This window comes from Peribacillus sp. RS7 (assembly GCF_041956845.1).
GTDB lineage: Bacteria > Bacillota > Bacilli > Bacillales > DSM-1321 > Peribacillus.
The window spans coordinates 5,304,450-5,362,120 of sequence record NZ_CP168135.1; the positions used below are offsets into that span (position 1 = coordinate 5,304,450).

Sequence of the window (57,671 nt, forward strand, 5' to 3'; positions counted from 1 at the left end):
TTATGCTAATGAAATATACGAACGCTTCCTGGATAATATAGAACGCGGGAAGACTGTTTCAGGCCTGCCATCTAAGCTTCATGACCATTCAGAATTTGAATTATCCGAGATTGAACACTATGAAAAAATGAAAGGTTTCCGTCCAAGGGGCGGCTATTTCACTAGTAGTGTAAAGGGCAGTGTGATTGAATATAACTTCAAAGGAACTATGCTTGGTGTGAGACTGCTTAGGAGTCCCGATGGCGGGGAAGTAGATGTATGGATCGATGGAAATGAAATCACCACTTTGAATACGTGGTGGCCCTTTGCCCGTGAAAGGTATTTATTTATCACTAATGGGCTTCCTCCAGGTTCACATACGGTCCGTTTTGAGGTGACTGGCAGAAGTAAAGCAATGGAGCTTACCACCATCCCATATGTCCGGATAGCATCGATCATTACCGATTGAATCTTACCCGATATTAAATAACCCCCTATCATTATCTGATAGGGGGTTTTCCATTCAATCAAAAAGCTTTTTGTATTCTCCATATCCTTCTTTTTCAAGATCTTGGAGCGGGATGAACCTCAATGAGGCAGAATTGATGCAATACCGCAAGCCTGATGGTCCAGGCCCATCATTAAAGACATGGCCCAGATGAGAATCGGCAGTTTTTGAGCGAACCTCGATTCTTCTCATACCGTAACTCGTATCGAGGTTTTCCACCACTTCCTCTTCTTTTAGCGGTTTAGTGAAGCTTGGCCAACCACAGCCTGAATCGAACTTTTCCTTTGAAGTGAAAAGAGGATTACCTGAAACGATGTCCACATATAACCCTTCCTCCTTCAAGTTCCAATATTCATTGTTAAAAGCTGGTTCCGTTCCATTATTTTGGGTGACTTCATATTGAATCGCTGAAAGTTTCTGTTTTAATTCTTCTTTACTTTTCATCTTTTTCCCCCCAGTGATGTTGTATAAATGCTTTTCGGCCTGAGCCAATGGAATATCTTTCATAATGCTCAGGTTGCTTTTTATAATAATGCTGGTGATATGTCTCAGCTGGATAAAAAGTTTTGGCTGGTCTAACCGGCGTTACGATCGGTTTGGAAAATTTTCCGCTCGCCTGCAACTTAGCTTTGGATGCTTCAGCAATTTCACGTTGTTTTTCGTCATGATAAAAAATGGCCGTTTGATAAGAACTTCCCCGGTCATGAAATTGTCCGCCAACATCTGTGGGGTCAATTTGCTGCCAAAACAACTCGATTATTTTTTCATATGGATATACGCTTGGATCAAAGGTGATCTGCACAGCCTCATAATGTCCCGTGGTTTCAGAACAAACTTCTTTGTACGTGGGATATTCCGTAGTCCCGCCCGTATAGCCCGAGATAACGGATTCGATACCAGGCTGTTCATCGAACGGTTTCACCATGCACCAAAAACATCCACCTGCGAATGTTGCTTTCTCTAATTGCTTTGTCAAATGAAAATCCTCCTTTTTTACAAACAATCCATTGAATGCATTTTAACGCTTTTATTTTGCTCTGTAAAATAATATGCCGATCGTCCCTTTTAACATAAATTGCCCCTTCCCTTATAAGGGAAGGAAACACACGCCCAAGCATAACTACATATGATGAGTCCATAATGGAAAATGTGAGGTGTTGGAAATGAGCGATAAACAATCATATTTACAAAAAGCGGGTACTTATGATTTACTATCGTCTTATTATAAATACAGTAATCCGCATCTGCATGATTATTATTACCATAAGCATTTGAAAGTCTCAATAAAGCAACACAACAATCGAGATATGAGCATATGAAAGTCATATTGCCATCACAAGTTCGCATTTTACACGCTGCCCCAACAGCTCCCTCATTTGATGTTTATGTAAATGAAAAGTGCATTCTCAACAATCTTTCATATAAAGAAAGCAATGGTTATTCACAGCTTTCTCCTGGCATATACCAATTGGAGATATACCGCAGCGGGCAAAGGCTTTTAGGCTGTAAAGTGGCGCTAGAAAGCGGGAGGTCCTATACCATAGCAGCTTCCTTGGCTAATGAGTCGTTGAAAATGTCACCTTTCGAAGATAATCCATTGGTGCCTCAAAATGAAGCCAAGGTCCGATTCATCCATCTTTCCCATGGTTTACCTTCGGTGGATATTGCCGTCAAAGACGGAGATGTCGTTTTTGAAAATCTCGATTTCAGGGAAGCATGCGATTATCTTAATATACATCCCATGATAGTCGACTTCGAAGTCAGGAAAGCTGGGACAAAAGAGATCATACTCTCTTTGCCAAACTATGTTTTCCAAGAAAATACGTCCTCAACCATTTTTATAATCGGATTGAATCGAAAATCATCCACTCCAGAAACCTTAACGCTCTCCCCATAAATGATAAAAAACCAGGATTCATTGATCCTGGTTTTTTATCAATTCACTATTACTGTAATGATGATGGGATGGTCAATAAAAATGAAATGTCATCATTCTCAAGATCGAAGTCTTTCGCCTTCACCCTAATGTCGCTTTTCAATTCCATATCCTGCAATGACACATAAATACTTTCGTCATTGGGGCTGATGCTAACCCAATCCGGCATGTTATAACGCTCATTTATTAGGTTCATTACATATGAAACAGGAAGATTCATTTGTCCAACAGCAATTGATTTTTGTTTTAAGACCAAATCCCCATTCTTTTGGGCAATTGGCTCAAAAGTCAATTTCATTTCAACTTCACGATTGAAAAATGGCATTGTTCCATATAACTCTACCTCATCCGTTAAATACACTTCGTAGTGAATCGATCCCGTCAATCCTTCTTTATCAAGATATTGGTTGATTAATCTCGTCAGGTCTTCCCGATTCGTGTGAACTTGAAATTGGATATCTTCTTCGTGGCTTACTTGTGGAATCAGCTCTTTATCTTTAGCCGGCAGATTTACTAAAATCACAACAAACAGGATGACCAGGATGTTTAGGGCTAATAGGGAAATAAACAAAGTCTTCCATTTGACATTTGTCATTCTTGGTCATCATCTCCTTTGGCACTCGCTTCCAACGTGTCCTTTCCAATTGTGGTTATATCCATATCATTATAGATTCTTGTCGCGATTAATTCATATCCGCGGTCATTTGGATGAAAATAATCCTCAGCATAAAGCAAATCCTCTTCGGAATCCTTGAAAATGTCTGCTATTTCAATAAAATAGGCTGAATCATATTCTTCAATAATCTCTTTTCCGCTTTCATTCCAATCATTCATGATCATATCAAGTTCATAAAAATCAGCGAACCATTTGGAGAATGGATTATAAACGCCAACAAGGTAAATTTGCGCATGATCATTTTCGGAACGAACCTTATCAAGTATCTGCCTTAATCTTTTTTCATACCCTATTTTTGCCGAATCAAACTGATTCAGTTCCAAGTTGGAGAAATTCTGTTTAAAGACCTTCATGATATCATTTCCACCGATTGTGACAACAATCGAGTCAGCTTGCTTAATGTCTTCTTTAATCCTAGCCTTATCCAGTCTTTTCAATAGTTGGTCGGTCCTATTTCCACGTATGCCATGATTAATCATCTCAACGGAAGTAATCGATGGTTCTTTTTCCAGCTTATTTTGTAAATAAGGCAGATACCCGCCGTTATCTTTACTATCACCGACACCTTGAGTCAAGGAATCGCCAATTGAAACGATTTGCACAGGGTCTGGAAAAAAGCTGGCAGGAATGGTTTCCTTTTCACTCAGCTCAACTATGCTTTTCTGCTGAACAGATGGCTGCTTTGAGGCCGGTTCACTTTGACCGCAGCCTGAAATCCAAACTAGGCATATGAAAAGACAGGTGATTCTGTACCTCATGTCCCTCACCTTCCTACCCATATATTATATCATGCAGAAAACGAAAAATTGCAAACAATATACCTTCATCATACTTTTATCTTGAGCATTCCTTACTATACAATATGAAAAATGAAGTGAATAAAAGCTAGTCCTATAAAATTTAGCATGTACTGAGGATGTAAAATCATTCTTCGCCACTGCTGTTTCTTCAAAAACTAATTTTCACTTTTTCACCTTTCAAAATGCTAAAGAAATCCGAATGAAAAATGGATGAAAACAGAAAGAACAGGTCATTTAACCTGTTCAATAATTCTGTAAAATTTTTATATGCTTAATAATTTCTTCAAAGGGAATATCCTGCAGACCTGTATAATCCATAATGATCTTTCCTTCTTGATCAATTAGAAAAAAGCTGGTCCCATGAATCACTTGATCTTCTCTTTCTGGTTTTTTGACGATTGTTTTAAAGTTATCCAATGCAAACTGCTCGATTTCTTCCTGACCATAACCGGTCAGAAAATGCCAATTTCCGTAATCCACATTAAATTGGTCACCAAACTTTTTTAAAACATCAGGTTTGTCAATTTCCGGGTCCACAGAAAAGGAAACGAACTCTACATCCGATATACCCTCAGCCTTCAGTTGCTGCTGCAGTTTCGTCATATTGGAAGTCATGGGCAGACAGACCGTCTCGCAGCTTGTGAAAATAAAATCCGCTACCCAAACCTTACCTTTAAGATCGCTTTTTGAGAAAGGCTTTCCCTCCTGATCAATGTAACTAAAATCTTCAAGGTCCCAATTCTTGGCATCAGGTACACCATTGGAACCGCATGCTGTCAACAGCAATAAAATTGATGCCCCCATAGCTGCCATAAGCAAATGCAGCTTTCTCATCCCTACCCCGTCCTTTATGTATAAAATATTCTGTTACTTCATTTATTCTAACAGACCAATTGGTATGAGAACAGCAACACTTTCTACGAATTAAAGACAATTGTAAAAATGACAGACCTCTGCGGCTGCAATTTCATACACCTTATACATATCAATCCCAATAATACATGATCGCCATGGCGCCTTCGCCTGTATGGGTACTGACAACGGCAGTGGTTGCATCTATCTTTATATCTTGATACCCTGTTAATTCTGCAATGGCCTGGCGGACTTTATCCGCAATTTCAAGTCCATTTGCATGTACAAAACCAATGCCTCTAATTTTTTTGCCTTGTGTATCTTCTTTGAATTTCTTGATGATGAACTTCACGACCTGTGACTGGCTCCTAGCTTTGGATACAGGATTCAGTACACCATCGTCCAAAAGTGCAATCGGCTTTATGTGCAGCAGTGAACCGATAAATGCAGAAACTTTCCCAATCCTTCCACCTTTAACGAGGTTATCAAGTGTTTCAATGACAATGATTAAACTTGACTGCTTTTTAATATGTTCCAGTCGTTCGATTATCTCTGATACGGATTTCCCTTCCTTTGCCATCTTCGCTGCCTCGATCACCTGAAATGACATCGCTTTCGAAATGAATTTCGAGTCAAGAACGGTTACTTTCGCTTCAGACATACTGGCTGCGCTTTCCGCTGAGCGTACAGTACCGCTCATGCCACCTGTCATATGAATCGAAATAATCTCACTGCCGTCTTTTCCGAGTTCATTATATACCTCAACAAAGGTACCTGCGGCTGGTTGTGAGCTTTTTGGAAGTTCTTTTGACTGGTTCATCCTTTTCAAGAATTCTTCTTGTTCGATTTCAACCTTATCCAAAAAAGTCTCTCCATCTATAAAGATAGATAAAGGAACCATTGTAATGTCATAATATTCCAGTTCTTCCGGTGTCATATCTACTGTAGAATCTGTTACTATCTTTACTTTTTTCATCATTACACATCCCTAAATTAACATATCTATTGTATTATACCTATTCAAGGTACGCATTCAAACCAAAGGTATCTTTTTTCAAGTGAAAGGATACTCATCTTTCGAAATGATTGCACAAAAAAAGACCGTCCCATGAGCTAACCTGAACACATGCCGTTTTATTTCGGAATCGCACGGCATTCGTGGCATCTCTTTTATCGGAGATGTTAGCTATGGAACAGTCCGCATTAAGCATTATTGAGTAAGCTTCCAAAAAAAATCTTGTTATAAACGGGCCATTTGAGTACGGATGCTAAATAATGCTTAAATGAGTAATTTTCTTTATGATCTTTATTAGCAAAAACTTTCTTTACAAATATTTCCAAACGCGCGGTCAACATAAAAAAATTCGGATCACTAGGCAATAAGACAGGTATTTCTGAAATTGTGACCTTATGTCCAAAACAATCTTTGAATTCCAAGCATTTGAACATCAAAATATCAATCCTCATTTTTAACCGATTGCTTACATTATACACAATAAATCAAAAAGTATAAATATTCAAATGTATAAAAAAATGGACAAATCACGCTCGACTTACATTACAAAAAACCCATAATGGCAAAATGCCATCATGGGTCCCCTGTTATAAACCTTCCTCGTAGCTGCCTTCCCGCAAACTTTCACGCTTCACCCTTCGTTTATAGACGACTTTAGATAATGAAATGCTGATTTCGTATAATAACAGCAGTGGAACCATTACCATAAAGTCGGACATAAAGTCAGGCGGCGTAATCGATATCGCAATGACAACCAGTACAAAGTATGCATACTTCCTTAACTTTTGAAGCACATAAGGATTAATTATACCAATGGAGGTCAAAAACATGGTAACGACCGGAAGCTCGAATAAAACGGCAAAAGGTATCGTCATATTAAATAGGAATGAAAAGTACTTATCCGCTGTAAAACTGGTTATGAACATCCCATCGCCCAATTCAATCAAAAATTGAAGAATGGTCGGGAAGATGACAAAATAACCAAAAGCAAGCCCTCCGATAAAAAGCAAGAAAAGTGCTGGAATATAGGCAAGGGTCGCTCTTACTTCATTTGGCATCAAGGCGGGTTTAACGAATAACCATATTTGCAGAGCAATTATCGGTATCGTTGCCGCAATGGCTACGACGCCTGAAAGCATAAAGTAAATCCAGATAATATCACTTGGTCCCAATACCATCAGGTCAAAATCGAGATCCTTCACGAACCAATTATAAATCTCTTCAACATAAATAAAACTGGCGATAAAAAAGATGAAAAAAGCAACAGCAGTAATGATGAGCCGTTTTCTCAATTCATCGAGATGATCGATGATATTTAATTCTTTATCTTCCAAAGTTGATCACGCCTTCATCTGAAAATCCGTATCTTTGTTCCAGCATAAAGGCGCAAGACGATTACATCTTACGCCCAGCATTTCAATCATTCATGATTTTTTTGTTGTAACTTCTTATCTTCTTCATAATCACCTTTTGTTAAGTCACTCGTGGACTTTTTAAATTCACGAAGTGTCTGTCCAAAAGCACGGCCAATTTCTGGAAGTTTCTTCGGACCAAAGATAATTAATGCCAATATTAAGATGAGAATCAGACCAGGTACTCCAATGTTCGACATGGATACATCCCCTTTGGTGTTGTAATTAGACCTACTACGATTATAATACCATTTCCAACCAATTGAAAGGGAACTGGCAATTCGTCATAGAATGGTAACAATTTTCGACAGTATGGCCGTAACGACTGTGCCGGCAGAATAAAATGTAAAAACATAGGTATTATTCTATCCTAATTTAACATTTTGTCCATGATTAAATCAATAAATGAAATAAATTACTGTCTTTATTGACCTCAACGAAAGAGAATCCTTTTTTGTTCATCCTTTGAATGAGCCCTTGAAAATCATTTTTATCCTTTAGCTCTACACCAACCAGGGCCGGCCCGCTTTCTTTATTGTTTTTCTTCGTATATTCAAATCGGCTTATATCGTCATTCGGTCCTAACACCTCATCAAGGAATTCCCTTAAAGCCCCAGCGCGTTGCGGGAAATTCACGATAAAATAATAAAGCAGTCCTTCATATAATAAGGATTTCTCCTTAATTTCCTGCATACGACCAATGTCGTTATTCCCTCCACTGACCATGCAAACAACCGTTTTGCCTTTGATTTGCTCTTTGTACAAATCCAAAGCGGCTACAGAAATGGCCCCTGCCGGCTCAGCGACAATTGCATGCTGATTATATAAATCGAGAATCGTCGTGCAGATCTGCCCTGAAGGAACGACAACGATATCTTCCAGGTTTTCCTTACAGAGCTGATATGTCATCTGTCCTACACACTTGACAGCTGCTCCGTCAACAAATGTATCTATGCTTTCAAGTTCAGAAACTTTTCCTTCCTTGAAGGAGTATTCCATCGATGCAGCCCCAAGCGGCTCCACGCCAATGCATTTCGTTTTTGGTGAAACCGATTTGAAATAACTTGATACTCCGGCCATTAAACCGCCACCGCCGATAGCGGCAAATACATAATCAATTCCATCTTCACAATCATTCAGGATTTCTACAGCCGTTGTTCCTTGCCCGGCGATTACCTTTTCATCGTCAAATGGATGGATAAAGGAACGCTCTTCTTTTTCACAGCATTCCATCGCCATGGCAAATGCATCATCGAATGTATCTCCGATTAGGATGATTTCCACATTATCCCGACCAAATAACTGAACTTGATCGACTTTTTGCCTTGGTGTTGTAGCAGGCATATAAATTTTCCCGTGGATACCTAATTGACTGCAAGAAAAAGCAACTCCCTGTGCATGGTTACCTGCACTGGCACAAACGACTCCATTCTTCGTCTCTTCCTCGGTCAAGCTTTTCATTTTATAGTAAGCTCCTCTTAATTTAAAGGAACGTACATGTTGAAGGTCCTCGCGTTTTAAATATACATTACATTCATATTTTTCAGAGAGCCTCTGATTTTTTTGTAAAGGAGTATGTAAAACGATTTCTTTCAGTTCTCTGTAGGCAATTAGAATATCTTCCAATTGAATCCCCCTATTCATGGATGCTGTCTGGTTCATATCAATCCCTCATTTCCTTCCTAATCAATTCAATCATTATAGCACTTTACTGTTATTAATGTAATTGATTTTTCTAAAAATTCTATCTTTTGTTCATTCCATACCAAAAAAAATCCGATTATGGTTATTTCCCCATAATCGGATTAGTCATTTATTTTTTTTGTAGAATAATAAAATCATGTGCATATCGATTTTTTTCATCGATGCTGCCTGGGTTTGAGGAAATTTTATCCCATTCATTTTCATCAATCACGGGAAAGAAAGTATCACCTTCAAAGGTTTCATGAATTTCCGTTATATACAGGCGGTCGGTAACAGGAAGGATTTCCTTGAAGATTTCGGCTCCGCCAATCACGAAGACTTCCTCATCACTATTATCTGCAAACGTTTTGATTTGTGTAATATCATGTAATACTACGCAACCTTCCGCTTTAAAATCCTGATTGCGGGTAACGATGACATTTTCACGGCCAGGCAGTACCCTACCGATTGATTCAAATGTTTTTCTGCCCATGACGATTGGATGCCCCATCGTCACCTTTTTAAAATACTGCAAATCGGCCGGTAGATGCCATGGCAGTTTATTGTCTTTCCCGATCACACGATTTTGATCCATGGCCACTATCAACGATATCATATGCTAACCTCTCCTTTTATATGGGGATGGGCTTCGTAATTTTCCAAAACGAAATCCTCGAAACTAAAATCAAAGATATTTTTCACTTCCGGATTTATTTTCATGATTGGCAATGGTTTCGGATCACGAGTCAACTGCAGTTCCACTTGTTCAAGGTGGTTAGAGTAGATGTGGACATCCCCAAAAGTATGTACAAATTCGCCAACTTCCAAATCACACACCTGCGCGATCATCATCGTTAGGAGCGCATACGAAGCAATATTAAAAGGAACACCTAAAAAGACGTCCGCTGAACGTTGATATAGCTGGCACGAAAGCTTGCCATCAGCCACATAGAATTGAAAAAAAGCATGGCAAGGCGGCAATGCCATTTCGTCCAGTTCCCCAACATTCCAAGCACTCACTATCAACCTTCTTGAATTGGGATTCGTTTTGATTTGTTCGATCAATTCACTGATCTGGTCGATTTGCCGTCCATCAGCCGCTCCCCAAGAACGCCATTGATGACCATAAACCGGACCTAATTCTCCCTTCTCATCAGCCCATTCATTCCATATGCGTACGGAATTTTCCTGAAGGTAGCCAACATTTGTATCACCCTTCAAAAACCATAATAGTTCATGGATAATCGCTTTTAAACTAATCTTTTTCGTTGTAAGGACAGGGAACCCATCTTTTAAATTAAATCTCATTTGATATCCGAAGGTACTGATCGTCCCTGTTCCCGTACGGTCACCTTTTTGAGTGCCATTCTCGAGTACATGCTTACATAAATCTAAATATTGCTTCATGATAAACCACCTTTTCTACTTTCATTCTCCTTATTTTAACGTATTATAGCCCAATGTTTAATCTAATTGTTTAATAAAATTATAAGTCTCGGGTGCTTTTTTTCTAAGTAATTGATTTTGTTCGAAGTTTACATAAAACATCGCAAACGTTTCTGCAAAGTATTCTTCAGGATAATTGGAAAAATACGACTGTCCAGGAAACAGTCCTCCCACTTCCTTGCCCCAAATCTTCAAATAATCCATGTCTTCACGGATACCATCATAAACTATATTATCAATGGAATGCCCTAGCTCATGCAGTTCCAAATTAATGGAGCCATGCCCGTTACCCTTGTCACTTGCTCCGATTTTAACCAATACGGTATGAGACCCCCCCATCCCAGGTACATCATCCCAAGTTGTTTCTTTATTCAAATAACCACGGGGGGATTTTCCCTTTAATTTAGCCGCAGATTGATTTTCTGTTAAATTACCATTAAATAGTTTGACCCTCACACCTCTGTCAGCAGTCTTCACTAAAAGGGAATGCGGCAGTTTGTCAATGGTTCCAACAATTTTCAGTGCTTCCTTTTCATTGTATTCCCCTTCTGGAAATAAAAATATTCTTTGTAATTCTTTATTATCATTAAAAATATCTGCTTGACTTAAAAGGTTATCTTTGGGCAAATTCCGCCATTTTACCCCTTCATCCTTTGCTAGGGAATAGGAGAGCATCGAGAGGAAAAAGGCAAATAATGCAAGAACGGTTAACCATTTTTTACTTTTCACAATCTTCTCTCCTTTCAATCATTTCTCATTATCGTCAAGAAATATATGTATTTTTAAATCTATAAATCTTCAACACTATTATATTAGTATAACATATTGATTTAATGTAAAAACTCTATGTTTTTTTGGTAATTTTGGTTCCAGCCCTTCCTTAAAAGAACCATTGTTCCGCTCTTTTCATATATCAACAGTATATAATCGTAAAAGGTTTAAGGTGATTGCATGGAAACCAATAATAAAAACGCCAGCTTGAATGAGCACCGTGAACTTGCTGAAGAAGTCCTTGATATTTACAGTTTAAAAGTGTTCATCATTCTCGACCTTTTTTTGTTCTCCATTTTCTTTGGCATATTGCTGCATCCGTTACTCCCTTCTCTCTGGCTTAACATTTTATTGCCTTTGATTTTCTTCACTACATTTACCGCCCTTCTTCAATTACTTGATATTCTCCAAAAAAAAAGCTGACATCATATTTGATGTCAGCACAGACTGTATGCATCTCGATGAAAATCGAGTTTGCCTACAGTTTTTTTTATGGGTGTACAATTTAGACGTTGAATTCCGCTCAAGGCACTCGCTTTCCGCGGGCGGTCCGGGAGCCTCCTCGGCGCCTTTGCGCCTGCGGGGTCTCCCCTGGACGCGCTTTTCCCGCAGGAGTCTCGCACCTTCCGCTCCAATCAACTTTGTTTTAACTTTTAGATAGAACTCTTTTGTCTACTAACTGAAGCACCGTTCTTCAAACTGTGCTCTTCCTCATATTTATCTTTATTAACTAATTGTACTAAAGCTCACCGTTAGTTATATAAACATCCATTAATTTTTCGAACGATTTTCAGTAAAAAGTGTAATTGAAAAGGTAAAAATCTTTCCCTACTAAAAAAGGGAAAGATGATGAAAATTATTTTTTTATATAATGAAGCATAGCAAGTTGACCTAATTTTTCCACTTTGGTTAATGTGTATTTTAGGGTAATATCATCTCCGATATAAAGGGAGATTCCTTTCCCCAAAATAATGGGTGCAATGGCTAGTTGGAATTCATCAATTAAATTTTCTTTAAAAAATTCACGAGCTAAGTTTCCTCCACCAATTAACCATATATCTTTACCAGGCTTTTGTTTTACACTTTTAATGAAAGTTTTGACATCTTCATCAATAAATGAAGCATATTCATCTGATCCACTAACAGATTTAGAAAATACATAATTTTTATAATCACTATATGGATAATCCATATCAAATCCACGAATGACATCATAAGTTCCTTTTCCCATAACAACAGTGTCAATTCTTTCCAGAAGTGAATTGTAGCCAGAATCTCCTTCTACTTCTGTTGATTCTAACCACTCTAATGTACCATCATCATTTGCAATATAGCCATCAATTGAAGTACCAATGTATAAAATAATGTTACGCTGTTTTTCCATCAACCAACTGATCCCCCTCGGAACATAAACTTGATATTTCATCATATAAACCATCTTGTAATTCCATTGATACTTCCTCAGGTAAGATACCACTCTTTACAAGGTTAATTCTTCACTAAATTTAATTCTCCTTCCTTCTTTCACTAATCTCCGTCGTTAGTTGAAGAGGAAAAAGGAATTCCATTGATAAAACAATGAGCTATTTTTTTTGAAGAATTTTATATAAATGGAGACTAATCGTTTATAAATTATACCTTCCCAAGAATACACCTTATCGGAAATTTTTAAACGCTGAGCAGGGGTTTCCTTTGTTTCACCTGACTAAAATGGTTTGCAGAAGTTATAATATGTTCTAATTATTGTAATAGGGCCGCGAGGTCGGACCGCCCGCGGAAAGCGAGTGTCCCTACTTTCCAACCAACTTCAGATATCCGCTCCCTTTCCGCCGACTGTCTGCCAATCCCCCTCGCCGTAAGCATTTAGCGGGGGGCTCGGCATGAGTGTCGCATTTATCTTCAATCTAGTAAGGGTTTCATCCCCCATATAAAACAGTAAAAAACATGATAAAAACTCGAGGCTTAAAGTAGTGAAAAATCACCGCATTTTTATTCGCATAACCCCAAAAAAACATGGCATGCGGTTGGACGACTTTAAAGGACTTTAAAATGGACATGGAAAGATCAAGGAATGGTAAAAGTCGAAATTTGAGAGGTCTAATTAAGAGAATAACAAAAAAAGTCGAAAGGGGTTTGGGATGATAACGTTCCGAATTCTTTTGTCAACAAAAAGCTGACATCATTTTTGTGTCAGCTTTTTACATAGTGCTCAACCATGTTCTTTGAGCTTTTTCCCTTTCTTCAAATGAAATACGATCGTGGTGCCGAAAATTATCAAGATAAAGGCAAAAAAGATCGTAGGAGGGATTTCGATCCCTGCAACGGCAATTAGCATTTTTATAGCAATGAACCCGATAAGCACATATGCGGCAGTTTCCAATTCAGGAACCTTGTCTATCAATTTTAAAAATAAACCTGCTACTCCCCGCATCATCAAGACACCAATCATCCCGCCGGTCAGAAGGACCCAGACTTTTTCACTCACCCCGAAAGCGGCCAAGACACTATCGACGGAAAATGCTATATCCATCAATTCCACTGCCGCAACCGTTCCCCATAATGTACCAAACATACGGATCAGTATGCTGTTTTTACTCATTCCCCGGATATCTTCATCGGTCCCCGCTTGTTTTTTCCTTTTATCCCGAAAGTATTTAAACGAGAGCCAACCAAGATAGGCTGCTCCAATCACCTTCACCCACCAAAGCTTAATGAGGAAAACACCGATTCCAATCGCTATAAACCTAAAAGCGTAAGCACCTAATAATCCATAAAAAAGTGCTTTTTTCCGTTGTTTTTCCGGAAGATGCCTGACCATTACAGCTAATACCAAAGCGTTATCCGCCGATAGTAATCCTTCCATTAATACAAGCGTTCCTATCAATCCCCAGCTCACAGGGTCGGATAAAACCTCCACCCACATATGCCAATCAAAAAATTGAGCATATGTTTGAATGATGTTATTTAACAACTCTGACATGATAAAGACTCCCCTGCTACTATTACAGCAAAATTAGAAAACCATTTAAAATAACATTCTTCCCAGTAATGATAAAAACTCTACTATGTTTTAAACACAAAATAAATACGTTGCATGACAACGTATCATTTAATGCCTATTAGAAATTTCATTTTCATCATACGCTTACACTTAATTAAAATCAACGAAACCATATACACTATGAGAGCCTTTGTTTACTCGTCCACTCTGGCGGCGTATTTTTATCCCAATATATTTTCCCTATATCATAATGGGAGGCAAATGAATCATGGTAGGTATGATAGTGAAAATTGAACCAATATCCATCCAGTGGAGGATTTTCCTGCCTTACATGGAATCTGATGATATCCTTGCCGCTATAAGAATCATAAATATGAAAAATTTTCTCGGCCCTGCCAGCACTCGGCTGCTCAGTAATGGTTAATTGCTGTAATTTTTCATCTGGAAATTGGGCAACCATTTCTGTAATGGCTTCTTCCATTTTTGGTAATATTACCATTTTGAACTCATCGCCTATTTTAGGATTGATCTTATCGCCAAATTTCACAAATGCGTTTTCCTCTGCTTTATTGAATATGCCCGATAAAAATTCTTCACGGTTGAATTCCTCTTCAGGTTCAGTCGGTTTCTGTGAAGAAAGATAGGCTAACCCTTCTTCATCCACCAACCCTTTTTTAGTATCCTTTAACGAATCGGCTTCAGCAAGCCACGCCAGATCTGAAGGAGTGACAAGACCAAACGTTAAAACGGATACTAAAATGACCAGACTTTTCCTGAACCAAACCGCTGCTTTCAAATCACACTCCCCCTCCTTTTTTGTATTATCATTATATTTAGTATACTTTTATTTTTTAGTAATTACGAATATATAGTTACCCATGTTTCAAAAATCAAAAAAAAGGATAAATACCTATATAAACTTTATGAACCCGAACTTTTTCACTAAATATCAACAATTCTACAATTAAATGAAGGATTTTGATGATATTTGGAGAACTTAATTAGATTCAAGTCTTTTTAAGGAGGGGTCTTATATGGCTTTGACTACGACTGCCATGGTGGCTTTATGTCTTGTAACATTAGCATTTTTCGTATATTTAGCATTTGCTGATTAAGAATAAATAAATACCTACGAAAAATCTCCTTGTCATTTATACACAATGACAAGGTTTTCTTTTCACATAATCACATAAAGCCTTACCTTCTGGCAGATAAAAGGACTGAATACTGGAGGAATCATTATGGAAAACACCAATGAACACACTAAAGATAAAGATTACATGAGGGAAACAGCTACAGGGAACGCCGGAATGGTCGTTACCGCTCATCCCGTAGCCACTTCCATTGGGGAAAAAATATTACGTGAAGGTGGAAATGCTGTCGATGCGGCGGTCGCCATCCAATTTGCCCTGAATATTGTAGAACCCATGATGACTGGAATCGGCGGAAGTGGTTTCCTTATGGTATATAACGCTAAAGATAAGAAAACAAAAATATTCGATGGCCATGTTAGAGCACCTAAAGCAGCGCATCGAGACATGTTTCTTGATGAAAAAGGGGAAGTCATCCCATTTAAAGAACGCTCGATCAAAGCTACAGCGGTTGGAATTCCTGGAATACTGAAAGCTATGGATGAAGCACTCTCCGAATATGGAAGCAAGCCTTTAGCTGACCTCATCGAGCCATCCATTGAATTTGCAGAAAAAGGAGTTCCCGTCAATTGGGTCCTTTGCGATGCTCTTAAAAATTTTGAATATCGATTGGGAGAGGAAGCCCGTAAGTTCTTCATGCCAAACGGAAAACCCTATCAAGATGGCGAATTGCTGATAAAAGAAAATTTGGCGAATACCTATCGGATATTGCAACGTGAAGGCGTTTCCGCATTTTATGATGGTGAAATCGGAGAGGGCATCATTTCCTGTATACAGGAATTGGGAGGGTTCATGGAGCTTTCTGATTTACAGGATTATAAAGCAACGATTGATGAACCAATGTATGGGACTTATAAGGATTATCGAATTGCATCATCCATGGCCCCAAGTGCAGGCGGATTCACGGTCATTCAAATCCTGAAAATATTGGAGAGCTTCCAAATCGAACAATATGACGTCCGTTCTTGGGAAAAATATTACTTGATTGCAGAAGCGATGCGTCTTGCATTTACAGATAAAAAGGCATTTCTCGCTGATCCCGAATTTGCCGAATTGCCATTAGCGGGTCTACTGCATGATGAATATATAGCCAAACGCCGCTCATTCATTAATTTCAATGCAAGGAATAACGCCATTGACTTCGGAAACCCTTGGATATATGATTCCGTGAAACAAAGGGAAGTCATTCCGCAACCAAATGACGAAGATGTCAGTGAAACGACACACTTCACGGTCCGTGACAGATGGGGTAATATTGCAGCTTGCACTTCTACAGTTGAACATCCATTCGGCTCAGGCATCATGGTTTCCGACTATGGTTTCATGCTGAATAATGAACTGACTGATTTCGATTCCATTCCTGGGGGCATGAATGAAGTGCAGCCTAATAAACGCCCTGTCAGCTGCAAAAGCCCGACCATCATCTTTAAAGACGGCGAGCCGATTTTGACGCTAGGATCACCTGGAGGACCAACCATCATTAGTTCAGTCGTCCAAACGATCATCAATGTACTCGATTTAAAAATGGACTTGAAAGCAGCCATTGAAGAACCTAGAATTTTCACACCAATGGGCCCCCATATTGAATGGGAAGCAGGAATGGATATGACCAGCAAAGGTCACTTGGAAGGAATGGGCTTTGCCTTTAATGAAGTTCCCCATTCTATAGGGAATGTTCAAGCCATTCAAATTAATCCTGATGGTTCGAACTATGGTGCTGCCGATTCAAGCAGGGAAGGTTGTGCAATGGGATTAGACGAGACAGATTATAAATCCTGATCAAGAATGGAAATGAAGCCAAAATGAAATTTGGATGTTTTTCTCTTTAATACCTCAAATCCAAATTCCTCAAAGCGGGAGCTGCGAAAATGGTCTTTCAACACGACTCTCTTTCGCGCAACCCGCTTGGCTTCTTTCATTATTTCCATCGATAAATCCTTATCTTCTGCAAAATGAGTCAACCCCTTGATTCCATTCGATTCCTGAATCGTTTCCTCAAACATGGGATCGAAATATACGACATCAACATGATCATCCGGCAATGCTTTCAATATATCGTAATGATCCGCTTGAATGACCTCTATTCGTCTCATCGCTTGTATCATCTTTTCCTCTGCATTCTCCCAGGTCTTCATCCCATGTTCCACGAGCATGGCCAAATATTGATTTCCCTCCAATGCAACAACCTGTCCATGTTCACCAACTGCGAAACTTGCGACAATCGCATCAGAGCCCAAGCCCAATGTACAATCAAGCACAGAATCCCCCTCATTTATATCTCCGGCAATGAGAAATGGATCACTTTCGCCACGAATTAATCGTTTTATTCTTATCATTGCAAGGTTCGGGTGAAAAAAGAATGGTTCTTTTTCTTGGTACCGATATAACTCCATCCGCTTTTTACCAAAAACGAGGCAATCATCTTCATCATGTTCCGATTGGATATCTCTCACCGATCGTTTTCTTCGGGCAATATAGGGAATATGTAATTCTTCAGCTAACCTTTCGGCTAATATCATCGTTTCTTTATCGACTCTTCCTACTGTAGTGACAAACATGAATCCTCCCCCTCCATACTCTATTAAATTTGAAAAGAATGCCCTGTTTCCAGGACATTCTACTTCATCACTTATTCACTTGACTGAATGCTGCCAATAAATTTTCCATAATGGCTTCCATTGGCTGTCCTTCTATATCATGGCGCGGAATGAAATGTAAGACCTCTTTGCCCTTTAGGAGAGCCATTGATGGTGAAGAAGGCTCTATTCCATCGAAGTATTCCCGCATTTTAGCTGTCGCTTCCTTATCTTGACCGGCAAATACAGTTACCAGATGATCAGGCTTATTGTCTGCTTGAAGTACGGCTTGAGTAGCAGCTGGACGGGCTAACCCGGCAGCACAACCACAAACTGAATTCACAACCACAAGTGTCGTACCTTCTACGGAATCCATAAAGTTTTCAACCGCTTCGGCTGAGTCCAACTCCTCAAAACCTGCTTGCACCAGTTCCGCACGCATTGGTTTTACCATTTGTTTCATATATTCATCATATGCCATCGACATAAAAAAACCCCCTTGGTTAAAATTCTTCAATTATTTTAATCATACTATATTCTTAAGTGCTTATGCAAAAATGACGCTTAGAGCGTTGTATATTCGTCCTTCCAACATAATGGGTCATAGTCAAAGAAGATTCATTTTCGCTGCAAAAAAAACATGGTGACAGAATCCGTTTCATTCTGCCACCATGTTTTAGTATCTTCCTTTAATTAAACTTTCATCACTCCGCCTGAGCTGGCATTCGTCACAAGTTTGGAATAACGTGCTAAATAGCCTGTTCTAACTTTTGATTCGAAGCCTTTCCAATTTGCTTTGCGCTTTTCGAATTCTTCATCGGAAATTTCCAATTCGATTTTACGATTTTCCAAATCCAACTCGATGATATCTCCATCTTCCACAAAGGCGATTGGGCCTCCCTCAGCTGCTTCGGGGGATATATGGCCAATGCTGATGCCTCGAGATGCGCCTGAAAAGCGGCCATCAGTAATCAAACCGACTTTGGCTCCAAGTCCCCTTCCGACGATTTGGGAAGTCGGTGCCAACATTTCCGGCATACCTGGGCCTCCTTTAGGTCCTTCGTAACGAATGACCACTACATTCCCTTCCTTAACTTTTCCAGTAATGATTCCGGAAAGTGCATCTTCCTGGGAATCGAAACAAATCGCAGGACCCCTGTGGTAGCCACCAACTGATTCGTCAACGGCACCCACTTTTATGATGGAGCCTTGAGGTGCAAGGTTACCGAACAATACCGCCAGCCCTCCACGCTCAGAATGCGGATTATCTAACGGATGGATAACATCCTTGTCCAAAATTTCACAACCGGCAACATTTTCGCGGAGTGTTTTACCTGAAACGGAAAGGCAGTCTCCGTTAAAGGCACCTGGTTTTTTGAGTAACTCATTAATGACGGCACTTACACCACCAGCATTATGTACATCTTCAATATGATAATCGGATGCCGGTGCAATTTTTGCTAGATGCGGTACGCGGTTAGCTATTTCATTTATGCGTTCCATTGGATATTCAAAACCTGCTTCATGTGCCAATGCAAGTGTATGCAGTACAGTGTTAGTTGAACCGCCCATCGCCATATCCAATGCAAATGCGTTATCAATTGCATCAATCGTCACGATATCACGAGGCTTGATATCCAGTTTGATTATCTCCATCAATTGTTTAGCGGATTTCTTGACGAATTCTTTACGTTCTTCTGCTACCGCCAAAATCGTTCCATTTCCCGGAAGCGCAAGTCCTAAGCCTTCTGCCAAACAGTTCATGGAGTTTGCAGTGAACATTCCTGAACAAGAACCACAAGTAGGGCATGCAACTTGCTCGATTTCCTGTAAATCTTCTGCATTGATATTACCTGCTTGATAAGCGCCCACCCCTTCAAAAACGGATGTTAATGAAAGAGACTTACCGTTTTTGTCTTTGCCTGCCTTCATCGGTCCGCCACTTACGAATATTGTAGGAATATTGACGCGAAGAGCTGCCATCATCATTCCCGGCGTTATCTTGTCACAGTTCGGAATGCAAACCATACCGTCAAACCAATGTGCAGATACAACAGTTTCCACGGAATCCGCGATGATTTCACGGCTTGGCAAAGAATAGCGCATACCAATATGACCCATCGCAATTCCATCGTCTACCCCGATCGTATTAAATTCGAAAGGCACACCGCCTGCTTCCCGAATCGCTTCCTTCACTATTTTTCCGAATTCCTGAAGATGGACATGACCTGGAACGATATCGATGTATGAATTACAAACCGCGATAAACGGTTTACCGAAATCTTCTTCTTTAACCCCTGCTGCCCGCAACAGGCTTCTATGTGGAGCTCGATCGACCCCTTTTGTAATCATGTCACTTCTCATATTTGATGTAGACATTTGTTGTACCCCCAATTTCCACTAAATGTTTAATGATTCAATATAATATAATTTTTAGTATACTCTAAAAATTCTAACATATTTACATTCAAATGCAACCATTCAACACTAAATATCTACAAAAATCATTTTACTAAAATAATAGAGAACAGATTTATATCTTAAAAAACTTCTATATTTCGAAAAATTGGCCATTTTAAATGTTTTGGGGTTCGACCTGAGGGAACTCAAAAATAAAAAGGCATGCGGATTAAATCATCCGCATGCCTTTTGCCGGGGTTATTCCAAATCACTTGTCATTCGTTTGCCTTGATTCTGTCATTTGCTTCCAAACCGAACCTTTCGCTTCTTCCCCATTTTCAATACGATCAATGGCCATCTTGACCTGAAGGGCCACTTCGAATTCAGGATCCTGTTCCGCTTGCTTTAGATAAGGGAGGGTCGTTTCATTTCCCGCTTCGTATAAAAACATCGCCGCCCTCCACCTTACCAACTTATTTTTATCTGAAAGTGATTGTGACATTTCCCCCATCGCTTCTTCAAACCCTAGATCGGATAAACAGTCACCAGCCGTACGTCTTACGGCTGCACTTTTATCTTTCAAAGCTTTGTACAAGCTCGGAAGCACTTTTCTATCTTCGATCATACCCAAGTATACAACCGCGAGCCTTCGAATGGAGACTTTACTGTCGGAGAGTGCCATGTCCAATACTGGAATATCATCCACTGTTGGATCTTCCATTTGTTCTAAAGCCTGATATCGCTTTTCCCAGCTTTCGTCATTCAGCATTTCTGCAGTCAGTTTAATTTTTGGCCGTTTAAAGAATGTTTCTTTTGTATCCACCATTTCTTTAGCAGCAGCTACTAGCCGATTAATTCGTTCTTCCGGATATGCTGCAATCAGCTCATCCGATACTTCCTTCACGATATCTTCCATATCACCATACCTTACGCCATAATCCTTCCATTTTCGAAGCAGGACTACATTATCATCTTCTTTTTGGGCAGCGGCAATGCCCTTTATGAAATATTCCGGTAAGGCAAAACGTTTCTCGTGTTGGCTATCACTTGCTTTAATTTGCATCGGAATGCCTTTGAATTGTTGAATGGCAACGGCTACTTCACCGTAATGTTCATTTAAAACCGTTTGTTGACTTTGTTCTTCGGTTTTTTCCCCGAAGACCTGACGGATTTGGACCAAGATATCTTTCCAATCATATTTCGCATTGCGCTCAACCGCTAAGAAATCCGCAACATGATATACCCCTTTCACCCCATCAATCTTAAATAAATCTTTAATCAGCTGCGGTGCCTGTTCAGCTTGATCCTTCTTATAGTTATTACTTTTACCTGCTAATAACTCTTCAGATAAATTGATTTTCATTGTATTCGGACTTGGTGTAGGTTCTATTGATTTAATTTTCAATCCATTTCTCTCCTTTTACAAGACGTTTCCATGTACTAGATATTATCACAACGGCAACAGATTCTCATGCAATTGAGATTGGCTAAAAAAAGACCGGTCCAAGTTTGCTCCCTTGGACCAGTCCCCCGCTCATTCCTCTTCCAATTTTTCCGCTAAATACGTCCATCTTTCCAAAAAATGCTCTAATTTATCCGTTAGTTCCTTTTCTTCTTCAAGCAGCAGGCGGACTTTTTCAAAATCACTTCCCGCTGCTGACATTTCTGACGTGATATCTTTCAGACGCAGCTCGACCCGTTCCATGTTCCCTTCTATCTCTTCCCATTCCTTACTTTCCGCATAGGTTAGTTTTTTCTTTTTCTTTTCCGTGCGGTTAATCTGAGGTTCTGGTGTTTTCACTGGTACGGCCTCTTCCGTCTTTTCTTCCAAGAACTCCGAGTAATTACCGTAATAGAAATCAATTTCACCTTTATTCTTGAAAACAAGAAGCTGATGGCACGTTTTATCCAAGAAATACCTATCATGTGATACGGTAATGACTACACCTGAAAACGTTTCTAAATAATCCTCCAGAACGGTCAAGGTTTGCGTGTCCAAATCATTCGTCGGTTCATCCAAAAGCAGGACATTAGGCGCCGACATTAATATGTTAAGGAGATATAAACGCCTTTTCTCCCCACCGGAAAGCTTGCGAATTGGCGTCCCATGCGATCCCATGGGAAACAGGAACCTTTCAAGCATCTGCGCAGCCGAAATGAAACTACCATCTTTAAGGGCGATTGAATCCGCTGTTTCCCGAATATACTCTATCATGCGGAGATTCTCATCCATATCGACACTTTCTTGCGTATAGTAGCCTATTTTCACGGTTTGCCCTTTTTCCAGGATTCCTTCATCTATAGATTCCCGTCCCGCCAGGATATTTAACAAGGTTGACTTACCACTGCCATTATTACCAACGATCCCAATTCGATCACCTGGTTTGAAGAGGAAGGAAAAATGGTTGATGATGGTTTGATCCCCGAAAGATTTAGTTACATCCTGCATCTCCAGTACCTTTTTCCCAAGACGGGCACCGCTTAATTCCATTTCCAGGTTCTCGGTTTTCTGCTTATCCTTTACACCAGATTCCAATGTTTCGAAGCGTTGGATCCTGGCCTTTTGTTTCGTTGTCCGGGCCTTTGCACCTTTTCGGATCCAGGCCAGTTCTTTTTTGAATAGACTTTCTTTTTTCGTTCTTTCGGTCGATTCGTTCTCTTCACGAATGGCCCTTGATTCTAAATAGTCAGCATAGTTCCCTTTGTATTCAAAAAGCTGCGTTTGGGCAATTTCCCAAATCTTATTGGAAACCCGATCAAGGAAATAACGATCATGGGTTACGAATAAGACGGACTTTTGATATTTCCCCAAATATTCTTCAAGCCAAGTAATGCTTTCGAAATCGAGATGGTTCGTAGGCTCATCCAAAATCAGTAAATCAGGGGTCTCAATCAAGGTTTTTGCCAGGGCCGCACGTTTTTTTTGGCCACCTGATAGTTCCCCCAATTTCCTTGAGTGATCGGGAAGGCCCAGCTTGGTCAGTATCGTTCTGGCATTGGCACTTGTATCCCAGGCGCCAAGCGTGTCCATATCCTGTTGCTGTTTTAACAAACGGTCCTGTATTGCACTATTCTGTGGATCTACCTGGAGTTGGACGAGCGTCTTTTCATACTCCTTGATCAATGAAAATACAGGAGTTGAGCTTTCGTACATATATTCCATGATCGTCAATTTCTCATCAAAATGCGGATCTTGGGATAGATAGGAAATCGTGTAATCATTCGGATGATCCTTCGTTCCTAAATCACTGTCTTCCAATCCTGCAATGATATTCAATAATGTTGATTTACCGGTGCCGTTTATGCCAACGATCCCGATTTTTTCCCCTTCGGTAATGGAAAAAGATACATCTTTAAATAGAAGTTTTTCCCCTTGGGTTTTCATTACATGTTCCATGCTAAAAACTTTCATAATCGTACATCCCATTCCTTTTTAAATTCCTCTAAAAATCTAACCATATATTCATGCCTTTCACTTGCAATCCTCTTGGCTGTGCAAGTATTGAGCATATCTTGCAAACGTAATAATTTTTCATAAAAGTGATGAACGGAAGAGCTTTTACCCGTCCTGTATTCCTTCTTTGTCATGTTTTCCCTGATGGGCAGTGAAGGATCAAACATAAGTTGTCCCTTTTTTCCTCCAAATGCAAATGTCCTGGCTATCCCAATGGCACCAATTGCATCCAAGCGGTCCGCGTCCTGAACAATTTCAGCCTCTATGGAAGGAAGCTTCAACTGCCCGGAACTATATGAAATTGTGTTGATGATTTGTTTAATGGCATCCACACTATCAATATCCAACTTCAGTTCCTGAAACCAAAGATCCAGCTTTCCCCATCCCTCATCAGCTTCCTGGTTTAGTTTATCATCAGGGATATCATGAAGCAGGGCCGCCAATTCAATGATGAACTCATTCCCTTTTCCTTCTTCTTTTGCAATATGTAAAGCCAGCTTACGAACCCGATCGATATGGAACCAATCATGGCCGCTGGCATCAGAATTCAATTGGTCGTATACATACTTCTCCGTTAAATCTATCATCGTTTGTTTCATTTCACCACTCCATGTCCTTTCTATTTTACCATGGTTCTCAATAATGTTGTGCTTTAATCTTCATTGAACCAACTGAGTCCAATCGTCTGTTCACCAGTATGCACCCCTATTGCACTGCCGAGCGGAGATACATGGGTCAACACATGAGGAAATTCTTCGGAAATCATCTTTTTCCATCTATGTGCCTGCTCCGAAACAGCACCATATAATATGGTGCATTCTTTTACTTTTCCTGCTTCGACTGACCTGCGAAAATCAGTGAAGATCTGTTTTTCCGCCTTTTTAAGGTTCCGGGGTTTAGATTTGGTATGAAGCACACCATTTTCGATTGAAATGATGGGTTTAAAGCTCAATAGGCTTCCTAGAATAAACTGTGCGTTTGTTAACCTGCCGCTGCGATGCAGCTGATCTAAAGAACCTATTAATACATACGTTTCATGATTCTCCGCATATATTCTCGTTTTTGCGAAAGCCTCATTGATGGAATCGCCATTATCAATATAATGCATGAGCCGTTTCAAGATTAATAGCATCGGAAAGGAAATAAGTAAAGTATCAAACACGTCAACGGGGATCGTAACCATTTGTGCAGCTTGCCTGCTCGCGGAAACGGTCCCGCTCAATTCACTTGAAAGGTGTACGGCTATGATTCGATCATAGCGTTTTTCAAGCTCCTTATATAACTCTTGGAATCTGCCGACCGAGGGCTGTGATGTAGTCGCATTCATCTTATCCTCACTCATTCTTCGGTATAATTCCTCAGGTGATAGGTCGACGCCATCTTCATATTCCTTCCCATCGATGATGACGACCATCGGAACGACGTAAACATGCTCATTCAATGCTAATTCTTCGTCTAAAGTTCCCGTACTATCCGTTACCCATGCAATTCGTTCCATGGTTTCCCCCCTCAATTGTGTGTTTTCTATTATATTCAACATCCCAACCATCTGTCCCCCTCTAAAAATGGATCCATGCAATAAATATCTTACCTAAAAAAAACGAGCCCAACAGAAACTGCAGCATCCGTTGGACTCGATATCATTTTTCATAATAATTTTTTTAAATCCTCTTCCATTTCCAGGGGTTTTGTTTTAGGTGCATACCGACTGACGATATTTCCATCACGATCAATCAAGAACTTTGTGAAATTCCATTTTATCGATTTGGACCCCATCACTCCAGGAGCATTTTCAGTCAGATAACTGAATAAGGGATGGGCTTCCTTTCCATTGACATTCACTTTTGCAAACATCGGGAATGTTACACCATGATTCAATTTACAGTAAGAATCGATTTCCAGGTCATCACCAGGCTCCTGTTTCAAAAACTGATTACACGGAAAACCAAGCACGGCTAAACCATCCTCTTTATACTGTACATACAGGCTTTGCAAATCATCATACTGTGGTGAAAAACCGCATTTGCTTGCCGTATTCACGATAATCATCACTTTCCCTCTATATTCTTCAAGCGAGATGGTTTCGCCATTGATTTTATTAACTTCAAATTCGTAAATGGACATGTATGATCGCTCCCTTTAGTATGATGATGTCATTTTACCGTATTGAAAGGTACGTTTTCCAACTTTTATCCTTTTCCGATCATCCCTGAATTTTCACCGCTTTTATGGATTGTATCAAATACTCTACCATGTCTTCCAAATCATCCATTTGCTCCTCTTTTACAAGCCTGCCAAATGAAACTTTAAATAAAGATGAATGAACGGGTTGCACCTTTTTACTGACCGTTAAGCTTGTCGTCACTGTAATGATTCTCTGATCTCCCCAAATTTTTCCCAGGTCGTTCAAGAATTGTTCAGCATTCACTTCATTAAGCTTTTGGGGAAAAGAAATGAAAATATCGACCGTGCAACCGGAATGCGTATCATCAATGGTGGAATCGAGTAACTCTGCACTTAGATTCTGGAGTGAAGCGTGTATCTCGATGGCACCGCTAATCGAAATGGGTGCCATGGGTTCTTTCAATTCCATCTCGATCTTATATGATCTGGACATGGTTGACAGATTCACCATATCATCACGGTTTATGACCAATATGTCTCCAATGAAGTCACGATCATAGACAGCTCCTTCCAGTACCACTTTCATGTTCTCAAATGCTGTAGGATCAAACAATCTCCATACACCTCTCCAACTTCATAAGTTTATGTATTCATGATCTTCCCATTTTACCATTCGCGAGCCATTTCCTTCGAGATTTTCAAGAAATTATTAAAATTGCTTTTCTATTCAATAATTTTCTATATAATAAAAATATTATGATTTTTGGAGAAGGAGGCTAATCATGCCAATCAGAATTCCGGAACAACTGCCAGCTAGGGAAATTTTAGAACAGGAAAATATTTTCGTTATGGATGAGGAAAGAGCTACCAATCAGGAAATCCGTCCATTGAATATATTAATTTTAAACCTTATGCCAGAAAAAGAGAAAACAGAGGCTCAGTTACTGCGCTTTCTTGGCAATACTCCCATTCAAGTAAACATATCATTCCTGCGCCTAAGCACACATGAATCAAAAAACACGAGTAAATTTCATTTAGACCAATTTTATAAATCATTTACTGATATTCGCACAAAGAAATATGACGGCTTGATCATTACAGGCGCCCCAGTCGAAAAACTGGAATTTTCAGACGTTAATTATTGGGAAGAACTGCAGAATATCATGAATTGGTCAACCGAAAATGTAACATCCACCCTACATATCTGTTGGGGAGCCCAAGCAGCCCTGTACCATCATTACGGAATAGGCAAACACGAACTGCCAGAGAAATGCTTCGGCATATATACTCATGAGGTACTTGAACCAAATGAAAATCTAGTCCGCGGATTCGATGATTATTTTATGGCCCCTCATTCGCGCCATACGGATATTGACTATCAAAAATTAGTTAACCATCCAGAATTGAAGGTTCTGGCACAGTCCGATCAAGCTGGGGTATTGATGGCTGCTTCTGTTGATGGAAAAAGAATTATGGTTACCGGCCATTTCGAGTATGATGCAGATACCCTCGGTGAAGAATACAAACGCGATAGGGAGCGTGGGATCAATACGCAACTCCCTGAAAATTACTTTCCTGATAACGATCCCACCAAGGTACCCCTTCACCGCTGGAAGAGCCATTGCAGCCTGATGTTCTCGAATTGGCTGAACTATTATGTCTACCAATCAACCCCATATGAGTGGGATTGAAAGGGTAAGAAAAAAGAAGCTTTCTATTTAACTAAATAGTTTTTTTTGGCAGCCACTTTCGAATATCATGGGAAACAACCTGAGTTTCTGACTCAGGCTGTTTGTTTCATGATTCCTTATTACCGAAATATACTTCTTCAAAAGGTTGGACGACAACAAAACCTTGGCCTTCGAATTTCATTTGAACGGATTCGCCGCTTCCCCTTCCAAAAAACGACTTTAATGAAACATCCGTTACGAATTCAGGCTGCAATTCCCCTGACCATGCAACTGTTGCATTTGGGTCCGTATAGACTGGATTCCCTGGTTCCACCATTAAAGTAAGTGGCTCATAATGGGATGTGAATGCGACCATTCCTCTCCCCTCGAGCCTTACATTGAATAATCCCCCCGCCAATAACCCGGCAATGCGGCGCATCATTTTTATATCCCATTGAATACCCGGCTCAAAGGCAAGTAAATCATTACCGTTAACACAGATCGATTCACCATTTAACTGTAAAATTGAAATCTTCTTCCCTTGATCAGCGACGTATAGCTTGCCGCTTCCGGTCGCTTTCATCAAGGATGCACCCTCACCCGTTAAGGCTTTTTTGAAAAGTTTACCAAGACCATGCTCCAAGATGCCTTCCCGCTCGAATTTAATATGGCCGCGATAAGAAACCATCGTCCCCATTTTTGCCCATATCTGCTGTTCCAGATTAATTTCCAGAATTCGTTCCGTTTCAAGTTCAAATAAGCCTTGTCCTTTATCCTGCTGTTTCGTCTTTTCAACGAATTGATCGATTTGATACTTCTCCATCACATATCCACCTCTTTTTGAAGGAGGAACAGCCACATGAACGATACAGCTTGCTTTAATTCCTTTGAAAAATGTCCCAGTTTTGTATAGTCCACCCCTCTCTTCGCGACGCCTGTATCAGCCACCGCCTTCCATCCCGTTTCTGTTGCCATTCTTTCAAATTCCCAAGGCTGCATTGTATTCATGATGACTTTATCTCCTAACAACCGTTGAAAACTAAAGTTTTTTCGTGGTTCAGCTGTCGGACCAAGTATTCCAAAACAGACATAACCCCCAGGCTTTATTACCCGTTGGATTTCCTTCAACACCGTTAATGGTTCACCCGTATATTCCAGAGAATTAATGACCATTGCCGCATCCATTTCTTCATCCTTGAATGGAAGATTATAAAAATCTCCTTGAAGGAAAGAAAGTTCAGGTTGTTGAGAGGTTTTACCCTTTGCAAATTCAATCATCACATTGGATAAATCAACTCCAGTTACTTCAAATCCCGCTTCGGCCAATTTTAAAGATCCAACTCCATCACCACAGCCTATGTCAGCCACCTTCACTCCCGAAGGTACATATTTAGAAAAGAAAGGAATAATGTTTTTCCGGCTCCCCGTTTCCCACATTTCTTGCGAATTCTTCACCCACATAGGTGCAAAAACATCCCATTCCTTTTCCGACTCTTTATGCCAAGTATGTAAATTCATCAGACATTCCCCCTCTCATTTAACCCCTAATTATCTAAGTACCTGAAATATTCATGGCCATTACAATCCCGGCCCCGTTCACCAAGACAAAAAGTTTTCCCGAATCAAATACTGGGGCTACATTATAGCTATTCTGCTTTCACTTTAAAAATCCTTTTTTCAAAATACTTTTGCACTTTCCCTCACTTGTAACCGTATGTGTAAAATGAAGAACGACCAGGTCAAATAAAAAAAAACTGCCAGCGGCAGCTTATTTTGCATTTTCTTCATTTCTTTTTTGTATCTTTCGTAAATCCTCGACACGGTCAGGAGATTCCTCAAAGAATTCAACCAGGTCTCCAATCCTATCGATGGCATTCCAACTAAGGTGGTGTTCAATCCCCTCAACATCATGATAAATATTTTCTTCCTTGACCCCTATCAACCTTAGCATCTGTTCTAAAAGTTCATGACGGTATACGAGCCTTTTACCAACTTTTTTCCCATTTGCAGTTAAAACGAGACCACGGTACTTTTCATATATCAAATATTTTTCCTGATCCAGTTTTTGAACCATTTTTGTAACAGAAGATGGGTGGACGGAAAGATTTTCGGCTATATCGGAAACTCTTGCATATCCTTTTTCTTCAATAAGTAAATAAATTTGTTCTATGTAATCCTCCATGCTCGGTGTAGGCATTCGGAATCCTCCCATTCAAACGCATATCTAAAAATTTTACTATATTAACGGCCCCGAAACAAGAAGATATCGTCTCAGGGCGCCTTTAAATGATGTTTCTTCTCAAGTTTGGTTGACGTTTTGTTCTGTCGGGAATGTAAAACTGATCTTTTTTTCAGAGTCGGACCAGGATAATATGGCATCAAAAGTCTTTTCTCCTTTTTTAAAACCACTTATCAAATCCGTTTCACCGTTCGCCAACAGCTTTTTTATATTTGCTTGACTGATTTTCTTATTTAGGATTTTTTTGGAGATAGTAAAATTACACTTGGTTTTTTGATAACTTACACATCCATAGAATTCCCCTTTATCGACAATCTTAGAACCGCATAGCTTACAGCTGCCCACAGATGCTGAGCTTTTCCTTTTAGGGCCGCTCCGTTGAATCGACTCGGTGTCCAGCCCTTGAAAATCCCAGCTTTCCGATGATTCCACGGCATCACTGATTATTTTTGCTGACATCTTCTTAACAGCTTCCATAAAGCCGCCGGCTGAAGCCTTCCCTTCACCAATTTCCCTTAAACGCTGTTCCCATTTGGCCGTCATTTCAGGTGAAGCCAGGATTTTCTCCCCGATGGCAGTAATCAGCACTTTCCCTTTATCTGTCGCAAACACCTGATTTTTTTTGACATCAATGTATTTACGATCTTTCAGCATGGTAATGATGCCAGCTCGAGTCGCTTCCGTTCCGAGGCCCTCGGTTTTCATCAGCACCTTTTCTAGCTCCTCATTATCCAAATGCTTTCCGGCAGTTTTCATCAATGTGATCAACTGACCTTCTGTATAGCGCTTAGGAGGCTGTGTTTTTCCTTCTTTCACCTTTATATTGGCGACCTTTCCGGTATCCCCTTTTGAAACGGACGGCAAAATGATATCATCATCATCCTTGTCATTTTGGAAAATCACTTTGCGCCATCCCTCTTGGATCTGTTGCTTGCCTTTTGAAATGAATTCGGCACGCTTATCGACAAGCGTTTTAATGGTGGTGTAATCGAAAATGGCTTTCTCATAATGAGCAGCAATCAACCGGCGTACCACCAAGTCATAAATATTCCGTTCTTCAGCGGAAAGCCGCTTTGGGTCGGTTACCTGCTCCGTCGGAATAATTGCATAGTGATCAGTCACTTTTTTTTCATTTACAAACCGTTTATTATTCATGATGTTCGGTTGTGGCAAAGGAAACAGGGACTCATATTCTGAAAATCCACTTAGTTTTTGCAATATATCGGGAAATGTTTCGGCTTCCCCCTCCGTAACATAATTGGAATCTGAACGTGGATAAGAAACGATCCCTTTTTGATATAAACTTTGTACAATATCGAGAGTCTGTTTCGGTGAATATTTATATATCTTGTTTACTGTAGCCTGCAATGACGATAGATTAAATAGCAAAGGTGGCTGAAATTCTTTTCTTTCTGTGTCCATCTCTGCAATTTCTGCTTCTTTACCCTTGCAAAAAGCGGCAATTTTATCAGCAAGTTCTTTTGTCTTGATTCTGGGATCATTGTTCTGCTGCCATTTCCCCTGATACTTCTTACCATCCATCTTGAAGTCAGCGAACACTTCCCAGAACGGTTCAGACTTGAATTGCTCAATTTCCATTTCCCGCTTCACTATCAAAGCGAGAGTAGGTGTCTGAACCCTACCAGCTGAAAACACATCCGAAACGCCCCTTTGTTTCAATAAAATACTATACGCTCTCGATGCATTCATTCCCACAACCCAATCCGCACAAGCTCTCGTATACGCTTCATAATAGAGCGGCCTGGTTTTTTCCTCGCTCTTCAGATTTTGGAATCCCTCATAAATCGCTTTTGGGGTCAAAGAGGAAATCCATAAACGTTTCATCGGCTTATTGACATTGCATAGATTGACGATATTGCGTACAATCAATTCTCCCTCACGCCCGGCATCACCTGCATGAATGATTTCATCGACATCCGGTTTCCTAAGCAATGTCTTCACAACATTGAATTGCTTTGCCTTTTGCCGGGTCACTTCATATTGAAATTTCTCCGGAATCATCGGCAACGTTTCCATCGACCATTTCTTCCATTTTGAATGATAGGTTTCCGGGGAAACGAGTTGACATAAATGCCCGACGGCCCAAGTTACATAAGCTCCATCGGGAAAAAGTTCATTCGGCATGATCTCTATATAGCCTTGCTGTTTCTTCGTTTTAAATTGAGCTGCTAACGTTGAACCTTGATCTGGTTTCTCCGCAATGATTAGCTTCATGATCATCTTCACCTAATCCGTTACAAAATATCTTTCCCTATCATTATACCTTAATTATTACAATCGGCTAGATATGACTTCGTTTTAACGGAACTGTTCCGAGAAAGCATGAAATAATTAACTTTATTACAGTGAAGAGTGGAGATTTCAGGGAGATGAAAAAATCCGTCCAAATATAGGCAGATTAATAGGCAAAAACTTCGGATTTGGGGGGAATCGGAGTATGTACAAAACAATGCAATATTAAATGTGCGTTCATTACTTTTCACTGTTTAGATGAAGAAATTAGTTGGATTGCAACACAGTTAATTATGGACCCTAAAAGCTCCTTTTATAAAGGAACGTTAATTGGCAAAAGAACTTGAGAAAAGCATACACTTTACAATATGCATATAATTTTCTTTGGTTATTAATTAAAAATACAAAGATAGCCGAGTTACCTAAGGAAAAAACACTTAATAATACCCTTACATATTTTAATTGTTTTAAAGAGTTGTTACCTGTTGAATGGAGTGATTATAAGCAATATAGAATAACTCATATAGTCTGTTTAAATGCTTTTGCTATAGCCGGCAATAAAATTATTCCTTCAAATTATAATTTTGTTTCTAACTACGCACAATTCACAAAACGTGTAAGTAATAACCAAAAGCCGGACATGAACAATTTTATCACCATTAATGTTAAGAATATGAAACGAAAGTTAAAAGATTGTTAACCGAAACGGCGACGTGGTTATTAACCTCAATTTGCGATTAAAAGTGTATGTAACAGAGTATCCGAAAGGAGACGTTGATAAAGAAATAGATAAGTTAAATAAAAAATTATCAAGAAGTTTTTCGAAAGATGCTACACAAGTGATTAGAAAGTTACAAAAAGCGAATTGTGACGCCCTTGGTATCGGAAGACATCTGATCGCTTTTTATCCCAATACATGGAAAGAAAAAGACAAAAATGAATATCTTCGAAATGTGAAATTTAAAACAAATGTAGATGTTGAGATTGTTCAAGTAGGCATTGCTGAATAATGCGATTTTAAAAGTAAACATATATAATCATAATTCCTTACATAAGGAATTATGATTTCCATTAATAAAATATGAATGGTATGCGTAACTATAAAACTGCCTTGACAGGGCTTCTTCTAATAGACCTGTTAGTTCAAGAACTCCCTATGTAAACTACTCAATAGCTTTCCAATTTTCATCCTTTATATCGGACTTATTAGGCTGTCTGACATATTTCAAATAAACTTATCAGAAACTCCAAAGTTTATAAAATTTTGTCGTGCTTCTTTTAAGGAAACACGATTTGCTCCATAAACACCTTAATCAGGCGCTCTCCTCTCTTTTAAAAAATGAATGAGCTGCGTCTACTTAATTATTGCCATTTTTCGGATCTCACAGAAGTTAATTTTCATGGTAGTTCATTAAGACTTATTGTAGAGTTGACACAAACTGTGCAATAAGTTGGAAGTCGAAATAAAAAAAAGACCTTATTCAGGTCCCAAAGATTGCGATCGATGTAAGAATTCTCTAATTTCATCAATAGATATACTTAACTCTAGAGCATATAATATTAATTCTGTCCCGACATTTGTCGCTCCGGTTATTGACAAGAGATGCTTCAACTGAAGGTATCCCTCTTGCAAACCTCGCATTCCCGTAGTTAATCAACCGTTGGTTCTAGATTATTCCTCAATCTTAAACCATGGGCCTGAAGCTTGAATGACGCCCCAAAGTTTTTCTGGAAGCTCAAGCTCACTAACCTTTGAAGCCTTTATCTCTGTTTGGATCTCAGACTCTTGTCCATTTTGAACCTTTTCAACCCAGTCTGGATTCATGATTAACGCGTGGCCAATTGCAGCTAGGGTAAGTCCCTTATCTAATGCTTTGGCAACATCATCCGGAGTTACCATAGAACCAGCAGCCAGTACAGGAACTCGTCCGTTTACATGGTCGACAACTAACTCAAGATATGTCTTTTCATCTTGACTGTCGACTGGCTTTGAAGAAATAGCATCAGCCAATGAAGCATGCACATAATCAACATCCTCTTCAATCAGGCGTTCAATCAATGCATAGGTATCCTTCATTCTCAAACCGCCTTCTTGGTGTTCGTCAGGAGATATTCTGTATCCTAAAATAAACGGTTTTGTTGCATGCTTTTCAATGACATTTTTCACTTCCTGAACGATTGCCAGTGGGAAGCGCATGCGATTTTCTAATGATCCTCCCCATTGATCTTCTCGTCTGTTGAAGAAAGGTGAGAAGAAGTTTTGCATTAAAAACCCATGAGCACCATGGAGTTCAACGCCGTCAAAACCTGCTTCAATTGCTCTTCTTGTTGTTTCTCCAAATGCATGAATCACTTCCATTATCTCGACATGGGAAAGCTCTCTAGGCAGTACTGAAGGTGCAAATCCAGTAGCTTCAGTCTTTAAAGCGCTGGAACTAACAACCTCACCATTTGGGGTCAAGTCCGGTAGTGCTTTGTTACCTGCATGGAAAATTTGAAGGATAGCAGGAGCTCCGCCACTTTTCGCGGCTTCAGCTAATTTACGTAAGCCCGGCGTAAATGTATCGTCATAAGCTGCAAATTCATTTGTAAAACCGATCCCGTTTTGAGTCACATGTGTACAACCTGTAATCACTAGTCCTACTCCGTTTACTCTTTTATTGTAATAGGTTAATTCCTCATCTGAAACCGTGTAATCATCATTACTGGACCAAGTTGTCATTGGTGCCATAACCACTCTATTATTAAGGGTTATCCCGTTTTTAAATGTAAAAGATTTAAATAAGTTGCTATATTTTACGTTCATTTTTTAACCTCTTTCGAATAGTATCGTTCAAACATTGTTAATTTGACGTATTTTGTAAAGGTTGATTAACCCTTCATGTATTAACTGGTGCAATAATAGGTTAATCCCTAGAGAGCACTCTAACGCAAGTGTTTTTTATTTTCGATAAATACACGATGTAGAAGTCTGTCTGTACGAGGGTTATCCAAAAGATGTAAATGAAAAAAACGAACAGCTGCTTAATTTCTAAGAGAAACAGTCTCCTACTTCATTTTCATAATAATTTATTTTATTATCCAAATGCTCTAAACTTTGACGAATCTTCTCCAATTCTTCCACTACTTTTTTGCGATGCTTTTTAAGCAGAGCTAATCTTTCTTCCATTGTTTTATCCCCCATATGCCCCCACATGGCAAATCGTTTCATGTCTTTTAGTGACATCCCTGTATTTTTTAGGTGGAGCAAGGATTCAATCCATAATTTATTTTCATCCGAGTAAATTCTGACATTGTTATCGTCTCTATTTACTTTTATTAACCCTTCTTTTTCATAAAACCTCAATGTATGTTCACTTAGCCCAACTATTTTAGAAAATTCTCCAATAGAATATGTCAATATAACCGCCTCCATTAAATCTGATATGTCTATTTCTTCTTTTTTTTAATTTGTGTTATAAAGAAAGAATAATACTTAGAGTTTACTCTAAGTCAAGAATTGTAATTCTTCTGCATATGAAGATTAAAGATCTTTTGTGGTTTATTTCGTTAAAAAAATTTTAAAAAGGAGACTTAAAGAGTAGAATAAAGTCACTTATTTATAAATGGTTTGATGTGCTTTTCCGAAATTATGAACCAAAATGACAGATGTTTTGACTTGGTTATTTTTAAATAAAAAAGCAAACTCGCTCATTTTTGGCGAGTTTGCTTTTTTATAGCTATCCGGTTCCTTATACAACTAACCTGCCCGATAGTTCCAAAAGAAAAAGCTGCCTTAAAGGCAGCTCCGATCTTCAGCTAACGCACTTGTTAGTTTAAGTACATTTATTCACAATTCACAAAGTCTAAATAAGGACTTATAATTTTAGAAACTTCATTGCTTGAATTAAAGTGTGACAATAATCGGACCATTTTTAGTAAGGATAATAGTATGTTCTAATTGAGCTACATAACTTTTTTCTGTAGCATAGGTCCAACCGTCCTCTTTTTGGAATACTTCTTCTTCAAAGGTTGAGATAAATGGTTCGAATGCGATAACCATCCCTTCCTTTAATATTTCATTATCCCATGGATCATTATAATTTAAAATATGGTCAGGTGCTTCGTGTATTCTACGTCCAACACCATGTCCTGTTAGGTTTTTGATAACAGTGAATCCATGCTGTCTCGCTGTTTCGAATACTGCTTTTCCGATTCTACTTTTTTTGGAACCGGGTTTTGCTTTCTTAAGACCTGCTTCAAATGCCTTTTTAGCAACGTCGCATATTCTCGTTAATACTTCTTCTCCTTCTCCTACTACAAATGAGATTCCTGTATCTGCGAAATAACCGTTCTTTGAAGCAGATACATCTATATTTACTAGATCCCCTTCATGAATAACCCGATGACCCGGAATACCATGTGCCACTTCTTCATTAAGACTAATGCAAGTATAGCCAGGAAAATCATATTCACCTTTTGGAGCTGAAACTGCACCTGCTTTTTCTAAAAGTTCTCCGGCTATATCATCAAGTTCTTTGGTCGTTATGCCAGGAATTGTTCTTTGTACCAATTCATCTCTAATGGAGGCAATAATTTTGCCAATTTCCTTCAAACCATTAAAATCTTCTTCTGTTTTTGCAATCATTTTTTCCCTACCTCATTATTTTTTATTATCATCATTAAACTATATAAGTATTAATTGTACCTTTACTTTCTCGAAAAATAAAAGCAATGTAAATTATTTGGTACAATACCCCTCAGCTGAATTTTTCTTCGATCATGAAATAGACCACAAAAAGGATCTAGTACATATGACTATACTATTAATTGGATTTACCTTCCACTTTTCTTATAGAGCTAACCTGCCCCTTTAGCTTCATAAGAAAAAGAGCTGCCACTTATGCAAGTCCTTGTATTTTCCCCTTCATTCTTTCAATGAATGAGGAAAAATTTCGTGGGGATACTTCTGTTGGATATAGCGTATAAGTGCAGTGACGACTTGTGGACCGGATTCCACGAGTCTACCTTGTTCAAATGCAGTGAAGTTATCACCGCCTGAAGCTAAATAATTACTAACCGCTACTTCATATTCGTTGTTTGGCTGAATCTCTTGACCCTTCATGTCTTTTAGCGCAACAATGCGGTTGCCAATTGGAGCCTTTGGGTCCCAATCATACGTTAAACCAACCGTTTGTAACCTATTTTCATAATCTTTCGCCCACTGCTGTTCTAAAGCAAGTTTTATTTGGTCTCCTGTTAAGATTAACTTACTGATACTATGACCAAAGGGCAAGTTTGTATAAAGGTCTTCTACAGTGATATCCCCTTTTTTAAAACTTTTCCTCATTTCGCCTTGATGGACAAAAGCTATATTTACCCCCATGGCTTCCCGCTCAGATTCTGCAATCATTTTCGCTAATGGGGATTCACCGTTTGCATCTTGTTTTCGTGTGATTTCTTCAGGCATTTCTCCTATTACCTGATTAAAATAGCTCCCCAATCTTTTTCTATATTTATTTAGAAGAGCAACCGTTTCTTTATCTGGTTTTATTTGATGATGTGAAGTGACAATAACCTTTGCTTGTTTCTTAACAATATTTTTAGTATGTGGGTCAATTTCAAGATTTACTTGAGAAAAGGCTTTCCCATTAGAATAAGCTTGAACGATCAGTTTACCGGCTACAACGGTATTGGCATATTCATGGCTGTGACCGGCAAAAATGACATCGACCTCATCATCGATTTTTGGAGCCATCTCCACTAAAGCTCCACTGGAATTTGCTCCTGTCTGATCTGATTTAGCTGAATCATGTGCCAGTACAACAATTACTTTGATCCCTTTTTCCTTTAAAATCTTAACGGTTCCGTTAATAACTGAAACTTCATCCGTAATTTCTACTTCTTTTCGATTTTCAGGTGCCACATACAGGTTGGTCTCTTTTGTGACCACACCGATAAATCCAATATTAATTCCGTCAATTTGTTTAATAACATACGGTGGTAACAAGGGAGTACCCAACTTTCTATCGATGATATTTGCAGAAATGTAAGAAGTATTGGCACCTTGAAAATAACCTGTTTTTTTATTGAATCCTCCATAAATAAGACGTTTCATTTCATTTACGCCTTGGTCTAATTCATGATTTCCAGGTGTCCCGACATCAAAGTGCAGGAGGTTTAAAAGTTCAATCGTGGGTTCGTCTTTAAATTGAGAAGAAATTGGAGGACTTCCTCCTACCATATCACCAGCATGAACAAGTAGTGTATTTTGGTTTTTTTGTATATATTTTTTTAAATAGGCAGCCAGGTATTCAGCACCCCCTGCCATCGTTCCTGAAACCATTTGATATTTGTTTAGTTGGCCGTGAAAATCATTAACGCCTAACAATTGTACTTGAATGTAGCGGTTTGATGTGGAATGATTCGTTGTGGAATGATTGGATGAGAATGCTGTGATTTTATAAGTTACGAAAATGATAATAAATACCAAGATGAACAAAGAAGATATGGCCTGAAATTTTGACAACTTCCGATCCCTCCCTCTAGATGTAAATTAAGAATAACTCTGGAATTTTATATCCGTATAAAGGGACCGTGATTTTTTGTTATATTTTATATATCGATTGTTAAATTAATCCAGTACATGCATATCTTTTTAAAAATACTCATACGGCTTAACATTTTGACTAGCTTAATGGAAATAACATGCAACGTTATTTAAAAAGGCTCCAATTTTTCTTCCATTAACCTGATAGTGAAAAAAACGTTGCTGCTAAGATTTTCTCTGCACTTGTGTAAAAACGTTCTAAGTGTTCCTTATTATTGAAATCTGCTCCATTAGTAAAAGAAGTTAAACAAAAAGAGTGTAAATCCTTATTGGATCAACACTCCCGTTAGTGCAGTAACATTCAACGTTATTTTTTTAGGTTTTCCTTCATTAAAAAGGAAATTTTTTGCTCATCTGTATACTGGTTCTGTTCCAGGTGATTAATAACTAGCTCTTGTCGATGTAATGAATGGTTTTGACTTAACTTCGCTTTTCCCTCTATCTTTTTGATTTTTATTTTGAAGCCTTGAATTCCTTTGTTCATTCCAGCGAGAAAATCAGCGTCTAAATCTTGCAATTTGTATGAGCTATCAGGGGCTTCATACTTCAATACCATGTCATGCAAGGAATCCGTTAACTCCTGTTCATCCTCAATAAGTTCGGCTTCGCCGTATACATGAACAGTCACATAATTCCATGTTGGTACTGCTTGATTCGTCTCATACCAAGAGGAAGAGATATAACAGTGAGGACCATGAAAAATTGCTAAGACTGTTTGATTTTCAATATCTTTCCATTGAGGGTTCGGACGAGCAAAATGACCATACAAATAGTTTTTCTCCTTATTCAAAAGCAGTGGTAAATGTGTAGCAAAAGGTATGCCTTCATGCATTGAACACAATGTTGCAAAACCATTCTCCTGTATTACATCGTAGGCTACTTCTAATTCTTTTATTTCAAATTGCTTAGGGATATACATAAAAAATCTCCTTTCCACCTGATATAAACTTTTAAACATTGATTCTTAAATATTATTTATTCACGATCATAGCAACTTTTTATATCCTCATTTCTACCTTTAATAATCGAGTACGTCATCTAAGAAATATAGTATTATACAAACTGACATATAAAAAGGTACAATTCTAAATAAATAAACATGTCAAAGGAGGTCGTAAATGATAAATACCATTTTTGCTTTTAAGGATGATTCTCCCAAATACAAACAAATTTACGAGCAGTTTAAGTTATTTATTGATCGGGGTGACATACTTGCTGATGAACAATTGCCCTCCATTCGTCAACTTGCAGATTCCCTTCAAGTAAGTCGCAATACGACATTAATGGCTTATGATCAACTTGTAGCTGAAGGTTATATTCGAGGAGAAGGGAGAAAAGGTTATTTTGTAAATGAATTAGAGCCACTTTTATCCCAAGAAGAGTTAATTCCTCATAATAAAAAGCAAAGAGAGCCAGTGACACCTACACTCATTGATTTCCGAGCAGGTGCCGTAGATCAAACACATTTCCCTCTAAAAATTTGGAGGAGGATTGCCAATCAAGTATTAACGTTACAGGAGAGCTTTCAATATGGGGAACCCTTTGGTGAGGTGTGCCTACGTGAACAAATTTCCACATACTTACTCCAATCCCGTGGGGTGAAAACAGATGAAAATGCCATTATTATCGGCAGTAGTACCCAACAAATGCTTATCAATCTTGGACATATACTAAAGGATGATTTTCCAAGCGTTACAGTAGAAGACCCTGGATATGATGGCGCTAGGGAAGCTTTTCAATTCCATTGTTTTACGATTGAAACTTTACCAGTTTATGAAGCAGGTGCTGATTTTTCACAATTGGCAGAAATGAAATCACGATTAATCTATGTAACACCTTCCCATCACAGTCCATATGGGGTAAGCATGTCCATTCAACAACGGCAAACGCTTATTCATTGGGCTAACAAGATGCAAGGGTATATTATCGAAGACGATTATGATAGTGAATTTCGCTATACGCAACAACCATTTCCAGCTCTCGCTTCCATTGATTCTGCAAGAGTCATTTATCTAGGGAATTTCTCAAAGTCCTTTCTTCCAGGAATTCGTTTAAGTTATATGGTGTTGCCAGAACCACTTTTAAACCGTTATAAAGACCAATTTCTTCATTTCGAGAGTACCACTTCACTTCTAAGCCAACTCACAATGGCTAAATTTATGGAAGAAGGAGAATGGAATCGCCATATTAAACGTATGCGTCTTGTTTATAAACGAAAAATGCAGCTCTTGGTATCATTATTAAAAAAGCAATTCGATCAAAATATATCAATTATTGGTGAGCAGTCCGGTTTGTATTTATTAATCAAAGTACATCTGAAACGTTCAGAAGAATGGCTAATAGAGCGAGCTTCATTTCATGGTGTTAAAGTGTATCCTACCTCACTCTACTTTATTAAAAATAATACCGATAACCCCATTATTAAACTTGGTTTTAGTAATCTTTCTTGTGAGGAAATCCAGCTTGGCGTGGAGCTCCTAAAAAAGGCTTGGTTATAAAAACTCCCCCCGTAATTGTAGCTTATGTCTCTTTTACTAAATCGGGTAGCTTCAGGAAAATGCGGATTTACCACATTAACCAGGAAATCACAATATTAAAAAGCCCAATTTCTCAGCGTTAAAATTGAGAAATTGGACTTTTAGTTATTCCAGAGGAGCGCGTGATTAAATGGAAAATATGAAAAAGCTACAAAATGGGACCCCAGCCATTTTACTAAGCACCTAGTTAAGGAAACTTATAAACAATTTAAAGTATTACACCTGAAAAATCCCCTTTTAATACTTCTTTTTCATTCTGATTTTTACATAAAAAGAATGCAATAATAGCTGTTCTATTATTTTCTTGCCTTTCATATTTTTCAATTTTAACCTCACAAATTATTGTATCCCCCGTAAACACAGGTCTTAAAAACTCAAAATTCATAGTACGAGCCATTACGTGATGATCTCCACCTACTTTTGTTGGTAGAGTGGCCGTTAATAATCCTTGAATTACAAGTCTTCCCTGTTCATCTGGGGTTATATGATGATTCCCTTCATCACCTGAAATCTCTGTAAATAATTCAACATCCCTTACTGTAAAAGTCCGTTCAAACGTAATGATATCTCCTACTTTTAATGACATATAAATCCCTCCTGAAGGTTTTATGAAGTTGATTAATACCCGCGGAAAAAACGCCAATTTTATATCTTAATAACTAACAGCGTCATTGAAGTATTGTTTTGGTAATTTGTTTTCGGTTAAGCTTTTTGATATAAGAAATTTATCTGAGGAAAGGAAGATAAATACGCTACATAGAAACCAGAAACGTTTTTCAGATATCCTTATGTGAGAAAATCTTGAGGTTTCCAATCTTTCGGCTTTATGTTCTTATTCATCCATTTCTTTTGTGGTGCTTGGTATGGGGTGGAGGCAATTATTTGTTTTAATACATCCTTAACCTCTTGTTCCACTCTTTCGAGTTGTAAGACTGCGAGGTCATACTCCTCTAATAATTGTTCCAAATGAAATTTATACGCTTCAAGTGCTTGTCTTGTGCCGACAGATTTCCTAGCTAACTGTAGAAGTAATTGAGCTTTCTTTAATCCAGGCTGCCTCTTCATTATTGATTTCCATCCTGAAACAACATCATGAGGTTTCAGGGAACGCAGTTCCATTGGAGATGGAAATAAACGAAGTGTGGCGATAGCCCCTTTACCAGTAATGTCTTTAAATACTTGCCTGAGTTCGGGAAAGACAATATCCACATCACGGTTAGACATAAGGACCCTAAGTATTTCAAATGATTCTGAAGTGTTCATGACAAAGGCGTAGTAACCGTTCTTCACCATATCGGCGATGACCAGGGCATCTTTCTTATCACTTTTGGACTGAGTATTATCACGGTTTTCTTTATTCCTTTTTACTAAGTGAAGGTTTACTGTCACTACCTCAATTCCTTGTTTAAATAACCATTTTGAAAGATTAATCCAGTAATGGCCTGTAGGTTCCATTCCCACGATGGCTGCATCCAGTTTATTTAATCTTTGAAGCTTATCCATCCATTTTAATAAACTAGCAAATCCATCTTCATTATTTTCAAATGCAAGTGGATCTCCGACTACAATTCCACGGAAATTCACTGCTCTAGCCAAATGTAATTGTTGGGCAATATCCACTCCAACAACAAGGTGTTTATCGGAAATTCTTTCTATTAGTTGATTTTGTTTATATTTTAAACTTCATATTAGGGTTCCTCCTAAGATTTTGGGTTAGAGTGGTGTCTTACCCATATCTTACTGAGGAGCCCTATTTTTTTCAAAGCTGAAAAATAACGAACTACAGGAATGCTATCCTGCCCCGATAGTTGCATAAAGAAAAAGCTGCCTTAAAGACAGCTCTGATCTTCAGCTAACGCACCTGTTAGTTCATTAAGATTAAGATTAAGTTATTTAACTATGTATTTTATGGAACCTACAATTTATCTGTAATTTTATCTGTTAATTGCCTTATTGATGCTGCAATAAATATTCCGAGATTGGAATATCCGATTACCTTTGATTTTTTTCTAGAAGAAATCCAATGGTTGCCACTAAAATCACTAGAAAGATACCTATACTTCCTTAAATGGTGAATTAACGATATCAAATAAAAAATAATTTGACCTTTAAGAAAATAATAACAATAAAGAATAATTATTCATAAGTGTAAAATAATCCATTTCCTTATGGAACTAACCTGCCCTGTTCGTATTATTAGGTCAGCCAGATATTTCTGGTTGACCAATTTTTATATAGTTTTATTATAACGGTAGCCGGGGTAGAACGTACCTGCCCGTGGGGCTTAAGATCCCGTCAACTAAACAGTTCGCCCCCTACTTGCTTAAACATGATTTGGCTGGTTGGGACCAAGATCTCGTATAACAAGCGAAGCTATGATACTGCAAGAAGGATTAGGGGTTACCGGCAAATATTATGTTTTTGGAGGAGATAAAAAATGAATCCAGTGGTTGGTCTGGATGTAGCTAAAGGTGAAAGTCAGGTTCAAGCATTCTTGGAAAAGAAGAAGCCTTATCAAGGCAGTTTCAAAGTTACACATACCATTGAAGGATTAGAAACGCTATTTCAGTTTCTGAGAAAAATAGAAAATAAAACAGGAATCAAACCTCCGATTGTATTGGAATCCACGGGGCATTATCATACGCCAGTTGTACAGTATTTTGAGGAGAGAGGCTACTTATTAATTGTCGTTAACCCACTCATTTCTTATCGTGCGAAGAGCTCAAGTTTACGCAAAGTAAAGACAGATATAATCGATGCACGTCACCTCTGCGAGCTGTACTATAAAGAGGATTTAGAGCCTTATAAAAAACGAGGGATACAACTCTTAAATCTTCGTAATCTTTCAAGACAACACGAAAATATAACAGGTATCTATGTACAAACAAAACTACAGTTCCAGGCTGTTCTTGATCAAGTATTTCCTGAATATAGAGGGGTTTTTGGAGATTTGTATTCGGTTGTTTCTTTGCTTACTCTATTAGAATTCCCTACTTCTGAAGACATATTAGCAGTCGGTGAAGAAACTGTAGCAAATAGGATTAATGAACTTTGTCCAAGTCGTTCTAAAAAGTGGGCGAATACACAGGCAGAGAAACTTACGGCTGCCTCAGCTCGAAACCCTTTTCAGAGAACCTTATATCAGAGTCACATTTTAAGCCTTGAAATGTATATAAAAATGCTTCTAGAATACCAAAAGCACCTATCCAAATTTGAAGACGAGATAGATGCTTTGGCAAAAGAAATTGAAGAATATAAGATTATCCAATCCATCCCTGGAATCGGTGAAAAAATCGCTGCAACGATTATTTCTGAAATTGGAGAGATTGAACGGTTTAATCACCCTAAAAAACTAGTGGCATTTGCCGGAATTGATCCAAGTATCTTTGAATCAGGTAAATTTAAAGGCACAGTAAATCGGATTACCAAAAGAGGTTCTGGCAGACTAAGACACGCCTTGTATATGGCTGTTAAATGTGCCATTCGTGATTGTCGCAAGAAGAAAACGACAGATGAAATCATCCCTCGTAACAAGCGATTACGAGAGTTTTATGATAAGAAACGTGAAGAAGGAAAGCCCTTTAAAGTAGCTGTGATAGCATGTGCCAATAAACTCTTACATTGGATTTATGCACTTTTAAAAAGCAACTCACCTTTCCAAGATAGGCTAGTTTGAAAGTATAACTAAACTACCCAGAACTTTCCAAACACAGAAACTTGGAAGGTTATTTGGTATGCACAAATTTAGTATAGCATGAAATATTTTAAGGTTTTATTGAAAAATATTGACAAACTATTGGCTGGTTTAGTTGCATAAGAAAATGGAGCTGTTTCCAACCCCATATTTATTAGTTCAACAAGATAATAACTTTTGTAAGGTAGTTCCATACATACCTGCTTTCATTAGTAAAAGAAAGTGACAACCAGGGATGGGTGCCTTTACAATTTCATAAACACTTTGATTTCGTTTATTAATAGTATTCCTTTATACACACTTATAATTTCATTCAAATTGATTAACTATCTTTAAAAAATATTGTATTTGTTAGTCTTTTTATTAACAACTTGTCCAAACCAATCAATACTTTCCTCATAGAATGAATACAAGTAATTTTACCGAAATGGAGGAAACAAACCAATGAGTGACACAGATTTTTCAAATGATTCTCCAGGCCCAAAAGGAAAATTAATTACTGGCCATTCAAAGGAGTTTATTTCAGATACACTTGGCTTTCTTACCCGTTTAGCAAAAGAATATGGAGAAGTTGCTAAAATTCGTTTTGGACCTTTCCATAATGTTTACCTTATTTCAAATTCAGATTTAATTAAGCAGGTACTTGTAACAAAACAAAAATCCTTCTTGAAATCAAAGGACTTCTCTGCTTTAAAACCAGTAATCGGAGAAGGCCTTCTTACAAGTGAAAAAGAAATTCACATGCGCCAAAGAAGGCTTATTCAACCCTCTTTCAAAAAGTCTCATATTAGCAATTATGGTCAGGATATGATTGATATAACAATGGACTATATTTCCACTTGGAAAAACAGAGAAGAAAGGATTATTACCGAGGATATGATGAGCCTTGCACTGGGTATTATCAGCAAGACCATGTTCAGCATGAACCTCAAAGAAGGATATGGCATGCTCGGGGAACCTATAGAAGCCTTCATGAGAATTGCCGTTAAAAGAATGCGAACACTTCAAATGCCACTATGGGTTCCAACTAAAAACAACCGTGAATATAAAATTGCGAAACAGAGACTTGATAAGGTGATTTATGGCTTTATTGAAAAACGTAGAACAGAGGCAGAGAGACATGAGGATATGCTTGGGATTCTAATGGATGCTCGAGATGATGAGGATGGCTTAGCTATGACAGACAAGCAGTTACGTGATGAGTTAATGACCATTTTCCTTGCCGGTCACGAAACAACAGCAAACGTGCTTTCCTGGACCTTATACTTGCTTTCCCAACACCCTGATGTGGAAACTAAACTTTTCAATGAAATAGATAGCGTAATCGGCAACCGTAATCTAACACCTGGCGATTTTATGAAATTAACATTCACACAAAATGTTATCTATGAATCAATGCGCATATACCCGCCTGCCTATATCATACAACGGGAAGTGGCGGAGGATGTGGTAATTGGAGGGTATCTTTTTAAAAAAGGAGATATGATCCTGTTGAGTCAGTATGTGATGCACCACAAGCCTGAGTATTTTGATAATCCAGATTCCTTTAAACCTGAGCGATTTGAAAACAACTTTATGAAAACCCTACCTCCGTTCGCTTACTTTCCATTTGGCGGAGGTCCGAGAGTTTGTATCGGTAATCATTTTGCAGTGATGGAAGCTGTGCTTGTCCTAGCATGCATTGCTCAACGATATCGGATAAGGCTGGCGCCTGACCATCATGAAGTAAAGCCACTTCCGTCTATTACACTCAGACCGAAGCGTGGATTGCGCATGGTAGTCGAAGATAGAAATATAGGAGGTTTCCAACCAGAAACTTCTGAAATTTAAATGAATATTAGTTGTATTAATGAACAAAATTGTCACTCTACACCTAAGGAAGATCCCCCCCCTTTAGTTCCATAAAAAAGACTGCCGCATCAACCCTAGTTTTTGAAGTAAACCAGCTAATAGGATGTCAATATCTTTCTCTAAAATTTTCATTTATCGGATGAATGAATGTATCCTGCAGCCCTGAGTTCTTTAGCACCTAGTTCATGATAAAAAGCTGCAACATCTTTTTCCTCTTTTAAATACTTTTTTTGACCAACTGCATTATAAGAAGTAAGAAAAAACCTGGCTTCCAATGACAGACTATAAAACTTCTCCTTGTATTTATAAAATTGTCATCAAACCATAGAATAACTTCAATATAACAACTATTGCTATTAATGTGCCGAACGCAGCTTTTCTCCAAACCCTTTTTTACAGGAAAGCTAGTATTAAAGAGACTATAAATACTGAAATCGTTATTAAGAAAATATGATTTAAAATCAACAACAGGTGCTAAACAAAAAAATTAGTTACTCATATCATTAAAAAGGAAAACTGATAATAACCCAGCATTTTTTTCAATGCGCTACCTCCATATCGATTCTCTTATTTTATCACCTGCACCGTAATAGGTTTTAATAGCCCAAAGGTTTAAAAGGATGAGGATTCACATGAAAAAGGGTGAGGTCCGAAGACCATCACCTCAACATTTGACGGAGAACAACAAAAACATGTGTGCTCCTTTTATCTTAATCTTATGCCTGAACGCTTGACTGTTCGGTTTGAGCTTTCCATTCTTCCTGACGGAACTCTTTTTCCCACTTCGAAACCACAATACAAGCGAGAACATGTCCAGGAGTATTACAAGCAGTACGTGCCATATCCAGCACACGGTCAATGCCTGCTATAATTGCAACGCCTTCTGCAGGAAGCCCTACTGCTGAGGCTGTGGCTAAAAGGACAACCAGCGAACCGGATGGAACAGCAGCAATTCCTTTTGAAGTTGCAACAAGAACACCCATTACAATCAACTGTTGGCCAAAATCCATCGGGATGCCATATGCTTGTGCCAAGAAAATAGAGCAAACAGAAAGATACAATGTCGAACCATCACAATTCAGTGATAGCCCAGAAGGAATAACGAATGAAACAACACGTTTCGAACAACCGTATGCTTCCATTCGATCCATTAACTGAGGCAGAATGGTTTCCGTACTTGTTGTAGAAAAAGCGATAAGGAACAAATCCCATACCATTCGAAACACTTTAAAGTAAGAAATCTTCAAGAACCAAGCAATTATTGGAAACAGAACGAAAATAACAATAGCAAGTCCAAGATACACAACCCCAATCAACTTTGCCATAGGGATTAATAGGGCGATACCATACTGACCTACAGAGGCGGCCATGAGAGATAGTACACCAATCGGTGCGGTTACCATGACCATTTGTGTCAGTTTAAACATGATATTTGCAACTGATTCCATAAACTTCATTGCCGGCTCTGACTTTTTACCAATTGCTCCAGCAGCTGCACCAAATAAAATAGCGAAGAATATAACAGCTAATAAATCACTTTTTGCCATCGCATCAACAATGTTGCTTGGAATGATGTTAACAAGCATCGTTTTAAAATCGACAACTTTGGTAACGCTTTCATTTAATTGTGTTATATCTTTCTGGGCAAGATGGGACAAATTAAGCCCATCACCAGGCTTTAAAATGTTAACAAGTAAAAGACCAATACCTAGAATCAGAGTGGTAATAAATTCAAACCATATAATTGTTTTAAGTCCTAATGAACCCATTTTTTTCATGTTTCCGTCGCCTGATGACCCAATGACAATAGTAGTGAAAACAATAGGCACAACAATCATTTTAATGAGATGAATAAAAGCGTCGCCAATTGGTCTTAAAGATTGGCCAAGTACAGGAAAAAAATGTCCGATAAGTGCTCCAATAAACAATGCAATTAACACTTGAAAAGCAAAAAACTTTTTCATAAGTTGTCCTCCCTGAACGAAAGATTAATAGCATCATTACACAATATGTCAATAAATAGAGTAGATCATTCCTTTCTCATTTGACTATTGAATGAGAAAGAAGAAATAGCTTTTATACATATTCTATGAATAACCTCCCATTTAAAAATATTTGTAAATATAGAAAATACTGTATCATTTTTTCGTAATTCAGTAAAATACTGAATTACTATAAAGTTATAAGAATTAATTATTAATCCCATTCGAATAGTAAATGCACTTCCAACACAAAAAAGGTCAGTGTTAATTAATTTTAGTAAATTATACAAAAATATTTAGATATTAATTTATATTAGAAACTTTTGATATAAAAAGCTACCCATTAAGAATGAGTAGCAAGTAATACAAGTTATTTGAAAATAATTTGTAGTTTTCCATATACTTTGCCAGAAGAATATCCATCTTTCACATCAACATAGAATTTACCTATTTTCATACCTGTGAATAATGTCTTTCCACCTGCTAAACTATGATAGCCTGTGCACTTTCCAGTACTAGCATTGCAGAGACGAGACCATAAGTTACTATAATTAGTCAATAACTTACTTCCAGAAGAGGTCTTTAAATAGATTGGGGAAACTAGTTCTACCTCTAGGTCACTACCTATGTTAGGATTTCCAATTTCACCATCCCATTTTCCATCTTCTGTTTGAAAAGAATACTGAGGAACACTTGCTTGTGCAGAAGAAGTACATAATACCATTCCACCTGCCAGAACCAACACAAAGGTACTTAAGATTGAAAATAAGCTTTTTATGTTATTTCCTCCTCCAATCTTTATCCCTTCCATAATATCAGAATAAACTGACTATTAAAATAGTTAAAAATGACCAAAGCTTCTTAGGTTCAAACATCTTTTGTTTGCGTCAATTTCATCAATCACAACACCATAATTTACCTATATTTCAAACGAATATCTTTGTTGAGTTTTACTGCCCCTTACGTACTATAAAAAGAATAATTTCATCACTAATGATCATTTTCCTTATTCAACAAGGCAGCCTAAAGACAGCTCCAATCTTAAGCTAACTCACCTTTTTATTTAAGCACATCCCTTGATAAACTTGCTAAATGCCTAGGTTGTTTACACTTTTATTGACTAACACGCATGATGCTGAAGCGATGTTTATTTTTGTTCCGCAATCGGGCCAGATAATTGAATTACACTTGGTTGTTAATTTAGATATTTATGTTAAAAATAGAGATTGAGAAGGAATGTACTTAAAGTAACGGGACAGTTAGAGCAATAATGCAGTTACACAAACATCGTGTTATTTGTATGAACCAGTTGTATAAAAATAAGCAAATGCCCCTCATAATGAAAGAATCTCCAACAGAATGCTGGAAGATTCTTAAGATTTTTTTTAAAACTTATCCGGAAACTGTTTTACAACTCCCGCAGAGATAGTATCTGCCATTAGGATTATATGTGTGACCCCTTCGTCAATTGAAACGATCCTTGCGTTCCAATCTTTTGCTAAGCTTGCAGTTAAATCATTTGTCACTAATTTCAGATGCATATACAGGAAATTTTTTAGATCTTCATTTTTCAAATAGGGGTTGGCACCGCTAAGGAAAGCGGCTATTTCATCAGCATTTCTATACCATTCTTTGTTTAGCTGTAGCACCAAGGCATTATTTCCGCTTTTAGCCGCATCTACAATCTTTCCCGCAATAACAATATGCTCCTTAAGCAGATCCGTAAGTTTGTTCCCAGCCTTCTCTCCGTATACTGGCTTTACAGCATTACCAATATCCTCCTGATTCTTCAGAAGCCTAGCCAGTACCTGTTTTTGATCCTCCGCTCCAGCTGTTGTTGCACTTGTAATATAATTACTTGTCCACAATACATGATCAATCCAAAGTCTCCTGAATTCATTTTCGAACTTTACCTCAGATTGGCTAATACGTTGTACTTGCGGTTTAGCATATGCACTGGTTGTTCCAGCCACCATGTTTAGAGGAAATAATAAAATAAATCCCATCAATAATATTTTTTTCATAAAACCCTCTCCTTCCAAAGTTAAAAAGCACCTTTTTATTATTGATAATATGGAATTTTAATATTCATAATAATGGTTCTACTTACCCTGTTGATCTGTAAATAAGTGGCTTTTAAATGGAGGAGAAAAAAACCAAGTTATTCCTTATGGAACTAACCTGCCCCGTTTGTCGCATAAAGAAAAAGCTGCCTTAAAGACAGCTCCGATCTTCAGCTAACACACCTGTTAGCTCAATAGCAAATGAATTACAACTCGTTATTTCTCCCAAAGCTCGACCAGTCGACCTTCAGGATCTTCAATCCAAATAAACTTTCCAAATTCACTAATCTCTTTTTTCTTTGCAAGAGATACACCAATATGTTCAAGATGCTTAATAGTCTCGTTTAGATTATGTACTTGGAAATTTAACATCACTTGTTGTTCTGTTGGAAAATAACTGTCATTCTCGGTAAAGAAAGAAAAGATAGTCTCATTTTCTAATTGGGGTTTTATCACCGTCCCATTCCAATTTTCTATTTCAATCTTCAACACTTCACTGTACCATTTTTTTACAACTTCAAGATTCTTAGTTCTCCAAAATATTCCTCCGAAACCTTTTATCATCGTATCTAACTCCTGTCTGTCATCAAATTTTTAGCTATCCGTTAGATATTCGAGATTTACATTTAAGTTCCTTTTTCAACTATATTGCCCCGTTTGTTGCATAAGAAGTTCTCTATCCGTCATATAAAAACCTTTTCTTATTAAACTAAACTGCACGTTAGTGAAACAATAAAAGCTGCCAAAATGACAGTTGATTTGTGACTCTTGCACGATTACTAACGTACATATTCAACTCTTATTATGGGCTTATAATTTTTGATACTCCAATGATTTGCAGGAAGGACATTGTGCGGTAGATATATGGGTTTCATTATGTACCCACTTATAATGACAAGTCGAGCAGAGTAGAACTGTATGTTTTTTTATGAATTCCATGATGATTCCCTATGGATAAGCAAAGGACTAGATCCATTCCCACCCTTTTTGCAGCAATATACCGTCTGTAACCATTCGGATGGATCTTTATTCATCCACCTTTATCAGATCCATGCATGCTTGTCATCGTATACGAAGTATTCTGAAAAAAAGAGTTGACATTAAACTTGTACCTAACTTAAAGTATAGCTTATACAACAAAAAGTTTCCTTTAGGAAACTTTTTAGAAGGGGGTCAAATAATGTCGGATGAGAAAAAGGTTTCCCGCAGAGATATTTTAAAGATGGGGACTGCAGGTGCGTTTGGAGTAGCTGGATCTTATTACTTGAATAAAATGGCACAATTTCCAACTATGGCTCAGGCATCCAATAATTCGTCTCACAAGAATGGCAATCATTCCAATCATGCAAATATGAGTGATAAAACAAAAACCACAGGTTACAAAATGGCAGAACGGCTCCTTACTGAGTTTGATTATGGAAAAGTTACCAATCTGCCCAACGGTCAAACACTCCGGGAATATGACGTAGTGGCAATTGATAAAGAAATCGAAATTGCCAAAGGAATTAAATTTCCAGGCTGGACTTATAATGGAACAATTCCAGGACCATCTTTTCGTTGTACCGAGGGGGACCTTTTGCGGTTTCACTTTATTAATCAGGGCAGCCACCCCCACTCTATTCATTTTCACGGAATCCATCCTCCAGAGATGGACGGTTTAACTTCTATTTATCCTGGACAAAAATTCACATACGAATTTGAAGCGAAGCCATACGGATTACAAATTTACCATTGCCATGTACTCCCCCTAGCCCGCCATATCCATAAAGGCTTATACGGTAATTTTATTATTGATCCTAAGAAGCCAAGAGAGCCGGCTTTAGAGTTAAACATGGTTATGAATGGATTTGATTTGGATTTAGACGGCGAAAACGAGTTTTATACGGTGAATGGCTATGCCTTCGCATTTATGAATCACCCTATTAAAATCAAAAAAGATCAACTCGTAAGGATCTATCTAAGTAATTTAACAGAATTCGACTTATTAAATTCGTTTCATTTGCATGCGAATTACTTTACGTACTATCCAACCGGCAGAAACGATAACCCCTCTCAGTTCACAGATACCATCATGCAATGTCAGGGAGAACGTGGAATTATTGAAGTTCGTTTTCCATACAAGGGAACATATATGTTTCATGCCCATGTAAGTGAATTTGCTGAGTTAGGCTGGATGGGATTCTTTGAGGTCGAGTAAAAAAGGAGGGATAATATGAAGGGCAAAAAATGGTTAATTACTGTTTTAATACCGTTAGTATTACTTATAGGGGTGCTAGGATGGGTGCTGAAAAATGGAGCAGGTGTAGAAAAAGATCCTGCAGCACCGATAGAAGTCTTGAACATTGAACGCATCAAGGTAACTAAAATCGGTTTCGAATTATCTGTTAGTAATACCGGACCCAAACCCTTAACGATTTCTCAAGTGATGGTTAATGATTCGGTGTGGAATTACAATGTCTCTCCTCAAGCAAAACTTGAACGATTTGATGAGGGAAAGGTGACCATCTCTTACCCATGGGTGGAAGGTGATCCACATACCATTAAGTTAATCACAGAGAATGGCATTATCACGGAAGGTGAAGTTGCAGCTGCCACACTCACTCCAGAAACCACCTGGAGCAACTTCCTTAATTACGGCTTAATCGGGTTTTACGTTGGAATTGTCCCGATCACATTGGGGTTGTTGTGGTATCCATTTATGAAACGTTTCTCACGAAAATCTATAAATGGGATTCTTGCTCTTACCGTTGGGCTCCTTTTATTCTTATTTGTCGGGACACTGGCTGATGGATTTGAAATTGGTGCAGAAGCACCTTCTGTATTTCAGGGGAATATGGTTGTCATAATTGGGGCTTCCTTAACCTTTTTATTATTGATCGGCTTTGATCAGTATCAACAAAGAAAACAAGAAAGGAAAGGATATTCCCCTTTTGGTCTGGCTTTGTTAATGGCTACCGGAATTGGCCTTCATAACTTTGGAGAAGGTTTGGCAATTGGTTCTTCCTTTACACTAGGTGAAGCTGCTTTAGGAACCTTTTTAATCATAGGGTTTACCCTTCACAACATCACGGAAGGGATTGGAATCGCTGCTCCTTTATTAAAGGCCACACCTCGATTTAGAGACTTTCTATTACTTGGAGTTATCGCAGGTGCACCCGCCATTGCGGGTACATGGGTGGGCGGATTCATCTTCTCACCAATTTGGGGAGCTTTATTCCTTGGTATTGGAGCAGGGGCCATTCTTCAAGTAATATATGTAATAACAAAAATGCTCATTGAAGATCATAGAAAACATAATGAAGCATCTGTTTCATGGTTAAACCTTTCTGGTTTCGCGATTGGACTATTAATCATGTACTTTACTGCATTTTTTGTGAAATTTTAAGGGATGCCTTAATCTTGTTTGGACCCATAAACAATTCCCGAACTTGGTAGAGCTGTGGGTTCAACATTGTTGAATTAAAAATTAACCAACGCTGCTAAAACTAATTAAAAGGAGCGTCAATGGTGATGAGACTTGGTAAAAAAAGAAGTAATTTTGGTAGATGGGTGGATAAACAAAAAGACATAAATGAATTAGAGTTAGAAAGAGCATCAAATATAAGTAGAGGTACAATTTCAAAATTATGTAGCGATTCGAACTATTGACCAAAAACTTCAACGGTAATTAAAATAAATCAGGGCTTAAAAAAACTTGATAAGTATATTGGATTTTAACGATTTTTTTACTGAAGTTATTCTAAAAATGATTTAAAAGGAATTACAAAATTTAATTACTTGGGGGAAGCATTATGTTTCAAAGTATAGGTATACCAGGTTTAATTTTAATACTTGTCATTGCCTTGATTATTTTTGGACCTAAAAAGCTGCCGGAAATCGGTAGAGCCTTTGGACGTACTTTAACTGAATTCAAGGGTGCAACCAAGGGATTAGTATCTGATGAAGATAAAGAAGATTGGGAAAATCCTGAGTTAACAACAGATAAAAAGAAGCAGGATAAATCAGGTGATCCACTTTTTGATTCAACCAAAGATCACCTTTAATTGTAAAAAAGATGAGGTGATGCCTAAGAATTTAAAATCGTTCCTGCTTTTTGATTTTTAGAATATCAACAAAAAAGTATACGTTTACAAACGGTAGTAGCAAGCTATACCGCCCATTTCTGAAATTTTATACGCTAAAAGAATTCTAACATAAAAAGTCGATCTCCTTTACGTTATAGGAATCGACTTTTTTACTTTTTCTTAATGAACTAACGCACCTGTTCGTATTATAAGGTCATCCAGAAAATATTTCTGGTTGACCATTTTTTATATCGATATATGATAACCGTAGCCGGTGTAGAACGTCCGCACCTGTGGGACTAGATCCCGTCAACTAAACAGTTCGCCCCCTACTTGTAGAAACATGATTGAGGCTGGTTGGGACTATGATCTCGTATAACAAGCGAAGCTATGATACTACAAGAAGGAATTGGGGTACCGGTTATTTTATATTAGGAGGAGATAATTTATGAATCCAGTAGTTGGTCTGGATGTGGCAAAAGGGGAAAGTCAGGTTCAAGCTTTCTTGGATAAAAAGCAGCCTTACAAAAAAGGCTTTAAAGTAGCACATACTCTTGAAGGGTTAGCTAGTCTTCTAGACTTTATTAGAGAAGTAGAAAATGTATCCGGGGAACGGCCTCCCATTGTATTAGAATCCACTGGACATTATCATACACCAGTTGTCCAGTATTTCGAGGATAGAGGGTACTTATTGATTATCGTAAATCCACTCATATCGTATCGAGCTAAGAGTTCTAGTTTACGCAAGGTAAAGACAGATGTCATTGACGCTCGCCATCTCTGCGAGCTGTATTATAAAGAGGACTTAGAGCCTTATAAACAGCGAGGAATCCAGCTCTTAAACCTACGTAACCTTACAAGACAGCACGAAAATATTACAGGCATGTTTGTACAAACTAAATTACAATTTCAAGCAGTTCTGGATCAAGTGTTTCCTGAATACCGTGGGGTTTTTGGGGACTTACATTCATATGTTTCTTTACTAACTTTACAAGCATTTCCTACCTCCGAAGAAATCTTGGAAACTGGTGAAGAGACAATCGCCAAGAAAATAAAAGAATTATGTAAAAGTCGTTCGCAAAAATGGGCAGACAGTCAGGCAGAAAAATTGATGGCCGCCGCAGCTCAAAATCCATTTCAGAAAAACCTATATCATAGTCTGATTTTAAGCCTGGATATGTATATTAATATGCTTCTTGAATACAAAAAGCATCTATCCAAGCTTGAAGATGAGATAGATGCTTTAGCAAAAGGTATTGAAGAGTGTAAGATTATCCAATCGATCCTTGGTATCGGAGAAAAAATCGCTGCCACGATAATTTCTGAAATTGGGGAAATTGATCGGTTTAATCATCCTAAGAAACTGGTTGCATTTGCCGGAATCGATCCAAGTGTCTTTGAATCTGGTACATTCAAAGGTACTTTAAATCGGATTACCAAAAGAGGTTCTAGTAGGCTACGACACGCCTTGTATATGGCTGTAAAATGTGCCATTCGTGATTGTCGCAAAAAGAAAACGACAGATGAAATCATTCCTCGTAACAAGCGATTACGAGAGTTTTATGATAAGAAACGTGAGGAAGGAAAGCCCTTTAAAGTAGCCGTTATAGCATGTGCCAATAAATTCTTACATTGGATTTATTCACTTTTAAAAAGCAAATCGACTCTCCAAGATCTAGCCTAGTTTTAAAGTATAACTAAACAGCCCAAAACTTTCCAAACACAGAACCTTGGACGGTTATTTGGTATACGCAAATTTAGTATATCATGAAACATTTTAAGTGTTTATTGAAAAATGTTGACAAACTATTGGCTGGTTTAGTTCATTAAGAAAAGCGAATCTTCTTCCAGAATCGCGCCCTATAATGGAATAACTTTTTATATTCTTTTAACGTTCCATATTAAATGCTTCACTATAGATTTTACGCAGCTTAGTTGAGTTATCGTGCCACTTAATTGGTTTACCATTGACGATTTGGACCAATACATCCAGACACCTATGCCATCCTGCCGCGGTATTAACTGCCCATGAATCATCGTTAAAAGTATGGGTAAAGATCATTCGACACCCTTTATCCTCTTCCTGCAATGAAATGTTTATCAGATCATCAACTTCACGGAAACCAAATAAATATGGCTTTTCTAATTCTGTAATGGTACCGTTATATGTCGTTCCTTCACCGTCATCGAAGGCAATCTGGCCACCAAGTCTAAGATCCATCTCCCCTGTGGCAAAAGGGTACCATTGGGAGAAGTAACTAGGATTCTTAATGACAAGGAAAACATCTTCTGGATTATGAGGAAAAAATCGTTCAAATCTTAAAGCATAACGACCGTTTGACTCATGTAGTGTACCATATTCATTCATCATTTAATCCTCCTTCTTTTATACTTAAAGTCTTGAGATTCATCACTAATTCAAAAAAATTAAAGTTTGCATAGGCTCAGAAAAATCATCAACAATACTCATAATTGTGTTAATGCTATTATTTTACCAAACATTTATATAACTAAAAAAATAATAAAATCATTTTCGTGTTTTTTAACAATCTGGCCAAATTGTTGAATAAAGATCAAACAGCACTCTTCAACTACCCTGCCCCCCGATAGTTCCATAAGGGGTCTTGCCGCATGCCCATCAAGTTAAAACTTCTTTATACCCCAAAACGAAAAAAGCTATCTTCAGTAGCATTTACAGAAAGATTAGCTTATTTTTTCGTTTTGGATATAATCCTTTTTCTTAGCTTGATGGCAATAGGCGGTACCTAATAAACAGACAAATTTGCCTGAAAATTTTTTTCAAATTTTGGTTTAAAATAGGAATAATGTAAGATAAATCTATTTTTCTTGTATGTTAAAGTAGAATAGTAGGAAAATGAATCGAAGGATGTGGTATTATTTGATGTTAAATGTAAAAAAAATGTCGTTTGTTGTTTTTATTTGTT

General features: G+C 38.2%; 55 protein-coding genes and 2 pseudogenes (2 of these 57 cut by a window edge). 14 read left to right on the forward strand and 43 right to left on the reverse strand.

Annotated features, from left to right (window positions below; all coding sequences use genetic code 11):
- Window positions 1-448: the 3' portion of a GDSL-type esterase/lipase family protein gene (locus ACDZ29_RS26235; RefSeq protein ID WP_375089229.1), read on the forward strand. It extends 641 nt beyond the left edge of the window; 448 of the gene's 1,089 nt are visible here — the last part of the coding sequence; its start codon lies off the left edge, out of view; the stop codon is at window positions 446-448.
- Window positions 449-502: 54 nt separating this feature from the next.
- On the opposite strand, the gene msrB is transcribed toward ACDZ29_RS26235, so the two are convergent.
- A complete protein-coding gene (gene msrB / locus ACDZ29_RS26240; RefSeq protein ID WP_289316041.1) occupies window positions 503-931 on the reverse strand; it encodes a peptide-methionine (R)-S-oxide reductase MsrB in 429 nt (142 codons plus the stop codon).
- Window positions 921-1,463 carry a peptide-methionine (S)-S-oxide reductase MsrA gene (gene msrA, locus ACDZ29_RS26245; protein WP_375089231.1) on the reverse strand — a complete coding sequence of 181 codons (543 nt, stop codon included), beginning with the start codon at window positions 1,461-1,463 and terminating at the stop codon, window positions 921-923. Before msrA ends, msrB begins: the two co-directional genes overlap by 11 nt.
- A 339-nt stretch (window positions 1,464-1,802) precedes the next feature.
- Between msrA and ACDZ29_RS26250 the strand changes: the two genes are divergently transcribed.
- Window positions 1,803-2,384: a DUF4397 domain-containing protein gene (locus ACDZ29_RS26250; protein ID WP_375089233.1), complete on the forward strand. Its 582-nt coding sequence runs from the start codon at window positions 1,803-1,805 to the stop codon at window positions 2,382-2,384.
- A 49-nt stretch (window positions 2,385-2,433) separates the two neighbouring features.
- On the opposite strand, the gene ACDZ29_RS26255 is transcribed toward ACDZ29_RS26250, so the two are convergent.
- From ACDZ29_RS26255 to ACDZ29_RS26305, 11 genes are all read right to left on the reverse strand, one after another.
- On the reverse strand, window positions 2,434-3,018 hold the full coding sequence (locus tag ACDZ29_RS26255) for a YpmS family protein (protein WP_289316038.1): 585 nt from the start codon (window positions 3,016-3,018) through the stop codon (window positions 2,434-2,436).
- Window positions 3,015-3,857: an SGNH/GDSL hydrolase family protein gene (locus tag ACDZ29_RS26260; RefSeq protein ID WP_375089235.1), complete on the reverse strand. Its 843-nt coding sequence runs from the start codon at window positions 3,855-3,857 to the stop codon at window positions 3,015-3,017. The genes ACDZ29_RS26255 and ACDZ29_RS26260 overlap by 4 nt, the downstream gene beginning before the upstream one ends.
- A 285-nt stretch (window positions 3,858-4,142) precedes the next feature.
- Window positions 4,143-4,733: an SCO family protein gene (locus ACDZ29_RS26265; RefSeq protein WP_289325420.1), complete on the reverse strand. Its 591-nt coding sequence runs from the start codon at window positions 4,731-4,733 to the stop codon at window positions 4,143-4,145.
- Between the two features lie 151 nt (window positions 4,734-4,884).
- Window positions 4,885-5,727, reverse strand: a complete 843-nt coding sequence (locus ACDZ29_RS26270) for a DegV family protein (protein ID WP_289325421.1) — start codon at window positions 5,725-5,727, stop codon at window positions 4,885-4,887.
- A gap of 227 nt (window positions 5,728-5,954) precedes the next feature.
- Entirely contained in the window at window positions 5,955-6,218 is a 264-nt protein-coding gene (locus tag ACDZ29_RS26275) for a DUF2535 family protein (protein WP_353957914.1), read from the reverse strand.
- 135 nt (window positions 6,219-6,353) lie between these two features.
- The gene (gene tatC / locus ACDZ29_RS26280; RefSeq protein ID WP_289325423.1) at window positions 6,354-7,100 is read right to left on the reverse strand and encodes a twin-arginine translocase subunit TatC; all 747 of its coding nucleotides are present in this window, start codon (window positions 7,098-7,100) and stop codon (window positions 6,354-6,356) included.
- An 86-nt stretch (window positions 7,101-7,186) separates the two neighbouring features.
- Window positions 7,187-7,378: a twin-arginine translocase TatA/TatE family subunit gene (gene tatA, locus ACDZ29_RS26285; RefSeq protein WP_034307557.1), complete on the reverse strand. Its 192-nt coding sequence runs from the start codon at window positions 7,376-7,378 to the stop codon at window positions 7,187-7,189.
- Window positions 7,379-7,571: 193 nt separating this feature from the next.
- Window positions 7,572-8,840 carry a threonine ammonia-lyase IlvA gene (gene ilvA, locus ACDZ29_RS26290; protein ID WP_375089239.1) on the reverse strand — a complete coding sequence of 423 codons (1,269 nt, stop codon included), beginning with the start codon at window positions 8,838-8,840 and terminating at the stop codon, window positions 7,572-7,574.
- A 151-nt stretch (window positions 8,841-8,991) separates the two neighbouring features.
- Window positions 8,992-9,477 carry a dihydrofolate reductase gene (locus tag ACDZ29_RS26295; protein WP_289334978.1) on the reverse strand — a complete coding sequence of 162 codons (486 nt, stop codon included), beginning with the start codon at window positions 9,475-9,477 and terminating at the stop codon, window positions 8,992-8,994.
- Complete coding sequence (locus ACDZ29_RS26300) at window positions 9,474-10,268, reverse strand: thymidylate synthase (RefSeq protein ID WP_370015441.1); 795 nt, start codon at window positions 10,266-10,268, stop codon at window positions 9,474-9,476. The genes ACDZ29_RS26295 and ACDZ29_RS26300 overlap by 4 nt, the downstream gene beginning before the upstream one ends.
- 57 nt (window positions 10,269-10,325) lie before the next feature.
- Window positions 10,326-11,036: a toxin gene (locus ACDZ29_RS26305; RefSeq protein ID WP_289325427.1), complete on the reverse strand. Its 711-nt coding sequence runs from the start codon at window positions 11,034-11,036 to the stop codon at window positions 10,326-10,328.
- A gap of 222 nt (window positions 11,037-11,258) precedes the next feature.
- On the opposite strand from ACDZ29_RS26305, the gene ACDZ29_RS26310 reads away from it, so the two are divergent.
- Window positions 11,259-11,501, forward strand: coding sequence for a hypothetical protein (locus ACDZ29_RS26310; protein ID WP_289316028.1), 243 nt, complete (start codon window positions 11,259-11,261; stop codon window positions 11,499-11,501).
- A 433-nt stretch (window positions 11,502-11,934) separates the two neighbouring features.
- On the opposite strand, the gene ACDZ29_RS26315 is transcribed toward ACDZ29_RS26310, so the two are convergent.
- The 3 genes from ACDZ29_RS26315 to ACDZ29_RS26325 all read right to left on the reverse strand — a co-directional run bounded on the left by ACDZ29_RS26315 (window position 11,935) and on the right by ACDZ29_RS26325 (window position 14,875).
- The gene (locus tag ACDZ29_RS26315; protein ID WP_375091223.1) at window positions 11,935-12,462 is read right to left on the reverse strand and encodes a dihydrofolate reductase family protein; all 528 of its coding nucleotides are present in this window, start codon (window positions 12,460-12,462) and stop codon (window positions 11,935-11,937) included.
- 825 nt (window positions 12,463-13,287) lie between these two features.
- A complete protein-coding gene (locus ACDZ29_RS26320) occupies window positions 13,288-14,058 on the reverse strand; it encodes a TerC family protein (RefSeq protein ID WP_375089241.1) in 771 nt (256 codons plus the stop codon).
- Between the two features lie 199 nt (window positions 14,059-14,257).
- Window positions 14,258-14,875, reverse strand: coding sequence for a YpjP family protein (locus tag ACDZ29_RS26325; protein WP_375089242.1), 618 nt, complete (start codon window positions 14,873-14,875; stop codon window positions 14,258-14,260).
- A 445-nt stretch (window positions 14,876-15,320) separates the two neighbouring features.
- Here ACDZ29_RS26325 and ggt point away from each other — a divergent pair, with 445 nt between their 5' ends.
- A complete protein-coding gene (gene ggt, locus ACDZ29_RS26330; RefSeq protein ID WP_375089244.1) occupies window positions 15,321-17,009 on the forward strand; it encodes a gamma-glutamyltransferase in 1,689 nt (562 codons plus the stop codon).
- Here the strand turns inward: ggt and ACDZ29_RS26335 are convergent.
- The 9 genes from ACDZ29_RS26335 to ACDZ29_RS26375 all read right to left on the reverse strand — a co-directional run bounded on the left by ACDZ29_RS26335 (window position 16,997) and on the right by ACDZ29_RS26375 (window position 26,397).
- Window positions 16,997-17,788, reverse strand: a complete 792-nt coding sequence (locus tag ACDZ29_RS26335) for a class I SAM-dependent methyltransferase (RefSeq protein ID WP_375089246.1) — start codon at window positions 17,786-17,788, stop codon at window positions 16,997-16,999. The two genes, ggt and ACDZ29_RS26335, sit on opposite strands and share 13 nt — an antisense overlap.
- Before the next feature lie 67 nt (window positions 17,789-17,855).
- On the reverse strand, window positions 17,856-18,293 hold the full coding sequence (locus ACDZ29_RS26340) for a BrxA/BrxB family bacilliredoxin (protein WP_375089247.1): 438 nt from the start codon (window positions 18,291-18,293) through the stop codon (window positions 17,856-17,858).
- A 206-nt stretch (window positions 18,294-18,499) separates the two neighbouring features.
- Window positions 18,500-20,185, reverse strand: a complete 1,686-nt coding sequence (gene ilvD, locus ACDZ29_RS26345; RefSeq protein ID WP_370015450.1) for a dihydroxy-acid dehydratase — start codon at window positions 20,183-20,185, stop codon at window positions 18,500-18,502.
- Window positions 20,186-20,474: 289 nt separating this feature from the next.
- Entirely contained in the window at window positions 20,475-21,611 is a 1,137-nt protein-coding gene (locus tag ACDZ29_RS26350; RefSeq protein ID WP_375089249.1) for a conserved virulence factor C family protein, read from the reverse strand.
- A gap of 129 nt (window positions 21,612-21,740) precedes the next feature.
- A complete protein-coding gene (locus ACDZ29_RS26355) occupies window positions 21,741-23,618 on the reverse strand; it encodes an ABC-F family ATP-binding cassette domain-containing protein (RefSeq protein ID WP_289325437.1) in 1,878 nt (625 codons plus the stop codon).
- On the reverse strand, window positions 23,615-24,259 hold the full coding sequence (locus ACDZ29_RS26360; protein WP_289325438.1) for an HD domain-containing protein: 645 nt from the start codon (window positions 24,257-24,259) through the stop codon (window positions 23,615-23,617). The genes ACDZ29_RS26355 and ACDZ29_RS26360 overlap by 4 nt, the downstream gene beginning before the upstream one ends.
- 53 nt (window positions 24,260-24,312) lie before the next feature.
- Window positions 24,313-25,158 carry a DegV family protein gene (locus ACDZ29_RS26365; protein WP_289325439.1) on the reverse strand — a complete coding sequence of 282 codons (846 nt, stop codon included), beginning with the start codon at window positions 25,156-25,158 and terminating at the stop codon, window positions 24,313-24,315.
- Window positions 25,159-25,307: 149 nt separating this feature from the next.
- Window positions 25,308-25,784 carry a glutathione peroxidase gene (locus tag ACDZ29_RS26370; protein ID WP_289325440.1) on the reverse strand — a complete coding sequence of 159 codons (477 nt, stop codon included), beginning with the start codon at window positions 25,782-25,784 and terminating at the stop codon, window positions 25,308-25,310.
- Window positions 25,785-25,863: 79 nt separating this feature from the next.
- Entirely contained in the window at window positions 25,864-26,397 is a 534-nt protein-coding gene (locus ACDZ29_RS26375) for a hypothetical protein (RefSeq protein WP_370015457.1), read from the reverse strand.
- Between the two features lie 169 nt (window positions 26,398-26,566).
- Here ACDZ29_RS26375 and metA point away from each other — a divergent pair, with 169 nt between their 5' ends.
- Complete coding sequence (gene metA / locus ACDZ29_RS26380) at window positions 26,567-27,475, forward strand: homoserine O-succinyltransferase (RefSeq protein WP_370015458.1); 909 nt, start codon at window positions 26,567-26,569, stop codon at window positions 27,473-27,475.
- 106 nt (window positions 27,476-27,581) lie between these two features.
- On the opposite strand, the gene ACDZ29_RS26385 is transcribed toward metA, so the two are convergent.
- The 4 genes from ACDZ29_RS26385 to ACDZ29_RS26400 form a co-directional block, all read right to left on the reverse strand.
- The gene (locus tag ACDZ29_RS26385) at window positions 27,582-28,277 is read right to left on the reverse strand and encodes an AIM24 family protein (RefSeq protein WP_289325443.1); all 696 of its coding nucleotides are present in this window, start codon (window positions 28,275-28,277) and stop codon (window positions 27,582-27,584) included.
- On the reverse strand, window positions 28,277-28,972 hold the full coding sequence (locus ACDZ29_RS26390) for a class I SAM-dependent methyltransferase (RefSeq protein ID WP_375089252.1): 696 nt from the start codon (window positions 28,970-28,972) through the stop codon (window positions 28,277-28,279). Before ACDZ29_RS26390 ends, ACDZ29_RS26385 begins: the two co-directional genes overlap by 1 nt.
- A gap of 250 nt (window positions 28,973-29,222) precedes the next feature.
- Window positions 29,223-29,651 carry a transcriptional regulator MntR gene (mntR, locus tag ACDZ29_RS26395; RefSeq protein ID WP_289325445.1) on the reverse strand — a complete coding sequence of 143 codons (429 nt, stop codon included), beginning with the start codon at window positions 29,649-29,651 and terminating at the stop codon, window positions 29,223-29,225.
- A 102-nt stretch (window positions 29,652-29,753) separates the two neighbouring features.
- Window positions 29,754-31,928, reverse strand: coding sequence for a DNA topoisomerase III (locus ACDZ29_RS26400; protein WP_289327332.1), 2,175 nt, complete (start codon window positions 31,926-31,928; stop codon window positions 29,754-29,756).
- A 761-nt stretch (window positions 31,929-32,689) separates the two neighbouring features.
- Between ACDZ29_RS26400 and ACDZ29_RS26405 the strand changes: the two genes are divergently transcribed.
- Window positions 32,690-32,956, forward strand: a complete 267-nt coding sequence (locus ACDZ29_RS26405) for a Ger(x)C family spore germination C-terminal domain-containing protein (protein WP_375089254.1) — start codon at window positions 32,690-32,692, stop codon at window positions 32,954-32,956.
- A gap of 215 nt (window positions 32,957-33,171) precedes the next feature.
- On the opposite strand, the pseudogene ACDZ29_RS26410 reads toward ACDZ29_RS26405, so the two are convergent.
- From ACDZ29_RS26410 to ACDZ29_RS26435, 6 genes and pseudogenes are all read right to left on the reverse strand, one after another.
- Window positions 33,172-33,219: pseudogene (locus ACDZ29_RS26410) on the reverse strand (hypothetical protein); the annotation flags it as partial.
- A 399-nt stretch (window positions 33,220-33,618) separates the two neighbouring features.
- Complete coding sequence (locus ACDZ29_RS26415; protein ID WP_375089255.1) at window positions 33,619-34,752, reverse strand: NADH-dependent flavin oxidoreductase; 1,134 nt, start codon at window positions 34,750-34,752, stop codon at window positions 33,619-33,621.
- Between the two features lie 225 nt (window positions 34,753-34,977).
- On the reverse strand, window positions 34,978-35,346 hold the full coding sequence (locus ACDZ29_RS26420; protein ID WP_370015462.1) for a MerR family transcriptional regulator: 369 nt from the start codon (window positions 35,344-35,346) through the stop codon (window positions 34,978-34,980).
- 486 nt (window positions 35,347-35,832) lie between these two features.
- Window positions 35,833-36,573, reverse strand: a complete 741-nt coding sequence (map, locus tag ACDZ29_RS26425) for a type I methionyl aminopeptidase (RefSeq protein WP_289327333.1) — start codon at window positions 36,571-36,573, stop codon at window positions 35,833-35,835.
- Between the two features lie 279 nt (window positions 36,574-36,852).
- On the reverse strand, window positions 36,853-38,454 hold the full coding sequence (locus tag ACDZ29_RS26430) for a bifunctional metallophosphatase/5'-nucleotidase (protein WP_375089256.1): 1,602 nt from the start codon (window positions 38,452-38,454) through the stop codon (window positions 36,853-36,855).
- Window positions 38,455-38,842: 388 nt separating this feature from the next.
- The gene (locus ACDZ29_RS26435) at window positions 38,843-39,454 is read right to left on the reverse strand and encodes an FMN-binding negative transcriptional regulator (protein WP_375091224.1); all 612 of its coding nucleotides are present in this window, start codon (window positions 39,452-39,454) and stop codon (window positions 38,843-38,845) included.
- A 199-nt stretch (window positions 39,455-39,653) separates the two neighbouring features.
- Here ACDZ29_RS26435 and ACDZ29_RS26440 point away from each other — a divergent pair, with 199 nt between their 5' ends.
- The gene (locus tag ACDZ29_RS26440) at window positions 39,654-41,033 is read left to right on the forward strand and encodes a PLP-dependent aminotransferase family protein (protein ID WP_375089257.1); all 1,380 of its coding nucleotides are present in this window, start codon (window positions 39,654-39,656) and stop codon (window positions 41,031-41,033) included.
- Window positions 41,034-41,280: 247 nt separating this feature from the next.
- Here the strand turns inward: ACDZ29_RS26440 and ACDZ29_RS26445 are convergent, their stop codons facing one another.
- Together ACDZ29_RS26445 and ACDZ29_RS26450 are read right to left on the reverse strand one after the other, a co-directional pair.
- A complete protein-coding gene (locus ACDZ29_RS26445) occupies window positions 41,281-41,658 on the reverse strand; it encodes a hotdog domain-containing protein (RefSeq protein WP_342603107.1) in 378 nt (125 codons plus the stop codon).
- Window positions 41,659-41,951: 293 nt separating this feature from the next.
- Window positions 41,952-42,728: pseudogene (locus tag ACDZ29_RS26450) on the reverse strand (transposase); the annotation flags it as partial.
- Window positions 42,729-43,509: 781 nt separating this feature from the next.
- Between ACDZ29_RS26450 and ACDZ29_RS26455 the strand changes: the two are divergent.
- Complete coding sequence (locus tag ACDZ29_RS26455; RefSeq protein ID WP_289324650.1) at window positions 43,510-44,748, forward strand: IS110 family transposase; 1,239 nt, start codon at window positions 43,510-43,512, stop codon at window positions 44,746-44,748.
- A gap of 462 nt (window positions 44,749-45,210) precedes the next feature.
- Window positions 45,211-46,596 carry a cytochrome P450 gene (locus ACDZ29_RS26460; RefSeq protein WP_370015464.1) on the forward strand — a complete coding sequence of 462 codons (1,386 nt, stop codon included), beginning with the start codon at window positions 45,211-45,213 and terminating at the stop codon, window positions 46,594-46,596.
- Window positions 46,597-46,745: 149 nt separating this feature from the next.
- On the opposite strand, the gene ACDZ29_RS26465 is transcribed toward ACDZ29_RS26460, so the two are convergent.
- From ACDZ29_RS26465 to ACDZ29_RS26485, 5 genes are all read right to left on the reverse strand, one after another.
- Complete coding sequence (locus ACDZ29_RS26465; RefSeq protein WP_370015466.1) at window positions 46,746-46,892, reverse strand: hypothetical protein; 147 nt, start codon at window positions 46,890-46,892, stop codon at window positions 46,746-46,748.
- A gap of 441 nt (window positions 46,893-47,333) precedes the next feature.
- On the reverse strand, window positions 47,334-48,581 hold the full coding sequence (locus ACDZ29_RS26470; protein ID WP_289325453.1) for a dicarboxylate/amino acid:cation symporter: 1,248 nt from the start codon (window positions 48,579-48,581) through the stop codon (window positions 47,334-47,336).
- Window positions 48,582-48,969: 388 nt separating this feature from the next.
- Entirely contained in the window at window positions 48,970-49,410 is a 441-nt protein-coding gene (locus ACDZ29_RS26475) for a hypothetical protein (RefSeq protein ID WP_289325454.1), read from the reverse strand.
- A 574-nt stretch (window positions 49,411-49,984) separates the two neighbouring features.
- Window positions 49,985-50,623, reverse strand: coding sequence for a glycosyltransferase (locus ACDZ29_RS26480; RefSeq protein ID WP_375089260.1), 639 nt, complete (start codon window positions 50,621-50,623; stop codon window positions 49,985-49,987).
- Window positions 50,624-50,878: 255 nt separating this feature from the next.
- A complete protein-coding gene (locus tag ACDZ29_RS26485) occupies window positions 50,879-51,226 on the reverse strand; it encodes a VOC family protein (protein WP_375089261.1) in 348 nt (115 codons plus the stop codon).
- A gap of 616 nt (window positions 51,227-51,842) precedes the next feature.
- Here ACDZ29_RS26485 and ACDZ29_RS26490 point away from each other — a divergent pair.
- The 4 genes from ACDZ29_RS26490 (at window position 51,843) to ACDZ29_RS26505 (ending at window position 56,410) form a co-directional block, all read left to right on the forward strand.
- The gene (locus ACDZ29_RS26490) at window positions 51,843-52,859 is read left to right on the forward strand and encodes a multicopper oxidase domain-containing protein (RefSeq protein ID WP_375089262.1); all 1,017 of its coding nucleotides are present in this window, start codon (window positions 51,843-51,845) and stop codon (window positions 52,857-52,859) included.
- A gap of 15 nt (window positions 52,860-52,874) precedes the next feature.
- Entirely contained in the window at window positions 52,875-54,047 is a 1,173-nt protein-coding gene (locus ACDZ29_RS26495) for a ZIP family metal transporter (protein ID WP_375089264.1), read from the forward strand.
- Window positions 54,048-54,453: 406 nt separating this feature from the next.
- On the forward strand, window positions 54,454-54,705 hold the full coding sequence (gene tatA, locus ACDZ29_RS26500; protein WP_289325459.1) for a twin-arginine translocase TatA/TatE family subunit: 252 nt from the start codon (window positions 54,454-54,456) through the stop codon (window positions 54,703-54,705).
- 469 nt (window positions 54,706-55,174) lie between these two features.
- Window positions 55,175-56,410, forward strand: coding sequence for an IS110 family transposase (locus ACDZ29_RS26505; protein WP_375089265.1), 1,236 nt, complete (start codon window positions 55,175-55,177; stop codon window positions 56,408-56,410).
- Between the two features lie 204 nt (window positions 56,411-56,614).
- On the opposite strand, the gene ACDZ29_RS26510 is transcribed toward ACDZ29_RS26505, so the two are convergent.
- Window positions 56,615-57,094, reverse strand: a complete 480-nt coding sequence (locus tag ACDZ29_RS26510; RefSeq protein ID WP_375089267.1) for an SRPBCC family protein — start codon at window positions 57,092-57,094, stop codon at window positions 56,615-56,617.
- 534 nt (window positions 57,095-57,628) lie between these two features.
- Between ACDZ29_RS26510 and ACDZ29_RS26515 the strand changes: the two genes are divergently transcribed.
- Window positions 57,629-57,671, forward strand: partial view of a cell wall hydrolase gene (locus tag ACDZ29_RS26515; protein ID WP_375089268.1) — the start only. It continues 575 nt past the right edge of the window; 43 of the gene's 618 nt are visible here — the first part of the coding sequence; it begins with the start codon at window positions 57,629-57,631; its stop codon lies beyond the right edge, outside the window.

Bases quoted from the DNA above. Each gene is read 5' to 3' on its own strand.
- msrB (WP_289316041.1), bottom strand. From the start codon at position 931: ATGAAAAGTAAAGAAGAATTAAAACAGAAACTTTCAGCGATTCAATAT.
- ACDZ29_RS26250 (WP_375089233.1), top strand. From the start codon at position 1,803: ATGAAAGTCATATTGCCATCACAAGTTCGCATTTTACACGCTGCCCCA.
- ACDZ29_RS26255 (WP_289316038.1), bottom strand. From the start codon at position 3,018: ATGACAAATGTCAAATGGAAGACTTTGTTTATTTCCCTATTAGCCCTA.
- ACDZ29_RS26260 (WP_375089235.1), bottom strand. From the start codon at position 3,857: ATGAGGTACAGAATCACCTGTCTTTTCATATGCCTAGTTTGGATTTCA.
- ACDZ29_RS26265 (WP_289325420.1), bottom strand. From the start codon at position 4,733: ATGAGAAAGCTGCATTTGCTTATGGCAGCTATGGGGGCATCAATTTTA.
- ACDZ29_RS26270 (WP_289325421.1), bottom strand. From the start codon at position 5,727: ATGAAAAAAGTAAAGATAGTAACAGATTCTACAGTAGATATGACACCG.
- ACDZ29_RS26275 (WP_353957914.1), bottom strand. From the start codon at position 6,218: ATGAGGATTGATATTTTGATGTTCAAATGCTTGGAATTCAAAGATTGT.
- tatA (WP_034307557.1), bottom strand. From the start codon at position 7,378: ATGTCGAACATTGGAGTACCTGGTCTGATTCTCATCTTAATATTGGCA.
- ilvA (WP_375089239.1), bottom strand. From the start codon at position 8,840: ATGAACCAGACAGCATCCATGAATAGGGGGATTCAATTGGAAGATATT.
- ACDZ29_RS26295 (WP_289334978.1), bottom strand. From the start codon at position 9,477: ATGATATCGTTGATAGTGGCCATGGATCAAAATCGTGTGATCGGGAAA.
- ACDZ29_RS26300 (WP_370015441.1), bottom strand. From the start codon at position 10,268: ATGAAGCAATATTTAGATTTATGTAAGCATGTACTCGAGAATGGCACT.
- ACDZ29_RS26310 (WP_289316028.1), top strand. From the start codon at position 11,259: ATGGAAACCAATAATAAAAACGCCAGCTTGAATGAGCACCGTGAACTT.
- ACDZ29_RS26315 (WP_375091223.1), bottom strand. From the start codon at position 12,462: ATGGAAAAACAGCGTAACATTATTTTATACATTGGTACTTCAATTGAT.
- ACDZ29_RS26320 (WP_375089241.1), bottom strand. From the start codon at position 14,058: ATGTCAGAGTTGTTAAATAACATCATTCAAACATATGCTCAATTTTTT.
- ggt (WP_375089244.1), top strand. From the start codon at position 15,321: ATGGAAAACACCAATGAACACACTAAAGATAAAGATTACATGAGGGAA.
- ACDZ29_RS26335 (WP_375089246.1), bottom strand. From the start codon at position 17,788: ATGTTTGTCACTACAGTAGGAAGAGTCGATAAAGAAACGATGATATTA.
- ACDZ29_RS26340 (WP_375089247.1), bottom strand. From the start codon at position 18,293: ATGTCGATGGCATATGATGAATATATGAAACAAATGGTAAAACCAATG.
- ilvD (WP_370015450.1), bottom strand. From the start codon at position 20,185: ATGTCTACATCAAATATGAGAAGTGACATGATTACAAAAGGGGTCGAT.
- ACDZ29_RS26355 (WP_289325437.1), bottom strand. From the start codon at position 23,618: ATGAAAGTTTTTAGCATGGAACATGTAATGAAAACCCAAGGGGAAAAA.
- ACDZ29_RS26360 (WP_289325438.1), bottom strand. From the start codon at position 24,259: ATGAAACAAACGATGATAGATTTAACGGAGAAGTATGTATACGACCAA.
- ACDZ29_RS26365 (WP_289325439.1), bottom strand. From the start codon at position 25,158: ATGGAACGAATTGCATGGGTAACGGATAGTACGGGAACTTTAGACGAA.
- ACDZ29_RS26370 (WP_289325440.1), bottom strand. From the start codon at position 25,784: ATGTCCATTTACGAATTTGAAGTTAATAAAATCAATGGCGAAACCATC.
- metA (WP_370015458.1), top strand. From the start codon at position 26,567: ATGCCAATCAGAATTCCGGAACAACTGCCAGCTAGGGAAATTTTAGAA.
- ACDZ29_RS26385 (WP_289325443.1), bottom strand. From the start codon at position 28,277: ATGGAGAAGTATCAAATCGATCAATTCGTTGAAAAGACGAAACAGCAG.
- ACDZ29_RS26390 (WP_375089252.1), bottom strand. From the start codon at position 28,972: ATGAATTTACATACTTGGCATAAAGAGTCGGAAAAGGAATGGGATGTT.
- mntR (WP_289325445.1), bottom strand. From the start codon at position 29,651: ATGCCTACACCGAGCATGGAGGATTACATAGAACAAATTTATTTACTT.
- ACDZ29_RS26400 (WP_289327332.1), bottom strand. From the start codon at position 31,928: ATGAAGCTAATCATTGCGGAGAAACCAGATCAAGGTTCAACGTTAGCA.
- ACDZ29_RS26415 (WP_375089255.1), bottom strand. From the start codon at position 34,752: ATGAACGTAAAATATAGCAACTTATTTAAATCTTTTACATTTAAAAAC.
- map (WP_289327333.1), bottom strand. From the start codon at position 36,573: ATGATTGCAAAAACAGAAGAAGATTTTAATGGTTTGAAGGAAATTGGC.
- ACDZ29_RS26435 (WP_375091224.1), bottom strand. From the start codon at position 39,454: ATGTATATCCCTAAGCAATTTGAAATAAAAGAATTAGAAGTAGCCTAC.
- ACDZ29_RS26440 (WP_375089257.1), top strand. From the start codon at position 39,654: ATGATAAATACCATTTTTGCTTTTAAGGATGATTCTCCCAAATACAAA.
- ACDZ29_RS26445 (WP_342603107.1), bottom strand. From the start codon at position 41,658: ATGTCATTAAAAGTAGGAGATATCATTACGTTTGAACGGACTTTTACA.
- ACDZ29_RS26455 (WP_289324650.1), top strand. From the start codon at position 43,510: ATGAATCCAGTGGTTGGTCTGGATGTAGCTAAAGGTGAAAGTCAGGTT.
- ACDZ29_RS26460 (WP_370015464.1), top strand. From the start codon at position 45,211: ATGAGTGACACAGATTTTTCAAATGATTCTCCAGGCCCAAAAGGAAAA.
- ACDZ29_RS26470 (WP_289325453.1), bottom strand. From the start codon at position 48,581: ATGAAAAAGTTTTTTGCTTTTCAAGTGTTAATTGCATTGTTTATTGGA.
- ACDZ29_RS26475 (WP_289325454.1), bottom strand. From the start codon at position 49,410: ATGGAAGGGATAAAGATTGGAGGAGGAAATAACATAAAAAGCTTATTT.
- ACDZ29_RS26480 (WP_375089260.1), bottom strand. From the start codon at position 50,623: ATGAAAAAAATATTATTGATGGGATTTATTTTATTATTTCCTCTAAAC.
- ACDZ29_RS26485 (WP_375089261.1), bottom strand. From the start codon at position 51,226: ATGATAAAAGGTTTCGGAGGAATATTTTGGAGAACTAAGAATCTTGAA.
- ACDZ29_RS26490 (WP_375089262.1), top strand. From the start codon at position 51,843: ATGTCGGATGAGAAAAAGGTTTCCCGCAGAGATATTTTAAAGATGGGG.
- ACDZ29_RS26495 (WP_375089264.1), top strand. From the start codon at position 52,875: ATGAAGGGCAAAAAATGGTTAATTACTGTTTTAATACCGTTAGTATTA.
- tatA (WP_289325459.1), top strand. From the start codon at position 54,454: ATGTTTCAAAGTATAGGTATACCAGGTTTAATTTTAATACTTGTCATT.
- ACDZ29_RS26505 (WP_375089265.1), top strand. From the start codon at position 55,175: ATGAATCCAGTAGTTGGTCTGGATGTGGCAAAAGGGGAAAGTCAGGTT.
- ACDZ29_RS26510 (WP_375089267.1), bottom strand. From the start codon at position 57,094: ATGAATGAATATGGTACACTACATGAGTCAAACGGTCGTTATGCTTTA.